Origin of the sequence: Psychrobacter sp. Sarcosine-02u-2 (assembly GCF_002836335.1) — a bacterium.
Taxonomy (GTDB): domain Bacteria; phylum Pseudomonadota; class Gammaproteobacteria; order Pseudomonadales; family Moraxellaceae; genus Psychrobacter; species Psychrobacter faecalis.
The window spans coordinates 1-57,671 of sequence record NZ_PJBX01000160.1 but is presented as its reverse complement, the minus strand read 5'-3'; the positions used below and the strand labels follow the sequence as shown (position 1 = coordinate 57,671).

Genomic DNA, 57,671 nt, shown 5'->3' with positions numbered 1-57,671 from the left:
CGCCGTGACTGCAAGCATGACTCAGCTTGGCCAAATTGGCATAGATATGGATTTGTTGAGTGAACAAATAGCTGACGACTCAACAGATTGCACACTGATAAAAGAGCGCTTAATAAAAGATGGTTTGTTATTACTAGAGACGATTAAAGACCAACTTAGCGAGCGCAAGCAGTCTTTAAAAGACACGCTTACACAACATGAAGCACTAAGCGATGAGCTTGCTAAAACGAATAAAACCATTGAGACGTTTGAAAAGCAGCAGTATCAGCTTGCCACTGATATTCATGAGATTAAGAGCAATAGTCAAATAATCACGCTGGCTTTGGATGCTATCGAGAAAAAAATCTCGACGAATTTTGCCGAATTAACACAGCTTAAAGACGCTATATTAGCGATATTAAATAAATATCTTGCGGGCAAGTATGAGCTAGATGCCGTTACCAAACCTGCTGCTTTACAGCCGCTGCTGGCGAGTATTGACCAGCAAGTTGTGCTAAGTAAAGCTGACTACGAGGTTCATCTTGATACGCTGCGTCAGCAGCGTAGTAGTTTGGTGCAATTAAAGCAGCAGTTTACTGCTTATAAAAATGCCCAACAAGACCTAATCACTGCGCTTAGCAGCATTACTGTACAAATCGAAACCAAGCAAGCCCAGTTGGATAAACAAAAGACTGAGCTTGATGATTTGCTGCAGACAATTACTTCGAAATCTGAGATGCTGGCGCAATTAACGGCTGAGCGGCGCGATATTTTTGCAGATAATATTTTTGCAGGTAATGTGCCAAACACTGATAATGATAATAGCAATATTAATATCAATCCTGATGCAGAAGAAGCAAGGTTACGCACTGTCCTTGAACAGGGGCATAGCGAAAAAGCAGCAGCGCAGCGGCAGTTAGATAGTGCTGAGCTTACCCTCAAACAATTACAACGACAGCAGCAGCTGCTTGCCGAGCAATTAACGACCGCTAGCATTGCTCTTGCCAAGCAAGAGGATGTCTTTAAAACCGCGCTTGCCAGCTCTGACTTTAGCGATGAAGCAGCATTCATGCGCGCGCGCCTGCCAGCTGCCGAGCGTCATCACTTAACCGAGCAGCAGCAGCAAATCAACGATACGCTCAAGCAAGCGCAATCCTTATTGACTCAAACCCTGCAAGCACTGGCGGAGAAAAAAGCCAACCCTTTAACCACTGAAGATAGAGAGTCGCTGGCTGAGCAGCAGCAATTGGCACAAAATGAATTGCAGCGCTTGATTGAAGCAATCGGCGCCATGAGCCAACAGCTCAAAGACAATGAAGAGAAAAAAGCCAACCAGCAGGCTCAGCGCCAAGCCATTGCTCAGCAAAAAGACACCTTGCAAGTCTGGCGACAGCTCAATGAACTGATAGGCTCAAGCAGTGGCAAAAAGTATCGTACCTTTGCCCAAGGTCTGACCTTTGATATCATGGTGACCCATGCCAATGCCCAGCTGCATAAAATGAGCGATCGCTATTTGCTGGCGCGTGACGACAATAGTCCGCTCGAGCTCAATGTCATTGACAACTATCAAGGTGGCGAGAGACGCAGCACTAAAAATCTCTCGGGCGGTGAAGGCTTTATTATCAGCCTAGCATTAGCGCTCGGACTGTCGCAGATGGCCAGTCATAATATTCGCGTCGATTCGTTATTTTTGGACGAAGGCTTTGGCACCCTTGATGAGGAATCACTGGATATCGCCCTCGATACCTTGACCAGCTTACAGCAAGAAGGCAAATTGATTGGCGTCATCTCGCACGTGCAGGCGCTAAAAGAGCGTATTTTGACCCAAATTCAAGTCACTAAGCTCTCAGGTGGCTTTAGTAAAATCACTGGACAAGGCTGTTATCATATTGCCAGTTAATGGCTAAAGTAATTTTAAGGTGGCACATTTATGCATACTCTATTTAAAATTATTTATATTAATGCGCGTTTGCTTATTGCTTTTATATTTACTATTACTGCTTCTACTTTAAGTTTGACGACTGCGCAGGCGACGATTAATTGCGCCGGAACTCTACCCAGTAGCTACTTTGAGCGTATTGAAAATAATACGCCGTTTGCTGGCAAGTTGATCGAACAAGCTGACGGGTCGCAGCAGCTGCAAGACCTAAGTGGTCAGATCGTCATGGATAATCTGTCCGATGCTTATATCGTAATGGACAGCTATGTGCTTGCCAAACAGCACGGCAAATACGGCGTTATCAATGCTGCTGGCAAGATTATTGTCCCTTTTGAATATGACGCTATTCAAACCGAGCCGGATATCGCAACCAGCTTTATTGTCAGCGTCAAACCATCAGATGCGACAACCAGACAAGGTATTATCAATCGTCATGGTGATTGGATTTTTCCACTAACTACGGCACGTATCGAGCATGCGCACTACGATTCTGATCATGACCAAGATTATTTTAAAATAACTAGCAATCAAGGGCGCACAGGACTGCTTGATGATAAAGGCTACTGGGCAATCATGCCAAAGTATAAGGCGATTCATCCGTTAAATGCTTGTACAGGTCAGCTTTTATATTTGCAAGTGAGCTTAAACGACGAGACAGCACTCATTGACCAAAACAATGACGTTATTATTCCTTTTGCCGCCCATCAACATATCGAAGCGTTTAATACTTCTGCTAAGCCGCCGCTATTTTTGCGTAGTACGTTAGTCAATGGTAGCACCGCTACAGGCATGAGCGAAGATATCCAAGACGAGATTGTTAGCGCGCAGATTATCGATGCTAATGGTAAGTTAATCCTTGCATCAGACGCCCCCATCAGAAAGCTGCTATACCATCAGCTTTATACTTATAAGCAAGCGGGCAAGTTTGGCATTATAAATAATAAAGGCAGTGTAATACTAAAACCACAATTTGCTAGTTATCGTGACGATGGTGAGAAAGTGTGGGTTGAAAAAGATGGCAAAATGCGCCGTTTAAATACCTTTATAACCTTAAATTAGCCTTTTTAGTTTTATTTTTATTATCGAAAAACAAAAAATCACCGTTAACTCATAACGGTGATTTTATTCTATAAACATATAATCTGGATTTTCTGTAATTTGCTATCTGACTTGTTTTTTAGCTTATTACTTACTTACCAGCCCACTCAGCTCACTCATCAATACCGATAACGTTGATAAACTCATATCATTTTCATCATTGCTATCAATTTTTTGCATCTCAGCGGTGATGAACTTAAGCTGACTTTCATGACGCGATTTCCAGTCATTAAAGGCTTGTTTGGCATCAGGCTGCTTTAATAAAGTATCCATCAGCATACGCAGACTGCGCGAAACTTCGTTGACAAGGGCGTGACGCGCACGGCGATCCCAGTGGTCTTGCTGCGGTAAGGTGGCGATATTGTCCATCATCCAATCTAGCTGTAAAACGTGATAGGCCTCAAAGTATAAAGTGGCAATCTCATCGACTGGGCGTTCATACTGCTCAGCCAGTAGCGCCGCATCTAGGGCATCGACATGGTAAGGCAACATCGCGAACATCGCCGCGTCATCCGTAGACAGCTCATTTTCCGTTAAGCTTGTGATGTCTTCTTGCAAATACTCTGAGAATTGCTGCTCGATAAAACCGCCTGCTTTGGTCAATTTTTCCACACTGTCTTCAAAGCGCTCGATCATATCGGCAACTTGCAAGTCCTGACCAAAGGCATTGATAAACCACACTACGCCATTTTCAAGCGCATCACGCAAACGCAGCTCAAGCTCGAGTAGCAAGGTGGCATCGACTTGGTTGTCTAGTGACTCAAGTTTTTCCCAAGCTTTGGATACATGGAAGACATCACGAGCAATTGCATAGCCGCGCGCAATCGTAGCAAGCGTTTGCCCCGTTTCCTCAAATAAACGGAATAAGGCTTCGATACCCAAACGGTTGACGATGCTATTGGTTAAATAAGTACTGATGATTTCACGGTGCAAACGATGTTCTTTCATCTCATCAAAGAAGTTTGCTGCCAGCTCATCAGGGAAGTATTGACGCAGCTCATTAACGAAATACGGCGCATCAGGCAAATCTGATGCCAACAAATTATCGTACACCCACATTTTGCCGTAAGCCATCACAACTGCCAGCTCTGGATTGGTGAGACCTGTGCCCGCTTTTTGACGCTTGGCAATCTCTTCATCCGATGGCAGATATTCGATGGCACGGTCAAGACGACCTTCACTTTCTAACATTTGAATAAAGCGTTGATGGTCACTTAAATTTGCGGCGGCGCGTAAATGGCTGAGCTCAAGCGCCTGTGGTTGTAGATAGTTTTGGCGCAGTACCAATTCAGCGACCGTATCGGTCATAGACTCTAACAGCTCATTACGCTGCTTGAGCGTCATGTCGCCTTGCTCGACCACTTTACCCAGTAAAATCTTAATATTGACTTCATGATCCGAGCAGTTGACGCCGCCTGAGTTGTCAATGGCATCAGTATAAATGCGCCCGCCCGTCTGTGCGTATTCGATACGCCCTTGCTGAGTAAAGCCTAAGTTACCACCTTCGCCAACGACCGCCGCCCGCAGCTCACCACCGTTGACGCGCACGGCATCATTGGCGCGGTCACCAACATCGGCATGACTTTCATTGGCGCTTTTCACGTAAGTTCCGATACCGCCATTCCAAATCAAATCAACTGGCGATTTTAGCAGCGCACTGATTAACTCGTTAGGCGCAAGGCTGTCTTCACTGATCTCAAATAATGCTTTCATCTCAGGGCTAATAACAATGGTTTTATCTTGACGTGAGAACACGCCACCACCTTGGCTGATGAGCGATTTTTCATAGTCGTCCCACGTTGAACGCGGCAGATTAAATAAACGCTCACGCTCGGTATAAGACGCGGCGGTATCTGGGTTTGGATCGATAAAGATATGTAGATGGTTAAAGGCTGCGACCAACTTGGTGTGCGTCGATCTGAGCATGCCGTTACCAAAAACGTCGCCGCTCATATCGCCGATACCAACGACAGTGAAATCATCACGGTTTTGGATGTCCATACCGCGCATACGGAAGTGACGTTTGACCGATTCCCAGCCGCCGCGTGCGGTGATACCCATGGCTTTATGGTCATAGCCAACCGAGCCACCTGAGGCAAAGGCATCGTCAAGCCAGAAGTTATACTCGCTTGATAAAGCATTGGCAATATCTGAGAAAGTAGCGGTACCTTTATCGGCGGCGACCACTAAATACGGGTCATCTTCGTCGTGACGCACCGTATTGGCTGGCGGGACAATTTTGCCATCGACAATATTGTCGGTCACATCCAGCATACCGCGCAGGAACGCTTGATAACAGGCGATGCCCTCTGCTTGGAAGGCTTCACGGCCATCAGCCATGGTTTTGGTCTTGACGATAAAACCGCCTTTGGAGCCAACCGGGACAATCACCGCGTTTTTGACCATTTGCGCTTTGACTAGACCAAGTACTTCGGTACGGAAATCTTCCATACGGTCCGACCAGCGCAGGCCGCCGCGGGCAACTTTGCCGCCGCGTAAATGCACCGCTTCAACACGTGGTGAATAAACAAATATCTCAAACATTGGCTTAGGTTTGGGTAAGTTTGGAATATCTGCCGCCAAAAACTTAAACGATAAACGGTCTTTACGTTGACCATCCGCTTCTCTTTGATAGAAGTTGGTACGCACCATGGCATTAATCAAATCTAAATACCAACGCAGGATACGATCTTCATCTAAACTACTGACGCCAGCCAAGGCGCTGTTGATTTGCTCTCGAGTTTGATTGGTTTTGCTGGCGCGCTCCTCTTCACTGTATTTAGGATTCATGCGCGCATCGAATAGCTCGCTTAAGGCAATGCTAATGGCACTATTTTTTACCACAGTTTGCTGAATATAAGCACTAGAGAACGGCGCTTTTGCTTGCATCATATAACGCGATAAGGCACGCAGTACCACCACATCATACGTGTCGAGTTTGGTGGTTAATACCAGCTCATTAAAGGAATCACTCTCAACGCGCCCTGCCCATATTTGTTTAAGACTGTCTTCAAACTGCGCGCGTACCACTTGCATATCGATGGTGTCAACATGTTCCAATACCAGCTCATACTCTTGCATCCAAATCGGCTGCTCTGGCAAATCGAACTCATAAGTTTGCGCTGAGATGACCGATACGCCAAAGTTTTCTAGTACCGGCAAGACTTTTGAGAGAATCACAGGGTTTTGGCGACCATATAGTTTTAGGTGCAGCTGATTGCTGGCGCCGCCCGTTGACTTATATAAATGCCAAATCATTGGCTGCTCGTCATTTAAACTCGCCAGACGTTTGGTATCTTCGACCGCCGTCCGCGCATCAAAGCGTTCTTGATAGGCTGCTGGAATATAGCTTAAGAAGCGGCGCATTAAGGCATTTGCTTGCTGCTCGCCGACATTATCGAGCAGCATTTTTTGATAATTATCGCGCCATGATTGCATGAGAGCCGACAGCTTATCTTGTAGCGCCGCCGTATCCACGTCATTTACTTGACCGGGTATCGTACGCACATGGACGTGGACGCGGGCGTGTTCTGATTCGTTAAATTCCGTGGTAAAGCCAGATGACGTACCGCCGTAAGCGTCTTTTAAGACGTTTTGTACTTTAATACGCAGCTCGGTATTGAATTTATCACGTGGAATATAGACCAAGCAGGATACAAAGCGCTGATAATGATCGACTCGGCTAAATAAGCGCAAGCTTTTTTTATCTTGCAATTGGCTAATACCAGAGACGATAGGATATAACTCTTCAACGCTGGCTTGAAACAAATCATCGCGCGGCAGAGAGTTAATCACATGCATCATTTTATGATACGCATGACCGTCACGTGGTAAATCCGCCATCGCCATGATTTTATTGGCTTTTTCACGTAGCAACGGAATCTGTTGTACGCTTAGCTGATAGGCTTGCGCGGTAAATAGACCAATAAAGCGATATTCGCCAATCAGCTTGCCATGGTCATCAAACTTATGAATGCCTAAAAAATCCATGTATACCGGACGATGGACAGGTGACACACGGCTTGATTTAGACAACATCAATACGCGTGGCTCGGTTAATAATTTTTTTAGATTATGAGGCAACTCATCAAAGCTTTTTGAGAGCGTATCCTCACTTCCGCCGCGCAACAGGCCAAGCCCACTATTACCAATGGCAAATAAGTCTAAATTGTCATCATTTTCTAAGCGGTACTCGCGATAGCCTAAAAAGATAAAATGCTCATCTAATACCCAATCCAAAAACGCTTGAATTTCTTGCGGCGAATAATACACTTCGGGTAGATTTTGACCAGCCAGCTCCGCTTTTATATCGGTCAGCTTGCCGCGTATCTGCTGCCAGTCATCAACGACGATATCAAGGGTATCGATTTTTGCCAGCAGCATCTGCTTTAATGCCGCCAACTCATCATTGTTTTGATAAGCGATTTCGCAATGAATCAAAGACATTTTTGACGTGTCACTTTCATGGGCGCTTTCGACATGAGTGATATCGCCGCTTTCATCGCGCTCAACCCCGATAATGATATTATAGGTACGATGGACATCGATACCTTCTGCTTCCAAGCTCATTAAAATGGTATCGACCAAAAATGGTCTATCGTAAGCGACTATTTGGATAACCGTATGCGAGCTATGAAAATGCTGCTCTTCGGCGATGGGGTTTAAAATAGCAAGCTGCGGCTGACTGCCGTCATAGGCTTTAAGCAAAGTAAAATGATGCAGCGCCATACCAGCCAAATCCATATTACTGATATCTTTCGCCACTTCTTGATGCAGCGTCTGATAATAGCTATGAATAAAATGGTCAAATAGCGATTTGTCTTTTTGTACATAGCTGGTGGCAATATCGCTTATCTGGCTGATCCGCTCTTTTGCGATATTTAAGTTGTGAGGCATATCCATTGTCCTTTGTTATAGGTTTGTCGTTCTCGTTTTTGCAATAACCAATCATTGGTATCTACTAGTGCCAACCTATCAAAGTGTAACGCACTGCGGCGTCTAGCAAAAGCGTACAACATCATTTCATGAATCACTAAAATGTCGATAACCTTTGATAATGAGACAGTTAAAGATAGAGTATTTAGTAATTAAGACAATAACACCCTAACCTCATCTAAAACTTTCTGGCAGGTGGATACTCATGACAACCATGGCGTTTTTTTGTTAGAATACCGCAGTATATTGCAGCAGATTTTGCTGGCTCGCTATTAACTCCCAAAAAACTAACTCACAAACAACTTACAATGAATTTTGATGCTAAGGGCAGACGTATGATGAATATTTTGGTGATTGGCTCAGGTGGTCGCGAACACGCACTCGCATGGCAGTGTGCAAAAGACGACAAGGTACAAAACATCTATGTCGCTCCCGGTAATGCTGGCACCGCCCTTGAGCCCAAATGCCAAAACGTCACCTTAGAAGATACAGCCGATGCTGACGAACACAGTGCGGTCATCGAATTTTGCCAAAATAATGCCATTGATATGGTGATTGTCGGTCCAGAAGCGCCGCTGGTAACCGGTATCGTTGATGCTTGCCGCGCAGCCGGTATTAAAGCATGGGGGCCAACCGCTTATTGTGCGCAGCTCGAAGGCTCAAAAACCTTTGCAAAAGAATTTATGGCACAAAACAAAATACCAACCGCAGCTTATCAAGGGTTTACGGACGCTACTGCTGCCAAAGCCTATATCGATGAGCAAGGCGCACCGATTGTGATCAAAGCCGACGGCCTTGCTGCAGGTAAAGGCGTTATCGTCGCCGAAACCATCGAGCAGGCGCACGAAGCAATTGACGATATGCTTGCGGACAATAAATTTGGCGATGCTGGTAGCCGTGTGGTTATCGAGCAATTCTTGCAAGGGGAAGAAGCCAGCTTTATTTGCATGGTAGATGGTAACAACATCTTGCCGATGGCAACCAGCCAAGACCATAAACGTGCGTTTGAAGGCGATACGGGACCAAATACTGGTGGCATGGGCGCTTACTCCCCTGCCCCAGTCGTCACCCAAGACGTTCACGATAAGGTAATGGCGCAAGTTATCCAACCTGTTGTTGATGCAATGAAAGCCGCTGGTCACCCTTATACTGGATTTTTATATGCTGGGCTGATGATTGATGATGCGGGTGACCCGTATGTAATTGAATTTAACTGCCGTTTTGGCGACCCAGAAACGCAGCCAATTTTGATGCGTTTACAATCATCGATGGTTGACTTGGTCGCACAAGGGCTAGAGGGTAAATTACCAACCGCAGCCAATTGGGATGAGCGCCCTGCTCTAGGTATTGTCGTTGCTTCGAAAGGCTATCCTGAAACCTCATCAAAAGGTGATGTGATTACAGGCTTACCAGAATTAGATAATGATAATAAAAAATCGGTAAAAGTCTTCCATGCTGGCACGGCTTTCTCTAATCAAGATGCGCTTAGCAATGAAAAAGAAGTCGTGACCAACGGCGGGCGTGTATTGTGCGTGACGGCATTGGCTGACACTATCTCTGATGCACAGCAAGCCGCATTGACCGTGACGGGCGCGATTAGTTTTGATGGTGTGCATTATCGCCGTGATATTGGTCACCAGGCGATTGCTCGCGAAAACGTTTGATATGGTTAAGCCAATTTAAAACTTATATCATTTTTCTTATATTGTTTTTATAGCAGTCCGATCTAGTGTAATGCTAGGTCGGATTTTTCGTTTGCTCATTTTTTATGAGCGTATTTTAAAAATTATCTTTGGCGGCTTAGTGTTAGAATAAGGCTATTTATTGTGGCGCTTGATTTTGAGCGCTTTAATGCTCGGTCGTAGCATGTAACATAGCAATTCATAGATGTACTTTTAATATGCATACGTTAATTTACAAAGTAACGGTTCATGCTAGGCGCAGGCAGCTCAATCTACCACCCATTATATGATACAATTTTGTACCAGTACGTCGCATCTCCTTGTATTGTCGGTTTACGCCCGCACATCAATAGCAACCGGATGAATGATTATATTTATGGCAAATGATACCTCTAGACCCTCTAATAATAAACCGTCTAATAACAAGCAATCCATCGACAACCTGAAGACCTCAGGGTTTGAGCGCCGGATGTCTATTGCAAAAACCTCCTTAAATATTGGTCGTCGTTGGGCAGGTAATAGTGTGTCTGGTATGTTTTTGAATAAAGAAGCACGTACGGCGCGCAATCAAATTTTTATGGAAGAACAGGCGCATTATCTGGCAGAAGAGCTGGGTAAATTAAAGGGCTCGGTGGTAAAAATTGGCCAAATGCTGGCAATTTATGGCGAGCATATATTACCGCCTGAAATCACGCGCGCCCTGCAAACACTCAATGACGATACCGCCACCTTAGCATGGCCAAAAATCGAGGTCACATTACGCAAATTATTAGGCACGAAGTTAAATGAGCTAGAAGTTGATCCCGTTCCTATTGGTACCGCTTCCCTCGCCCAAGTTCATCGCGCAACGGTATTGGCAACGGGCGAGCAAGTGGTGTTAAAAATCCAATATCCCGGTGTGGCCGATGCCATCAATTCTGACTTGGCTTTATTTAAGCGTTTATTAAAAGTCAGTAATATCGTACCGCAAACACGCGCCCTCGATGCATGGTTTGAAGAGATACGTGACCTCCTCCATCATGAAGTTGACTACGAAGCGGAAGCAGCGACAACGGAGCGTTTTTATGAGCGTTTACTAGGCGACCCGCGTTATATCGTACCTAAAATCAATCGTACTTACTCAACCAAACGCTTGTTATGCATGTCTTATGAGCCAGGCATTACGGTGGTCTCGGAAGCGCTACAGTTATTGTCACATGAGCGCCGCAACGCTATCGGTCAAGCCGCTATCGAAATCATGATGCAAGAGATTTTTGTATGGGGCGAGATGCAAACGGATCCCAATTTTGGTAATTACCTCGTTCGTGTCGCTGCTGATGAAAACGAAATCGATAAGCTGGTCTTGCTAGATTTTGGTGCCATTCGCCAATTCGATAATAACTTACTAACCATTGCGCACGGGCTATTGCGAGCTGGGTATCGTCATGATTATCAAGCAATGAAAAGCGCCATGACCGGTTATGATTTTTTTGATAGCATGAGTGATAAAGTACGCTCCGATATTGCTTCATTATTTTTATTAGCGACAGAACCCTTTAGTGACCCTACTTTAAACCCTGATATTCCCAAAAATTGCTTAGATGAACAGCAGCGTTATATCTGGGCCAATAGTAAATTACATACTCGCCTCTCAAATAACGCTACGCGAGCGATGCAGTCTTTTGAGTTTAATCTGCCACCTAAAGAATTTATGTTTATTAGTAGAAAATTTATCGGTGCTTATACCTTTTTGACAGTGCTAGATGCGCATACGGATTCTAATAAACTGGTAAAGCCTTTTTTATAAGATGAGAAAGTGATATTTTTTGGACCGCCCTTTTGTGGCGGTCTTTTTTATGTTTTTTTTACTTGCTTAGGCTATTTTATATAATTATCTTCTTGATAATACATTTTTGTTTCATGCTCTTTGTCCTTAATTTTTTATTCAGTAATTTTAAGTACAATTCATTATTTTACTTAGGCTATTTTTTATGCTTCATTACTTGCCCGCCAATTGTCGAATCGGGTTTGATAACCGTCAGGCTTACGCATGTTTAACTGCCAACAAGTTTCACCGCGCGCTAGATACTTGACTTCAAAGTGTGTACGCTGACTATCGCTAGCGACTTTATGACGCGTATTCGGTAAGCACCAGACCTCATTGGCTTGCTGCTCTGCATTATCCATATATGCCTCTATATTAGTCGCCAGCACTACTTCTCCGCCTACTTGCAAACGAGAAAGCAAGAATTCAAAAAAAGGCATATTTAACCACTGTTGGTTAGGGTTATGTTGCTCAGGATTGGGATATAAGATAAAGATACGCTCGATACTGTTTGGTGCAATGGCGTGGACAATCCAAGCGATGGCATCAGCATGAATCTCGCTGAGGTTGCATGACTTTTGCTGCGCTGCCATTTTAGCAAAAGCATCGAATTTATTACGCGTACGCTCGATGGCTATCAAGTGCTTATCAGGATGTTGCAGTGCGAAGCTAAGCGCATGCTTGCCCTTCCCTGCGCCAATCTCCAATACCAAAGGCAGCTCGGCGTCAACCAATATATCCGGCATTATAAAATCGCGTGGAGCTGAGAGTTTTTGTGGTTGAAAGGCGCGCTGCTGCTGATGCGAAAGCTCAAAATTGTCAGTCATCTACTATCCTTAAGGGATTTGTCATTTGTCATTATCCGGTCGCATGCTATTATATAGTCAATCCAGCCCAATAGTAATACAACCTCCACGCTTATCGAACGACAATTATTAATGACGCAGGGCGATTGCTTATAAATCTGGAAAACCCACATTTTTCATACTCGCTATTGATTAGAAGCGCTGTCCTAAATGACAGCATTTATTGATAGCCCATAGGATGTATCTACTTTTATTATGACTGAATCTACTTCTAGCAACAGCGACAACCATACCAACCCCTTACCCAAAACCTATCCTTGTCCAGAATGCGGCAACCAAACCGCGTGGCAGGACAATAAATATAAGCCATTTTGTAGTCATCACTGCAAGCTTATCGACTTAGGCGCTTGGGCAAACGAAGAATATACCTTACCTGCCGAATCGACGCCGTTTTCTGATGAGCTCTAATTAATCCCAATCTCTTTAGCCCTCTAACCTTTATATAATTCCAAGGATGTTTTACATGTCTGCTACTTACCTGATGCCCACTTACAATCGTCAACCAATTAGCTTCACCCGCGGTTCAGGCAGTTGGCTTTATACCAAAGATGAGACGCCCTACTTAGATGCCTTGACGGGTATCGCAGTATGCGGCTTGGGGCATTGTCATCCAGAAGTAACTGAGGCTATTCAGCAGCAAGCAGCAACCTTAGTGCATACCAGTAATTTATTTGGCATTGATTGGCAAGAGCGAGCTGGCGAAGCTCTATGTAATGCCGCGCAAATGGACAGCGTATTTTTTGCTAATAGTGGCGCTGAAGCCAATGAAGCGGCATTAAAACTGGCACGGCTCTATGCGCATCAGCAAGGTTTTAAACGCCCAAAAGTTATCGTTATGGAACAGTCTTTTCATGGTCGTACCTTGCTATCGTTATCAGCAACTGCTAACCCTAAAGCCCGTGAAGGTTTTTATACCTTGGATAAAGACTTTATTCGTGTGCCCTTTGGTGATATCGCCGCGATTGAACAAGCCGCTCATGACCATGATGATATCTGTGCGGTATTTGTCGAGCCTATACAAGGCGAAGGTGGTTTAAATACCGCAGCCAATGGCTTTACGTATCTTGAGCAACTACAAGCTATATGCGGTAGTCATGATTGGTTATTTATGCTCGATGAAGTACAAACCGGTAACGGTCGTACGGGCAAGTACTTTGCGTATCAGCATAGCAATGCACGCCCTGATGTCTTAACCACGGCCAAAGGCTTAGGTAATGGCTTTCCCGTAGGCGCTTGCATGGTGCGTGGTCGCGCTAATGGCTTGTTCGGTGCCGGTAGTCACGGCTCAACCTATGGTGGCACGCCATTAGCAAGTCGCGTGGTACATAGCGTTTATGAGGTGCTTGCCAATGGCGATATCATGGACAATGCCGTCACCGAAGGACAGTTTATCCGTGATGGTGTGGTTGAGGCACTTGGACAATATGGCGTCAGCACTCGCGGCGCTGGGATGATGATTGGTATCGCGCTGCCAGAAGAGATGGATTGTAGCAAATTGGTTGACCGTGCCCGTGATGAGCAAAAATTAATCATTAATGTCACAGGCGGGCATGTGATTCGACTATTGCCGCCGCTTAATATGAGCCGTGATGAAAGCTCACAAGTGGTTGAGCGTTTGGTTAATTTATTGAAACCTTCGTTTTAAACGGTTGAATTAATCAAAGTTTAAAACTAGAAAAAGCCTATAGATACATTATCTATAGGCTTTTTGCCTTTTAACACTTTAAAAGCATTTTAATCAGATATTACTAAATACTTAACTTAATTGGCGTGAAAGTACTTTTTTAATACTTCTAAGCAACGGGTGATTTTTGCTGGTTGCTGATCACGGTTTAAGGTGACGGCATATAGCACGAAACTTGGCAGCTGATAACCAGTCAACACTTCGACCAAATTGCCATTTTCAAGCTCTCTTTTGACGTCCATCTCCATGATACGAATTATACCATGACCTTCCTTTGCTAAAGTCATCGCCATAAAGACGTTGTTGGTGTGGATACGCGAATTCATTTTGATGCGTGTTTTCTTGCCTGTTTCGGTCTGAGTAAGCTCGACATGACTTGCGTCTTTCATGATATCGATACAAATCAGCTGATGGTCTGCTAAGTCTTTTGGCGTTTCAATCTTTTTATGCTGACGCAAATACTGCGGTGAGGCGACCAACAGTTGACGCACATCAGATAACGGATGATTGCTCAAGGTTGAGTCATTGATATTAGGGCTCATACGTACCGCAATATCGATACGCTCATCAATCATATCAATATAATGATTATCAGCAAAATAAGTAATGCTAAGGTCATCGTGCGCCGACATCCAAGTCGATAGAGCGGGCAAAATATGGTGAACGCCAAGCTCAGGCGTCGTTGCAATACGTAAGCTACCCGCAAGCTCATCACGTAATTGGTTGACTTTAATACGCCCTTGTTCAGCGGCACTGACCACATCTTTTGCCGCTTCATAAAAGCTTGCGCCCGCTTCTGTTAAGCTAAGCTTACGAGTTGAGCGATGCAAGAGTACTACGCCAAGCTCGTTTTCTAAAGCACGTATCTGTTGGCTGACCGCACTGGTCGTAATACCCAATTCGCGAGCTGAACCACTAAAAGAGCCGTGTCCGACTACACTGGCAAACACAGCCATACCACGTAAATTATCTAACATATTTCCACCTAAGCTGCTTTTTAGTTTTTAATATAACTTAACCATTATAGCGGATTATAATAAATCTTACAGTTTTTTACTATAACTCTGTTAGTCATCCAAAGCTATTTAGTCATTAATAAAACGAAAAATATCAAGGCGATAAATTGATATCGCCTTGATATTTGGAGAATTATAATAAAATATATAAAGGTTTACTGATTAAGGATTGCCAATCATAAAATTGAGCATTGTTTAATATAACTGAACGCTTTAATATAGTTGGGGTGTACCCATTTTTCCTTCACCGCGCTCCGTCAAATACTGCATAACGGGTGTATTAAGCAATCTAGACTCTGCCACTGTACGCGCTTCAATAAGGCGTTTTTGTTGACGACGTTCAGGCGTCTTATCATCGGCTTGCATAATACTGCCATCTATCTGCAAGCTAATGTCTGCTTGCGTAAACTGTTCTTGTAATTTTGCCGCCAGCTGCTGAAAAGTAGCTTGCAGATGCTTACTATCCACCGCCGTGACAAAGACCGCTTTAGCGTTACAGTGCCCGGTCATCATTCCTTGACGTGCCAGTGCCAATTCATCGGGCGCCAAACTACCAGCTTCACGGGCGCATTGTAGCCAGTAGTCCCATTTTTCTGGCGTCCACTCGCCCGTTAATTCTTGCGGCGCACAGCGTAATAAAGTACGCGGATCATCCACTTGCGCAGTTAATTGAGAATCATTTGCGCTAGGCTCAACAACAGGCTCAGGCTCAACAACAGGCTCAGGCTCAACAACAGGCTCAGGCTCAACAACAGGCTCAGGCTCAACAACAGGCTCAGGCTCAATAACAGGCTCAGAGATAACATTGCTGCTTAATAAATCCAATCCTTCATCATTACCGTAGCTATTATATTGGTCAAATTCAGCATCATCATAACTTGTATTGTATGGCTCGACCTCATTTTGACTTGAGGTCTGATAATCAGCATCATAGCCTGGTAGGGGCAGTATTGAGTCCGCTGCTGGCTCTAAGTGTGGTTCTGGCTGCGATTCTGATAGCGCTTCTACTACTGCTAAGGTTTGCTCTAATGAAGGCGCTATATTTTCAGCTGTATTTAAAAGCGCAGTGGTGTTTGCTGCATCAGCAGTACTGGCACTTATTGATACTGTATTGAGTTCAGCCTTAGCATTATCGGCAGTGTTAGTTTCTATCGAGCCTGTAGAAACAGATGATACAGAGCTAGATGCTCTAGGGACAGAAGATATAGTAGTATCCGGTACGTTTGCTAAAATCTCATCGACGGGTAAAGGTCGAAACGCCAATAGACGTAAAATACACATCTCAAGCGCCTGCATCGGTGTGCTAGCCAGCTTTACGCCTTCACGCGCCTGCACGACGATTTCGTAATATAGCTGTAAAACGTCAGGACTCATGTGCTGCGCAAGCTGATTAATCTGCTGCGCTTGTGCTTCGTTTACGTTAAGCGCAACCTCAGGCAGCAGTTGCGTCAATGCCAATTGATGTAACAGCTCAGCCAAGCCGTCAAACATGCTAGTGGCATCGACCATTTGCGCCCGCATTTGCTCGATATGTGTGGCGACTGCTGATTTATCATGATTATAAATATCTGTAATTAAACGCACCAAGTCAGCGGCATCAATTAAGCCAAGCATGGCATTAACTGTTACATCATCGAGCGCGCCTTGTCCAAATGCAATCGCTTGATCGGTCAGCGATAACGCATCACGCACCGAGCCTTTAGCAGCACTGGCCAATTGCCAAAGCGCAGGCTGAGTATAATCCACCTGCTCTTGATTTAAGATATTGGCTAGATGCTCACTAAGCAGACTTTGCGATAAAGGACGCAACACAAACTGCAAACAGCGCGAGATAATCGTGATGGGCAGCTTTTGTGGGTCGGTGGTGGCTAGTAAGAATTTTACATGCTCAGGTGGCTCTTCCAAGGTTTTGAGCAGCGCATTAAAGCTGTGTGTCGACAGCATATGCACCTCATCAATCAGGTATACCTTGTAGCGACCTTGGCTTGGCGCATATGGCACATTATCAAGTAGCTCGCGAGTATCTTCAACTTTGGTACGCGAGGCCGCATCAATCTCGATTAAATCAATAAACCGTCCTTGATCAATCGCCACGCAGTTATTACAGACACCACATGGCGTGCTAGTAATACCCGTCTCACAGTTTAAACATTTAGACAAAATACGCGCAATAGTGGTCTTACCGACACCGCGCGTACCCGTAAATAAGTAAGCATGGTGCAGACGATTATAATCAATCGCATTAATCAGTGCTTGGGAGACGTGCGATTGCCCAATCAACTCGTGAAAGTTTTTTGGACGATATTTGCGCGCTAAAACTTGATATTGCTGCGTCATAATGAATGCCAATGTGAGTAATGATATAAATAAAGCTTCAAATCAGCGATTTAGCTTAAAACTAACTATCAAAGTAGGTATTAAAAAGAAATGTCGAAACTGGGTTTGAGCATAGCTTACGACTGCGCCCGTAACTCAGCCAATTGTTCATATAAACGCTGGGTATTAGCATCGATAAGCGAGCCTTGCTGATGAAAGGCGTCAAGATGAACTTCGGTATTCACGCTGTCTTCACAGGGTCTGACATCGACACCGATTAAAAACAGATCTTGCATGATCGGCTGCTGCATTTGCGCGTTGAGCTCAAATAATAAGTCTTGATGACCAGCACGCACTTTGTCCGCACTTAATGAGCTGTTGTCATCTTGCGCATAAAAAATCAGCAGATAATGACGGCCAAAGATATTATAAGAGTGCTCATGGCGCACGTAGCCATTCCAGCGTGAATCTTGGTCAATCGTTCTATGCGCCAAGATTTTCTCTACCAAACAAGCATAGGTGTACATGGACTCATCGACCAAAATATCAACCTGCTCTTTTGGCAATGGCGTACCCACGTCATAACACGCTATGACCAAGCTATTAAACAGCTTGTACCACATGCGCCTGTTCTTTTGAATCTCTGCCATCAACGCTTGAGCAAACTCTGCCTGCTCAGGCTCTGCCGCTTTTAGCAATCGTGGTTCAATCTCTGCTATCAAATTATGGCTAACCAGTTGTTTTTGAACCTCAATCGCTCTTTGGTGAAAATCTGGCGACTGTAAAAACTGGGCAAGCAAGGTTGATTCGTCTTGAAAGGCTTCAAATCCGGCAAGCTTACGGCGGTGAAAGTCTAGAAATGCCGTCAAATCACTGGGCGTTACCAATTGCTTGAGTATCTCAGTGAAATTCTGATAGCTAAAGACTTGCAAGACGCTTTCTTCATCATCCAAATCTAACACACAGTCTTCTGCAAAAAACTGACTACCATATTCATAGCCAACCGCATATGAAGCGGTTTCTACAGGTTTACTCTGTTGGCTATTACGATAACTATTCTGATAGCGGTTTTGATAAAGGTTTTGAGCATTATTCTTTTCAGCATTTATCTCAGCAATCTCTTGATGCTGAACCGAAAGTGCGGTCAAACCAATAAAATAAATCGCCTTGTCTACTGTTTGCCTTTGGCCAGATGCCAACTTATTTTTAGACTGGTTTTTAGAAACATTTTGATAGGCAAGCGCCTGATCATTCTTAAGATACAACTGAGCGTGTTGCTTAATCAGCTGATTGACAACGTCTTTTCTCCACGTACGCACCTGAGTGCTATCGATATCCTGTCTATCAGCCTGTATCGTCACATCATTGACGATAAGGTAGACCACAGCATTAGAAAACTCAAAGACAAAATCATACCCCTGAAGATATTCAGAGGCAGTGATTTTGTCTGGAGTTAAATCGTACAAAGATAAAAAGTTTTGCTGAATCATCTGCTGCCAAATCGACGCTGGTACTTGCTGAGTGTCCATAACATCCCTATCCATAAGGTCTCATAAAACACTTGAGACCATTCCGTTAAAAGTACAAAAAGCCTTCTTATGTTCAGTTTAGTCCCAGCGTCGATTTATGGCAAGTAAAGCAGTCTAGCTTTCGAACTTGCGGCGCATATGTGGGAATAAAATTACATCGCGAATACTGGCCGAGTCAGTAAATAGCATCACTAAACGATCGATACCGATACCCTCACCTGCAGTCGGCGGTAAACCATAAGACAAGGCTTCGATATATTCTTCATCAAAATGCATCGCTTCATCATCGCCAGCGTCTTTTTCAGCGACTTGGCCATGGAAACGCTCAGCTTGATCGGCAGGGTCATTGAGCTCACTAAAGCCATTTGCCAGTTCACGACCACCGATAAATAGCTCAAAGCGATCGGTAATGTCAGGATTGTCATCGCTACGGCGTGCCAGCGGTGAAGTTTCAGCTGGGTATTCGGTGATAAAAGTCGGCTGACGTAACTGATGCTCAGCGGTTTCTTCAAAGATAATGGCCTGCAATTTACCCACGCCAAAGACATCTTTGACTTGTTGTTTAAGCGTCGTTGAAGCATATTCTGCAAGATACTCACGGTCGTTGATACGCGATATATCGAAGTTTTCGGCATATTTAGCGATGGCATCAGACATCGACAAGCGGATAAATGGGGCTTTTAAGCTAATCGCCTCGCCTTGATAAGTCAGCTCCGTGGTGCCCAAAATATCCATCGCCAACTCATTGAACAATCGCTCGGTCAAATCCATCAAGTCATGATAATCGGCATATGCCTGATAAAACTCAATCATGGTAAATTCAGGATTATGACGGGTTGAGACGCCTTCATTACGAAAACTGCGGTTAATCTCAAATACCTTTTCAAAGCCACCAACCACTAGGCGTTTTAGATACAGCTCAGGGGCGATACGCAAGTATAGCGGCATGTCTAAAGCATTATGATGGGTCACAAACGGACGCGCGACCGCGCCGCCTGGAATAGGATGCATCATCGGCGTTTCAACTTCCATAAAACGCTCATTTAGCATAAATTTGCGAATACCGCTGATAACCTGACTGCGAATCACAAAGGTATCGCGCGTGGTCTCATTGGTCATCAAATCAAGATGACGATTGCGATAGCGTGCTTCGACATCGGCCAAGCCATGGAACTTATTTGGCATCGGACGTAGCGCTTTGGTCAATAGAGTCAGCGCTTCGATATGGACATATAAGTCGCCTTTGCCAGAACGACCGATATAACCAGATACCCCAACGATATCACCCAAATCTAGCGATTTGATCGTCGCTAGTGTCTCTGGGTCTAGCTGTTTGCGTGCTACATATAACTGAATACGACCGGTCATATCTTGAATCACGATAAACGCGCCGCGATTGAGCATCACGCGACCGGCTACATTTACCTGAGTTTTTTCACCATTGGCAATTTTATCTTCAATTTCTTGCTTTGAGATACCATCAAAAGCCGTTTGTAAATCCTGAGCATAGTCCGTGCGCTTAAAGGTATTCGGATAAGGCTGCTTACCTGACGCCTTGATGTCATCCAGCTTGGTTTGCAGTTGAGCAATCAGCTCGTTGGCGTCTTCTGGGGCTTGCTCTTGATTCGGATTTTGATTGTTGTGCTTTGACATAATACTCTCAAAATTATTAGATAATTAAAGGAATAAACGAAGTAAAATTAAAATAAAACGTTCAAATAAAACTTATTTTTAATATGAAAAAATAGCAAAATCTTTCTGACTGTTGGCGTCCAGCTTAGCTAACTTAGACAGTTTGTGCTTTTAATCACCGCCGCCGATACTAGCCATCAAGTCTGCTTGGTGTTCACGCAGCAGCGCATCAAGGATTTCATCTAAGTCGCCTTCCATAATCGAATCAAGTTTGTATAACGTCAAATTGATTCGATGGTCGGTCATACGGCCTTGCGGGAAATTATAGGTACGGATACGCTCTGAGCGATCACCACTACCGACCAAGTCGCGACGTATTGAGTCCGCCACATCGACTTGTGCTTGTACTTTTGCTTGCTGAATTTTGGACACCAGCATTTTCATCGCATGGGCACGGTTTTTATGCTGACTGCGTTCTTGTTGACACTCTACCACGGTACCCGTTGGAATGTGGGTCAAACGTACCGCCGAGTCGGTGGTGTTAACGTGCTGACCACCGGCGCCGCTTGAGCGAAAGGTATCCATTTTAATATCGGCAGGATTGATATCGACGCTATCATCAATCTCAACCTCTGGCATAACGGCAACCGTACAGGCTGAGGTATGGACACGACCTTGGCTCTCGGTTTCAGGCACACGCTGGACGCGGTGCGCACCCGACTCAAACTTTAAACGACCATAAACGCTATTGCCCGACACACGAGTAATGATTTCTTTATAACCGCCATGTTCGCCCTCATTGGCTGATAAAATCTCTACCGTCCAGCCTTGGTTTTGCGCGTATTTTTGATACATACGGAACAAATCACCCGAGAAAATCGCTGCTTCATCACCGCCTGTCCCCGCTCGAATTTCCAAAAACGCTGGCACTTTATCATTGGGGTCTTTTGGCAACATCATGACGTTAAGCGCTTCTTCCATCTCAGCAATGGTCTTACTCGCACTGTCAATCTCATCCTGCATCATCTCTTTCATTTCAGGGTCTGATGATTCCGCAAGCATCGCCTCTGCATCCGCTTGATCCGTCTCTGCCCGCACATAGTTCTGCCATAACGTCGTGATCTCCATCAAGTCGCTATGCTCAACGGACAATTCACGGAATTTATTATTATCGCTGATGACACTTGGGTCGGATAATAAGGCGGTGACCTCTTCATAACGGTCTACCATCTGGTCTAAACGCAGGCGTAAGGATTCTTTCATAAAAGGACTTTTTTAAAATGAGTAAAATAAGAGAGTGATTATAGCAAATTTTTGCGCTTAATTTAAAACCTCTCAGCAATCTTGCCATTATATTCGCAAACTGCTCAATTTATACGCGATTACACCCATATACCAACCTTCAATTCTGCTTGCTATAGCTATAAAAAGGCATCACGAAACAAAAAAACAAACGGCGAGCATAAAAAAAATAGCTAAGAATTCTCTTAGCTATTTTTATGGTTAAAACAGAGCTTCTATTAACTATTAAACCTTACGAACCAGTACCGAACCAATCGAGTAACCGGCGCCAAATGAGCAAATCACACCCAAATCACCAGAGTTTAGCTGATCCTTGTAGCGATGGAAGACAATCATTGGACTTGCTGAACTGGTATTGGCAAACTCATCAATGACACTTGGTACAATCGCTTTATCCGCTTCTTTACCGATAACGGTACGCAAGATTAAGTCCAGCATATTGGCATTAGCTTGATGTAGCCACATCATTTTAACATCGCTGGCTTGCAGATTGTTTTCATGCAAATGCTCAGTAATAATCTCAGAAACCTTTGGACAGACTTCACGGAATACTTTACGACCGTTTTGTAAAAACAGTTTGTCAGTGACCGGCTCTTTGATATCGGGGTACATCTCAGTCTGCGCTGCTAAGAACTCAGAGCGATCCATAAAGCCGTATTCGTTTTTGATATTGGTCGAAAACTGAGTGAATAACTTGGCGTTTAGAATCTCGTAGCCTTTTGGCGTATCAAGCTCTTCTACGATACAAGCTGTTGCAACGTCACCAAAAATAAAGTGGCTATCACGGTTGCGCCAGTTTAGATGCGCTGAAGTAATCTCAACGTTCACAACCGCAACGCGTTTGGCAAGACCCGAAACGATAGAACCATGTGCTTGCGATAAACCAAAAGTCGCGGCACTACAAGCAACGTTCATATCATAAGCAAAGCCACCAACCATACCAATCTCATTTTGAATCTCGATAGAGACCGCAGGATAAGTACGCTGGAAGTTTGAGCACGCAAGAATAATACCGTCTAAATCATTGGCCTCAAGACCTGCATCAGCGAGCGCATCTTTTAGTGCAGCAGCGCCCATTTCTGCCATGATAGACAGCTCTTCGCCCAAATTACGATAGGCAATGACAGGTGCCATAATTTCAGGGTCTAAGATACCGTCCTTTTCCATCACATAACGTGATTTGATGCCCGATACTTTTTCAATAAAGGCCGCTGATGAGTGCTCTAGCGCCGTAACTGTACCAGCTTCAATCGCGTCAGCATGTTTGGCATTATAATTATCAACATACTGGTTAAATGACTCTACTAACTCTTCATTACTAATGCTATAAGGGGGGATATATAGGCCAGTGCCCGTGATACAAGTCGTCATGATACGCTTCCTTGTCTACTACGATGGTGCTTGCAATAAGCATAAAAGTGGAGAAAAACAACAGTCGTCTAATTTTCGGTGAATAACTGTAAACTTAAAATAAGTGCCTTTATTATGCCTGAATAATATAATTTTTCTAATACTTTGTTACAAATAATCCGTTTCTTAATGAGAATAAGTAAAGATTGGCTTCATTTGTCGACAGCTGCGCTATAATTGCTGTGAATTATCATCATTTGGTTGCAACTTGTTTGTTAACTCTCGCTTTACTTTTTAATTTTGGAACAGCAATGGCGGAACTCTTAAACTGGTTAGTTGGGCAGTATGCTGACTACTCAATCCTATTTATTGCCTTAGAATTGATTGCGGTCATATTTGGGGTCAGTAGCGTCTTACTTGCCAGCAAAACCAATATTTTGGTTTTTCCTATTGGATTGGTCAGCACCGCTATTTTTGTCTATCTACTTTGGAAGTGGCAACTGTTCGGCGATATGTTTATCAACGCCTACTACAGTATCATGAGTATTTATGGATGGATAAATTGGACGCAAAATAAGCACAATACAGACATCAAAAAGCATCATGACCATATAAATCCAACCAGCCAGCAGCAAGATGAACACACCTATAATGCGGACGCTCACTCTGCCATTGACGTTGAACATTTAAACAAAAAAGACCTCCCTATTCTCACTGTACTGGCGGCAGCGACCGTCGCCTTTGTCGCTCTGGTCTATTATTTTAGACCTGTTATCAATAATAACTTTAGCTTTGATGGCGCGGTATTGGGCTTGCACTTATTTACCTGGGTCGATTACACCGACATGCTGACCACCGCGCTGTTTTTAATGGCAATGTGGCTGATGGCGCGGCGTAAAATCGAACACTGGCTACTTTGGATTATTGCTGATGCGATTTCCGTGCCGCTGTATTTTTATAAAGGTCTAACCTTTACCGCGCTACAATATGTAGTGTTCACTCTTATTGCAATCTGGGCATACTATGAATGGCAACGACGCTACCGCGTACAATCTCACGCAGCATACGCCTAAATCGGTCATCAATGTCGCCATACTAGGGGCAGAAAGCACTGGAAAAACCACATTATGCCGCGATTTGGCTGCGCATTTTGGCAGTCCGTGGGTACCAGAATATATGCGCACTTACCTGCAAGTAAAATGGGATAACGAGCAGCTGACTTGCACGTGGGATGATTTACTACCTATCGCGCAAGGTCAAATCGACTTAGAAAATAAGCTTGCCAAACAAGCAGCGCAACTGCCTGATGACAACCGTTATTTATTTTGTGATACCAGTTTATTTGAGCTGATGGTGTATGCCAATTGGTATTACGGCGACTGCCCTAAAGCGCTTACTCAAGCGGCATTAACGCACCATTACGATTTGATACTCTTGACCGAAGTAGATATCCCGTGGGTCGCCGATGATTTGCGTGATAGCCCGCATCAGCGTGAAGATATCAGTGCTTATTTTGCCAGTCAGTTAACTTTGCATAATAAAGATATTCAACGCATCGGTGGCGATAGAGTGCAACGGGTGCAGCAAGTGGCTAAATGGCTAAATGGCTAAATGGCTAAAAAGAATAGAGAAATAACCCCAAATCTTAAGCAAAACCTATCGTGCCTGTAGGAATTATTTTTGAAAGCTGCCCTATTTACGATGATCGCTTTAATAGCTTTTGCCGCCAATTCTTTGCTTTGTAGAATGGCATTGGCAGACGGCGCAATTGATGCCTGGAATTTTACCGTTATCCGCTTGCTTAGCGCTGCCGCGTGCCTTGGTCTTATCATGCTGCTGCAAGCGTATTTTTTAAGAAGAAACCGTTTAAGAAGAAATGGTCCAAAACAGACTGGCAGTATTGATAAGCCTGTCTTAAAAGATAAAGGCGACTGGTTTAGTAGTCTTTGCTTAGTTATATATGCACTATGTTTTTCAGTGGCTTATCAAGCGCTTGATACCGGGACGGGCGCGCTTATTTTATTTGCCGCCGTGCAGCTTACAATGATTGGTTGGGGCATTTATCATAAAGAACCATTAACTCGCGTGCAGTGGACAGCGCTTTTGATCGCATTGATAGGTTTTGTATACTTGATGCTGCCATCAGCTAGCACGCCTTCCTTTTCTGTGGCGTTTATAATGGCAATAAGCGGTAGCGCTTGGGGTATCTATAGCATACGTGGTAAAAACTGCGTCACACCGTTCAGAACGACTGGCTTTAATTTTATAAGAAGCCTAGTGGCTGTGCCAATATTGGCATTATTAGGTATGAGTTATTTAAACGATATCACCATGACAGGTATCATATTGTCAGTCGCATCGGGTGCTATTGCTTCTGGCATCGGTTACAGTGTCTGGTATATGGCGATGCCGCTCTTAAAAACCACCCAATCAGCAGTAGTTCAACTTTGTGTACCGGTACTTGCCGCCCTATTCGGTATGATATTTTTGTCAGAGAAATTAACTTTAGATTTTATTGTCGCAAGTGTAGTGATATTAGGCGCAGTGTTGGTCTTCATTTTAAACAAAGGACAAGCAAGACCTTACTGACTAGACCGTGCAGTGATAAAAGTGCTAGCTGATGTTACTTGCCCAAATACGAACCACAACACGAAATTACATTTTTTATTGTATGATACGGCCTTAGCGTAACCAATAAAATTCACATTAATTTTTGAGGACTATTATGAAAAAATTATTCGCTGTTGCCCCTTTTGCCGTACTACTCGCTGCTTGTGCGACCAGCGCGCCGACCACCACAACGCCACCAGCCAATACTCAACCAGTAACTCAATCATTTACTTGTGAAGACGACGGTCAAATCACTGCTGCGTATACTGCAAACGGTGAAGCTGCCAACCTAAACGTTACTTTACCAAAAGTTGGCTTAGACAACGCTAAAGTTAACATGAAACAAGCCGTTTCAGGTTCTGGCGCTCGCTATGTCAACGATGTGAACCCACAGACCACTTACGATTGGCACACTAAAGCAGATTACGGCATCATGACCATCAAAACAGACAAAGGTCAAGAATACCAAGTTAATTGCCAACTATAATAATCATAAATAACGACTGGTAGTTAATAAACTGTGACTTAAGTAACATCTGTATTTTTACTTAAACCTATTTAAAGAAAAGAGCCAGCAGTCAAACTACTGGCTCTTTTTTGTGCCTTATTTTTTTATTTAAACTTATCTTTAATAAACCAATTTAGGCATTTAGAAGCAATTAAAAGAATGACTTATCGAAAGTTTCTTTTAAGCTTTTAGGTTCGCGCCGTTTGACATTGTTTAGCTTATGACGAGTTTCTGAAGCTATTTGATAGGCCTTTAGTCGCGACTGCTGCAAATTGCCAATCGGACGATTTTCCTCTAGGCAGCGAAACGGCGTAAAAGACAGATTTTCCATAATCTCAAAATGACCGTCATCCGGCACATCTTGACAAGGAATTGTCAGTCTCGCTACCGTCACAAATGGCGCGTCCTTCTCTTTCCATTCGGTGGTGATCTCTTCAATCGGCTGCTTTTTAAGACTGCGACACAGCTGAATCTGGACGTCAAACTGATAATCATGCTCGCGTATTTCATCGATAATCAGCGGGCGAATTGCTTCCTCGCGTGCATTTACATCAAGCTCACGACGGGTGATTTTTTTAGCCGCGGCTTTGGTTGGCGTGACTCTTATCTTTGCCATATAGTCGCCATGACGCACTACGCCTTGCGAATGAAAACCATAAAGCAAGGTGTTTTTTGGCTCAATGGTTATAAATCCGCCCAGTGCTTTAAAGGTTTTAAAAGACTCTTTGGTCGGTAATCTTGAGCCGTAATTGGTCAACCAATTAAAAGCCAATTGCGCTTTGCCTCTTGCGCCTTTTTCAGCGTATTTTGGCAGCTCTAAAAACAGCTTAGAGATATACGCATAATCTTCGATTCGATTACAGAAAAATACCGGATGATTGATTAAATTAAAATCAAAGTTAGGACTATCTTCTTCGCCGGGAGCGAGTTTTTCACCCGCTACGTCAAAGACCTTAATCGCTAAACCTTGCGCTAATCCAAGCTTACGATCAGGCGAAACGCGTGAGGCACCGTTAGAAAAACGAATGACGGCATCATGAATGCCTGCTTTGGCATACAGACCTTGCGCGTATTCAGCAGGCAAATTATCTACTATCTCAAACTTGGCTTTAAGGGCGCAGTAGCCTTTGGCATGGGCATCGCGCGTATGGTAATCGACGTTACTGGCTTTATCACTTCGAGCAATATAGTTTTTGATATCGTCGGTAATGGTGCGAATATTACGCTCGTCTTCTGCGCTCAGCGCAATATATTTTGCGTCATAAGGTACATATTTAGGTTTGAATAATTTCTTTAACATTTTTTTAATCCTTTTTTATCAGTAGTTATTCTTGTAAATGAAACGGTATTTTTAAGCTTTTAAGACAATTCACTCATCCATTTTAGCGCCGATAAGCTTGGGATAAATAAATACTCACCGCCGTACAAGGTATTGAAAGTTTCGATACCGTGATAGCGCTGACGAATTGGGTCAGCAGGTACGGTAAAGGTATCAGCAGCGGCGTCTTTATCGCCATGATGGACACCAAGCATCGGATCTTTTTCTTCTCCTAAGCTCATAAAATTACCATCATTAATCCATTGCGATTGTAAAAATTCAACAGTCTCCATAGCATGAGCATTGATACCAATAAAAAATAGCCCGCGCTCTTTGCCATCGTCCTCAGTCACATCGGGCGGCAACACCTCGCCAAAACCGACGCTGCGCCTAACGATACGGTGAATACGTACGTCTGATAAAATAAAGTCTTTGCTGTCTCTTGGATTCATACGCCGTACATGGGCACCAAATGGACATTTTTTGCCATAAGGATCGTCTTTATAGCCAAAGTTATTGTTGCGGTTGGGGTCATCGCCCAGTGCTTTATCATCGTGCTCAGGAGATAAGACCACAGGCGCACCTGAGCGCCAACGTCCCCACATTTTTGCGCCCAGTAACTCCGCTTCTTCGTCACTCTGCGTATTTTCTTTTAGAAATTTATTAAAGGCGGCGACATGACTGTTATAGGCACGCAATACCATAAACGAGCCATTTTTGCCCAAGACTTCTGGCTGCGGCATTGGTGCTATCGTGCCCGCCTCGCCTTCATAGCCTAATACGAACTCGCCTGCTGCTATCGCCTCACCGTCAAGACTTGGCGGCGTTTGAATACCGCTGCCTTGAATTTCTGGATTACTGATACCATCGCGGTAGCCAAAGACGTTTTTGACATTATTGTCTGAACCAAAAGCATGTTCCATAAGAATTACAATATCGCCATTGGCGGGATTATCTTCATTGATATACGACTGAATATTGTCTTGCAGCTCCTTTAGCTTTATTTGCCATTTCTCTTTACTATCAGCAATAATGGCCGCACCGACATGGATATCGCCTTTATCACCAAAAGGGGCAGCCCAGTTTTCGGGGGCATTGATATCGAAATCCTGCAGCTTTTCTGCGCGCTTGGCCATACCTGCTTTAAAGGATTCTGGAAAGCTATCCAATGACGACCGCGGCACGCCGAGCGCCTCTAAACCATCATAAGTCATGACAATAGATAGCGTCGCTTGCATGTCTTTATGCCACGCCTTACTGCCAGTCACGTCAGGTAAAACGGTTTTCAAAAGTTGGCGCCCAGCTTCTGCATTATTGATTTTCAGCGCAACGATTGTTCCATAATAAGGCGTTGGTCGATCGCGTAAAATAATGGATTGAATGTCTTCTAGCTGCATGGTGACGGTATTTGGATTAAAGACGCCGCGTGCTTTATTCGCTAAAGTCTCGATACCATCGCCGACTTCTTTTTTAATATCTGCTAACCAAGATTCAATATTGTTGTCTTCGATACGATTGCCAAAGTTATCCTTTAATTCATGCAGTTTGCTGGTTAAAGGATGATTATCTTTTGAAGTACTATCATTTTTATTATTATTTCCAGTGTTTTTACTCATTGTTAACCCTATTTTTATCATTGTCTGAGTTTACTTTGCCCTTACCTTTTATATCACCCAGCCCATTTAAAAATGGTGATATAAAAGGATGGCATAAATTAGTGATATCTTATTGTTTTATCACAAACTTTAAGACTGTGCTTCATCCAGCGCTTTATTAATGCCTTTAACAATGCGGTCTTGGCGGCGAATATCTTGAATAGTCAGATGCGGAACTCCTACATACCAACCAGCGGCAGTGATTTGATGATCTAAAATGAACTGTTTGACACTCGGGTCTTTAATGCCAGGCCAACCTTCAACGCTCCCAAATAAAATATCCATCAGTTCAGGAATTTTAGTGGCAAAGTCGTCGATATAAGGGTCCCAATCGCCATCATAAGCCGTACAAAATAACACTCTGGTATCATTGTCTAAAAACACAAAACGCAAGTCGTGCAACGTACCAACCCGCGTTGCCCCTGCCAAATTACCGCCAGCAATCTCTAAGACTTTTTTTAGCCGTTCTGCCCCACCTTCTTTTAACGGTGCAATCACCGTTAGCTCTGAAACTTTTCCGGATTTAAGCCCTTTTTCACCGGCAGTGGTCGTCGAATGGTCATAACCATCATCGCCGCCCTCTTTTAAATTAGCTATCAAAAGCTCAGCGCGCAACCTAAAGTCATCAATAGATTCGGTGATTTTGGCTTTTAAATCTTCAGAATTATCGATAATGCGCTTTTTGTTATTCTTAGCATCAGCGTCTTTAGCATTATTGTTCTTAGTGTCATTATTCATAATATTTGCCCTTATTATTATGTTGTTATAATTTGAAAAGCACTTTGTAAAAAAGATACTTTATAAAAATAAGCTGTCATTTCGCTATCAACTTATTAGTTTTTACCATAACAGACATAAAGAAAAACTCGAAGCGCAGCAAGTTATTCACACAAAATAGAACAGAGAGCAAACGTCACTATTATTTAATTTCGAACAAAGTTTTAGTATTGATATTATTTTTATTTTGCTCAAAGAGCGCTTTATTCGTTTATAGAGTTAAACAAATGACCTTTATCTTGTTTGGATAAAAAAATTGCTTGGATACGTTATATATCCAAGCAATTGAAAGTCACGGTATTCTTATACTTGTTTATAGTTATTAGTGTATCTACTCACTCAGCTATCAAAGCCATTGTTTAATAAAATGATATCTAAACCACAGTCACGTGCAAACGCGCATCCACATTACCGCGAGTAGCATTGGAGTACGGGCATACTTGGTGAGCCGCCTCAACAAGGGTTTGCGCTTGTACTTCATCGATACCAGACACCTCAACGTACAAATCGATATCTAAGTTATAGCTGCCATCGGCCTTCATACCAATACCAACTTGGGTCGAGGTCTTTGACGCAGTGATCGGCAGTTTCATGTGCTGCGCCGTCATATTTAAGGCGCTATCAAAACAAGCGGCGTAACCCATGGCAAAAAGCTGTTCTGGATTGACACCTTTTTTATCTTGCTCTTGAAAAGAAACCAAATCAAAACCTAACGAACCATCATCAAGACCGGTGTGACCAGAACGACCGCCGGTTGCTGTGGCGCGAGTTTTATAAAATATTTTCATTATCTATTCCTTATGTTTTATTTACACAAAATTTGATTCAATCAATCATGAGGCTGCATCAGTCTCAATAAGGCTAGTATAAGACTCAGCGCGACAATCTGTTAGAACATAGCTCCAAACCTCTTGCCCAATCCTACAAAACTCTATAGTATCGAGCAATTGTATAAAATAAGAAAAGCTAATGAATCAATCAACCATCGAGCAACTCCTATCGTTATTACCTAGAAACAAAACCATTGAATCCGCCGTTTCAGGTTTGTTTTTTTACTGTGCTGATAAACCCAGTAAAGCCGTCAGCTATATTCAAGAACCTAGTATCTGCATCGTTTTACAAGGTGCGCGCGAGATTTACTTAGGTGCCGACTGTCAAAGGTTTGACAAAAGTAATCTCATGTTTTGCCCCGTTAATATCCCTTTAAGCATGCACATAAGGCATGCGACGGTAGAGCGTCCGGTTATCGTGCTGTCTATGAAATTAAACCTTGTTATGATTAGTGAGGTTTTAGCAAAAATACCGCCGAAACTACCTAATACTGCAGGTCATTTAGGAATAAAGTGGCAATTGGACAGTACCATCATGGCGGCGTTTGAACGCCTGATACACTTGCTTGATTATCCAAATGATATTGGTTTTCTTGCTCCATTAATTCAGCAGGAGATTTACTATCGCCTGCTTATAGCAGAGCAAGGCAATAAATTGCGCCAACTGGTGGTCAATGGCAGCCATACGCACCGTATTAGCAAAGCTACCGATTGGATAAAGACGCATTTAAATGAGGCAATAGTTATCGAAGAATTGGCCAGTCGCTGCGGGATGAGTGTCTCAGGGTTTCATCATCATTTTAAGGAAATTACTCAGTTAAGCCCGCTTCAATACCAAAAAAGCCTGCGTTTGATGGAAGCAAGACGACTGATCCAAGCAAATGACACTCAAATCGCCCAAATCGCTATGCAAGTCGGTTATGAAAGCCCGAGCCAATTTAGCCGAGAATATAAACGCTTATTTGGCATCAGCCCGAGTGCTGAATTACAGGTCTAGAATTAAGCAGTCAAAATCAAAGAATATAAGTATTATCAAAACTGACAATCACGTTCATAAATTAGCGCCTAAATTCATGCTCATCTGTTTTTTTAGCAATAAACTGTACCACCGCACTCAAACCTTGATGGCGCTTACCTTCAGAAATCATGCGCTGCTTTTCGATACCCGTTATTTCTTCTAACTCTGCCAGCTCAGCACGCAAAACTGCTAACGAACCAAAGCGCTCTTTTTGTGTTGCAGGAGGTCCGCCGACAGCGTCCATGCTTAGCTGCTGCTCGGTATAAGCCTCTAAGATAAACATGCCCTCTGGCTTGAGCGCTGGTGCAATCTGCGCATGAACGTGCTGGCGTATGGCTGGCGGCAGATGCGCCCAGATAGCAACGATACTGTCCCACTGTGCTTGACCAAACTCATAGTCAGCTAAATCAGCAACTTGAGTGATGATATCAACGCCTCTATCTTGCGCCAGCTTTAAAGCTTTATTCAAACCTACGTCTGACATATCCATGGCGGTCACTTCGTAACCTTGTTCTGCTAAAAAAACTGCATTCCTGCCTTCGCCTTCAGCCAAACACAAAACTTTGCCACCTACCGGTATTTTTTGAAAATTTTCTTTTAAAAAGTCATTGGGCTCGGTACCAAAAACATACTCTGCTCTGTTGTAGCGCTCGTTCCACATGGTTTTTTCCTTTTTATTGCATTGGTTTTTAATTTTTGCTTAGGCTATTTATTTTCTATTGATAAAATCTTAGGCTTTAATCCCGCCGCTAGTACGCTGTTGGTTAAATAAAGATGGTGATAAAAAACAGTTGACTTAACTTGTATATTCGTAATATAACATATAGTAATATATTCAATTATTGGAATATACTAGGTATTGATGTGTTATCCATGGATGGTCACATCACCGTCAGATTTAGGGAGGAAGTCACATGATTCGTTTCAGCTACACTCTCAAATGCTGGGCATTAGGTATCAGCTACTATGTAGGCTTTTACTTTATCGTCCTCTCAAGCAATCCTGACTTCGCCAAATATCTCTATATTCTGGCTGTCAGCACCTTACTTTTTCCGATTGCCAAGCGCGCAGTCGATGTCATCACCGATTTTATCGCGCCACACAGCATTATCTTTAATGGTCTATTATCATCATTACTCATTAACATTGTAATTTGGGTTTTAACGCCGTTTATCGTCGCCATGACCCTTATCGCCTTGCTGTTTTATGCGATGGGCGTGGTAACAGAAAATATAAGAGCAAAACCCTAAAGCAAATTTTGGCGCTTATTAAGTGCTTTAAACTAACTATAGTAGAATTCCTCTAAAGTCGATACAGTGCGACTGGGATGAATTTTTCGTAGCCTCTGTGATAACAGCCAGCAAGGAAAATTTATACCAGTCGCAAAAAGCTATAACGTGTCACTTTTATTTTACACTGACTATATTAAAGTAGAGATAAAATCATATTATCTTTGCTTTGAAGGTGGATTTAATGAGTTTACGGCCTTCTTCAGATAAAAACGTTTAGCGCTTACTATTTATAATATAAAGTTTTTTATTTTATTATGCGTGATGTAATAAATATTCATTGTTAATCCCTACCTAAAAGGCTTATGCTATAAGGTCAACCATATAGACTTACCAATGCAAGGCTATTACTGTCATGTTAACAAATGACGGTATCTTTGCGTCTTAATCAGGGCTTTTTATTGAAAGGATTTATTGCATGACAACTGCTACTCGCCAAGAACATGACCTACTCGGCTATCGTGACGTGCCCGCTGATGCTTACTATGGTATCCAAACCTTACGTGCTTTTGAAAACTTCACGGTCAGTGGAGTGCGCTTGAACCAGTTTTCGACCTTTATTCGTGCCTTTGCCACTGTTAAAAAAGCGGCCGCTATTGCCAATAATAAAGTAGGCGTGCTAAATGACACCGTTAAAGATGCTATCGCAGCGGCGTGCGATGATTTAATTGCTGATAAATTTCATGATCAGTTTATCGTTGATATGTTCCAAGGCGGTGCAGGTACGTCGACCAATATGAACGCCAACGAAGTGATTGCTAACCGTGCTTTAGAAATCCTAGGCTACGAGAAAGGCGACTATCAGCACGTGCATCCAAATAACGATGTCAACTTGTCACAATCAACCAACGACGCCTACCCTACAGCGATGAATGTGGCGTTAGATGAATACTGTGTCCATCTATTAAGTAAAATGGATATCTTGTATAACAGCCTTAAGAAAAAAAGCGCGGAGCTTGCCGATCAATTAAAAATGGGTCGCACGCATTTGCAAGACGCTGTGCCTATGACCGCGGGTCAAGAGTTCAACGCCTTTGCAACCATGATCAAAAAAGAGATGGATCGTATCGAATCTACTCGTGCGCTGTTTCATGAAATCAATATGGGCGGCACAGCAATTGGTACGGGCTTGAATGCACCAGCGGGCTATTCTGAAGAAGTTGCCAAAACCTTGTCTGATTTGACTGGCAGACCTTATTATATTGCTGAAGATTTGATTGAAGCGACACAAGACACCAGTGCTTATGTGGCTTTGTCTGGCAATTTGCGTCTTTTTGCTGCTAGACTTTCCAAGATTGCCCATGATTTACGTTTGCAGTCTTCGGGTCCGCGAGCTGGTTTAGCGCAATATCGCTTGCCTGAAATGCAGCCTGGTAGCTCAATCATGCCAGGTAAAGTAAACCCTGTGATCCCAGAAGTGGTGAACCAAGCGTGTTTCCATGTCATGGGTATTGATCATACCATTGCTATGGCGTCAGAAAACGGTCAGCTACAGCTCAACGTCTTTGAGCCCGTCATTGCCTTTAACTTGTTTACCGGTATGAGCATGCTGGCCAATATCTGTGAGATGTTTGCCACGCGCTGTATCGATGGTCTGATGATGAACAACGAGGCATGTAGTGTCGAGGTATTCAATAATATCGGTCTGGTCACCGCGCTAAATCCGCACCTTGGTTATGACGCCTCTTCTTTTGTTGCGAGAAGAGCTCAAGAGACTGGTGGCAGTGTTTACGACATCGTATTAGAAGAAAAACTAATGGATAAAGAGACGCTAGATGATATCTTGTCTCCTGCCAATATGGTGTATCCAAAGGTTAGAGCATTGCTATAGTTTATCTATGGTTAAACAAAAAGGCTGGATTAGCGTTTGCTAATCCAGCCTTTTTGTTTAACCATAGATATGGAAATTATTGTAGGGTGCGCCAAGCGCACCGATAAGAAGTAAATTACATGGAAATGGTGCGCCAGGCCCACCCTACTCACTAGCTATCTAGGATAACTGGATTTTCGGTAAAATTCCTATTTACTAACTCACTTTCTCCCACATTTTATTTAGACGCTTCGGTGATACCGCCATGCGGGTTTTCATCGGCTGCGCGAAGAGTTGAATGCGATATTCCTCAACCATCCAGCGATATTCGCTAATGGCTTTATCATTGGCACGATTTGCCAGCCGCTCCATATGCTCATCAAGAGCGTAGACACCATCAAGATCCGCTTCAAGATTGTGCTCAAGGCGCTCAAGACGAATCTCTAATGCTTCCAAATAACGCGGATACTGTTGCCAATGACTATAATCCATGCGATAAACAAAATCAGCCAATTGCAAATCCTCTAGCTGATCTTCGATATCTTCGATAGACTCGCCAAATATTTCTCTATCAAGCATGAGTAAGCTCTGACGGATACGCTGCCAACGCGTATAGACATTTTTAAGCGTTTTTATGACATCTTGACCCGTTAATAGGAAGTTACCAGCGACGACTTCTAAGGTTTTTTCAAACTCCTCTGGCGTAAAAGGCAATTCTTCCGCAAGGGCTACGGCAATATCATCAGCGCTTTCAGGTAAATCGGCAGTATGATCGAATAGCACATAATGCTCTTCAAGCGCAGCATCCAATGCCGCATCGATGACGATGGTTTTTAGCTTCTCCATATCGCCAAGGGGAGCAAAAGCCAATTTAAATATCTTATCAATCTGACTGGTCAGCTGTTTTTTCTTCGCGCCAAGCTTAGCTTTTATTAAAGTCAAAACCCCGACACGGTGTGCCTGCAACGCGGCATTAACGTCGGTATATTGGTGAATCGATACCGCTTCACCCGACGCGTCTGCGACCAAGGCAGCAAACTGTTTCATCACCACGCCTGCACTATGATGGTTTTTGCTAAAGGCAAAGTGCTCAGGAAACTCCGTATGCGTACCTTGTTGCTCATTCACCGCTTGGCGGGTCTCTTGAGCATGGCGAATTTGTAGCGTTTGTAGGTCGCGACCTTTTTCGATAATGCGGTTTTTGTCATCGACCACGCAGATTTGCGGCTGTAAATAGCGATCAATGCTAGCAGGATTAAAACTCTCAGGCGTCACCGACATAATGCCGCGACGATTTAAAGCTTGGCACAACTGCTTAAGCAACCCTTGTCCACCAGCAGGCTGCAACTCATCAAACAAGCTATCGGCAGTATCAGGAATGGGGACGATTTGACGGCGAATGTCTTTCGGCAATGACTTGAGCAATTGTAATACCAACTCATAACGCCAGCCGGGTACGCCCCACAATAGCTCAATCGCATCAAGCTGCGGTAGCGCCGCCAGTGGCACACGAATGGTCACGCCATCATCATCGCTTGACGGATCAAAGACATAACGCAGCGGTAATTTTAAATCACCCAGCTTCCACACTTCTGGAAAATCGCCTGTCGTTGGCGCTTGGCTATTAAGCACGTCATCATCGGTGAAGAATAGATACTTAGTATCAGTTTTTTCCACCTCGGCCCGCCAATCTTCAAAGGCTTTGCGGCTGGCAATATGCTCGGGGATTTTTTTATCATAAAACTGATATAGCGCTTCTTCATCAACCAATAAATCACGTCGACGCAATTTGTCTTCGATACGTTCAATATCAGCAATTTTATCCATATTATGCTGTAAAAATGGCGCTTGCCGACCTAAATTACCGGTCACCAAACCATCACGGATAAAGATTTCTCGCGATTCGCTTAAATTGACTTGCTCATAGTTGGTCAGCTGTTTACTGATAATAATCAGACCAAATAAGCTAATCTGCGCGTAAGCTTTAACGCGTCCGGTCTTCTTCGACCAATGCGGCTCAAAGTAGTGATATTTTAACAAGTCGCCTGCCGCTGAGATAATCCATTCCGGTTCAATTTTGGCAACGGTACGCATAAACACTTGTGAGGTTTCCACCACTTCAAAGGCCATTACCCAAGGCGGTACTTGTTTAAACACCGTACTGGCTGGGAAGATTTTGGCTTTTTGCTGTCGCGCGGCTAAGTACTCACCGCGATTTTCAGTTTTATGCGCGATCGTAGATAACAGACCCGTTAATAACGCACGATGTAAATTGGCATATTTAACGGCTTTGAGTTCTTCATCTTCAATCGCGGTAGGGTCGCTAGTCACATTCTCTAAAGAAGCTTTTTTATTGCTACCTTTATTAGTGGTTTTTGCCTCCTTAACATCGGTCAGTTTTAGCTCAGTGACCATTTGTACCAGCTGGCGATGGGTTTGATTCCACTCACGGACACGCGGGAAGCTCAAATAGTTTTTCTTGGTAAAATTCTTACGCTGATTGCCAGACAGTTTGTTGCCGTCTTCGTCCTTTTCAAACAAGGCTTTCCACAGGCTCAAATAGAATAAGAAATCTGAATCATCTTGACGAAACTCAGCATGCTTTTGATCCGCTTGCTGGCGCTTATTGGCAGGACGCTCGCGCGGGTCTTGAACAGCAAGCGCCGCAACCACGATGAGCATCTCACGGATACAATCAAAATCGCTACCGGCAACTAGCATACGTGCCAGCCTTGGATCAATTGGCATACGTGCCATTTTTTGCCCAGTCGGCGTCAAAACCAAATGGTCGAGACCTTTTTGTTTTTTAGCATTACTGGCCGTTTCTTTTTGAGAAGCTTTTTTGGAAGTAATCGCGCCCAATTCATCAAGCAATTTATGCCCATCAGTGACCAAACGGCTATCAGGTGGCTCAATAAAGGCAAAATCATCGACACTGCCTAAGCGCAGGTTGGCCATTTGCAAAATAACGGAGGCAAGATTGGTACGTAAAATTTCAGGTTCGGTAAATTCTGGACGACCAGTAAAATCCTCCTCAGAATAAAGACGAATACAAACACCCGGTGCCACACGACCACAGCGACCTTTACGCTGATTGGCCGCAGCTTGTGAGATGGCTTCAATCGGTAAACGCTGTACGCGTGAGCGATACGAATAACGCGAAATCCGCGCAAATCCTAAGTCAATCACATAGCGAATGCCGGGTACGGTCAGCGCCGTCTCGGCAACGTTGGTGGCGATAACGATACGCCGACCGCGACCTGAAGGCTGAAAGATTCGCTGCTGCTCTTCATAAGTCTGCCGTGCAAATAGTGGCAGCACTTCGGTATGTTTTGGCCCATGACGCTCAAGCACCTCTTGGAGCTCACGAATCTCAGCTTCTGTCGCGGCAAATATTAAAATATCTGCTTGATCGGCATGACCTTTATTTTGTGCATCGCTAAAACATTCTTCGACGGCAGCAACCACCGCACGCGGCAGATTCTCTTCAAAGTCATCATAGCTATCATCATCCGAGCTGTTTACTGGCTCATCGGTCAGCGGACGATAACGAACTTCCACAGGGTAACTGCGACCTTCGACATTAAAAATCGGCGCAGGCACGTTACGTTTTAGCTTCTTATCATAATGGCTAAAATATTCACTAAAGCGTCTAGTATCAAGGGTCGCTGAGGTAATAATGACTTTTAAATCAGGGCGCTTGGGCAGCAGTTTTTTTAGATACCCCATAATAAAATCAATATTTAAACTACGCTCATGCGCTTCATCAATGATAATGGTATCGTACTTACTCAAGAAACGATCATGACCCAATTCAGCGAGCAAGATACCATCGGTCATGAGCTTGACAATAGATTGTGCCGACCCTTGCTCATTAAAACGAACCTTAAAGCTGACGGTATTACCAAGCTGCTCGCCCAACTCTTCAGCGATACGGTTTGCTACGCTGCGTGCTGCCAGTCGCCTTGGCTGAGTATGACCTATTTGCCCTGTGATACCGCGACCTGCCAGCATTGCAAGCTTTGGTAATTGCGTCGTCTTACCAGAACCGGTCTCACCTGCCACGATAATCACTTGGTTATCGATAATACCTTGAACCAAGTCATCAGCACGTTGACTCACGGGCAAATCAAGATTGAGTTTTTCTGCCAATTTCTCTGGAATACTATCAATACGCGCTTGCACCGCTTGCTGTGAACGGGTTTTTATTTTGTCATACTGCGCACGTTTTTTGGTTAGCCCGTCCTCTGCTTTATTATCAGAACCCTTCTGATCTCTTTTATTATTAGCCACAGCGGCACGCGCCAGCTCACGCTCTAAACGGCTGAGATAATAGCTATCTTTGGCTAAAACTGGTAAGTCAGTGGCAACCTTCACGTACGAAGATGCGTTATCACTGTTTACCGTGATATTTGAGTCATCATTATTTGGGTTGGCGGCTTTACTTGCTTCATTTTCGTTGGAGCTAAATTCATTAGAGCTTAGGTCGTTGGTTAGGTTTTCAGTAGCAGTTTCTGCGGTATTCTTAGAAGTATTGGGCATATTTACTTAGGCTATTTATTATTTGGAAGTGCTTAGATTATGGGGGTAATTTGGGCGTGATTCAAGATGGTTATAGAAACAGGCTAAAGCAAAAAATTCACTAATTACTGGTATAAATCACCTGCCCCCTAGCTGCAGCTCCCGTAAAGAAGCTATGGAGCTTTTGCAGAGGCAGCATAGGAAAAGGCAGGTGCAACGAAAGTAACAGTCTCTCAAACGCCACCACCTCATCAGCTAACCATTTAGCGACATCAGGCTGGATCTGTGGATTTTCATAAAGATTATCAATTAACCACGTCAGTTGTGGAAAATTGGCATTATTATGAACCTGATAAAGCGTGGTCAATAGCTCATCAGAGATTTGGCTACGCGTTTTGCGAATAACGCCGTTTTTATAGTACATATTTAAAGCCATATTATCCTAACCTCCTTAAATTCTTGATACTCAGATAACCAACGTACTCTTTATCATCAGTATTCGCAAATTCATTGTTATCGTTAGTAATCGGCTTAATTAACAACCGAACATTTGGAATAAGGTCATTGACGTTATAAATATCGTCGATATCTACCTCAAACTTATCATCAATATGCGAGGCGGCATTAAAAGGCGACTCTTTATCTTTATAAGTAAAGGCTTTATAAAATTCGCTCTGTTTTGCTTGCTTAATAGCGTCCGCTTGAGTAGCAGCAACGATAAGCAGCTTATAATGAAACTCCTCGAAACTGCCGCGCTGATAACCCCCTAAATTGATAAAGAATAACTTTAAATCGTTGGTACTCTCTACATCGTTGGTACTCTCTGTTTGGCTACTTGATTCGACCAATTTAATCGCATAATTATCAACTTTGCTAATCGCTCGATACGAGTCAATGTGCCATTTATTTTTAACCTCAGGCCAGTGCTGATTGATATCCTCTATCAGCTCGCTGACTTGGTTGGCCACGCCAAAAAATATATCATGTTGCTCAATCAAACGACCTTTGGGGCGACCACCAAGTTGTACCATAAACAGTGTTAGCATTTTAATCAGTCCTTTATATATATAAAAATTATAGTTACCGCAATCAATATTATCAGCTTGATCTAAAGACACTTTGACTATTCTCCAGTTACAATACTCGCCCTGTCCTTAATTCAAACGCCCAATCTTCACGACCATTTGCTAAAGCCAATTTAGCTGCTGCTTCATAATCGTAAGGCACTCTAATATGCTCAGTTTGCCACTGCTTACCTTTTTTATTTTCAACACATTTAATAAGAGCGTAACTGGCATGGGGCGAATAAGTCTGCATTTTATGCACGATTGGTAAATCATCTTTATAGGCGGGATAGCCAACGCTACCTGTATTAACAACAATTTGTCCTGTCGATAGCATGACTGTACGCGGAATATGAGTATGGCCACATACGATAACTGAACTGTCGATACCCTTGAGCAATGCTAAAATATCTGTGTTATTACGTAGCGTCGGCTGCCCTGTTTCTATATTTTCCAATAGATATATCATGTCGTCCGCTGGCGACCCATGACACAGATATATATCGTCATTCAAATGATAATCAAAAGGCAAGTTCTGCATCCATCTTATCGCCATTTTAGGCAAATCTTTTGTAATGAAAGTCAGCGTAGAATTGCTTTTCATCTCTATTGTCGTAGCTTCATAAATCTGTCTATCTTGATTACCCCGAATAGTAATAATATCGTCTTGATATTTCGTTAAAAGCTCATACGTGGCTTTAGGCGCAATCGGTCCATATAGAATATCTCCGAGATTAACAATTTGGTCAATATCTCGATGTCTGATATCAGCAAGCACAGCTTCAAGCGCAAAGACATTACTGTGAATGTCTGAGATAGCTGCAATAGTATTGAATTGCTTATTACTAGAATACTCCATCCTTTTTTTCTTCCTCGCAAATCACTCCGTTATACACAGACTAACAATAAAAGGAAATAAAAAACCCGACATTTAAGTAAATATCGGGCTTTAGGGATTATGATGAACTTAATTGCTAGGCTATATTAAGAAAAAATACGCCCACAACCCGACGACTAGGGTAGCAAGAATATTAAGAATAACACCAACACGTATCATCTCGTTTTGCTTAATCAGCCCCGTACCAAAGACAATCGCATTCGGCGGCGTGGCAACCGGTAACATAAAGGCACATGAGGCGCCAATACCGATGACCAAGACGAGCACTTCATGTGGCAGTCCCATTTGCTCAGCAATAGCAGCAAACACTGGTACTAACAAAGCAGCAGAAGCCGTATTAGAAGCAAACTCCGTCAAGAAGATAATAAATGCCGATACGGCAATCATGACGATAATAAGCGGTGCTGAAGACAGCGCATTGGCAACCGTTTCGCCCAGTACTAAAGACGCACCTGATACTTTCAAAATCGTCGATAGCGCGATACCGCCACCGAACAGCATGAGTACGCCCCAATCGGTATTATCAGACACTTGCTTCCATGACACCAAACCCAAGCTCACTACAGCAGCAGCAGCGGATAAGGCAATTACGGCATCAGTATCCGTGATATCTAATGCAGCGCCGATTTTTTTGGAAAATATCCAACTAAGGGCGGTAATGATAAAGACGATAATCGTCACTATACGCGGTTTATTCCAAGCGATAGGCTCGTCTTCACGCAGTACAATCTTACGGTTTAGATTTGGTTTTAAATACACATACATGGCACCCAATAATAATGGCAAGAGCACCAACATCATCGGTATACCAAACTTCATCCAGTCTACAAACGCAATATCAAGCGCCTTTGCGGCAATAGCGTTTGGCGGCGAACCAACAATCGTACCCAGACCACCAAGACTCGCTGAATAAGCAATACCCAGTAATACGAAAACAAAGGTGCCACGGTCTTTTTCACGGTCAACTTGGGTCAAAATACCGAGTGCTAGTGGCAACATCATCGCCGCGGTCGCAGTATTCGATATCCACATCGACAAAAACGCTGTCACACCAAATATCAAAAATACTGCCGTGCTGAGCTTACCGCCTGACATCGATAAAATCTTCAACGCAATTTTTTTATCCAGTTGCTGTACATGTAGTGCTGCAGCTAAAGCAAAACCACCAAAGAATAAATAAATCGTCGGATTGGCAAAGCTTTGTAAACCAATCTCCGCATCAAACTCTGGAATGCCAATCAACGCACCAACGACGACGACCAAAAGCGCCGTAATCGTAACGTGTACCGCCTCTGTCAACCACAGCACCCCGATGAAAAACAACATCGCAAGGCCTTTATTGGCATTGATATCAAACGGCAAAACGTTATAGATAATCATACTGATAACCGCCGCAATAGCGACCACTATCAACCCTTTACCTGTACCTTTTGGAAAGGTATCGGTAAATAAATACTCGTTGCCATCATCAGGAAGATGGCTATCTAGTTTTTGCTCTGACATAAAATGTCCTTATTTTCCCCAAAGACAGTGTAAAAAACCTAAAATAAAAGCGTACTTTGGCAACTTACCCTTCATCAATCGGTAACCGCAAAAAACACGCCGTCATCATAGCAGATATATAACAAAAAACTGACTTAAGAGTGCTGCTAATAATTTTGCAATAAATGTGGTTATAGAAAAATTAAGCAGGAATCCGTGTGATGTATGGTTACACATCGTCACTAAACAAACGTACACCGTGTATGTACAAGCGTACAGTGCTATCTCATACTAAATAAGTTAATTAAAACTAAAAGCCGATAAATTTACCCATTATATTTTTATTGGACTTTATTGGACATTGATAAAAACAAACAGGAATATGTTATGCCAAATTCAAACAAAACCGATTCGACCACAAAAATGGCGCCAAAAGACATCAATCAAGATGGCTTGGATAAAAAAGATCAGCAGCGTACCGACGACTCCGCATTAGATATGATGCAAGGGTTACATGAACATGAAGATCACGAAGAAGACGATAAGTAGTTTGTCTCGTTAAGCTTATTTGAATTAGAAAATTAAAATAAAAAGCGCTCATCAAGCAGATGGGCGCTTTTTTTGTCTCGGCTGTCTTTTTTCTGGCAAACGGTCTGACATATAGTTATAGAAAAAAGCTGCACTCAAAACAATGCTAATAGGGACAAATAACGCGCCATAGCCAACTTTGGCATATAAAAACGCCCCGACGGCGCCGCCACCGCAAAAGCAGTACCAAATAATCGCTTGAAAGCCCAATGTAGGCTTGCTGATACGCCGTCCCGCCAGCCAGTTACCGATGGCAGCGCCCATATCAGAGGTCAGACCGGTCAAATGGGTGGTACGAATAACCGCGCCGCTATAGGTAGCGACCATCGCATTCTGTAAGCCGCACGCCATCGCCGCTGCCAATTGTCCTAAGTAATCATGCTGCTGATATAACCAATAGCTAATCAATAATAGCGCCGCTTCTATATACAGCGCACTGCCGTAACGCCGACCGAGCTTTAATGATCGTTGCCCAATCACAAAACCGCTTAATATTGCCCCAGCCAAAAAAGACAGCAGCAAAGCACCGATATATAAAATACTGCGACCGTCTAAATGCGCAATCGCCGCTGAAAACAGGCTGACGTTTCCGGTCACATGCGAGACGGATAAATTGGTAAAGCCCATTAATGCGGCGGTATTGACGCAGCCTGCGCTAAATGCCAGTACAGCGCCGCCCCACAATATCCATTTTGGTAATCTGGTTATCATATTCGTTGCCTAATGGCCCAACACCAAAAAGCCCTTATTATAACCAAAAAAGACAGCCAATTGGCCGTCTTCTCTACTGCTTAACTCATATTAACTTTGCTTACAAACATTATTTTGTCTCATCAAGCATCATTAATTGCTCGCTGATGGCAACGGTATTAAAACCTGCATCCACAAACATAATCTCACCGGTGATACCAGATGCCCACGGTGATAGTAAAAATAGCGCCGCATTACCGACTTCGGTCTGGGTAATATTACGCTGTAACGGGGCGATTTTTTCACTGATATCGAGCATTTTACGGAACGATTTGATGCCGCTTGCCGCAAGGGTACGAATAGGACCAGCAGAAATCGCGTTGACACGAATACCTTCACCGCCCATCGAGGTAGCAAGGTAGCGCACACTGGCCTCTAAACTGGCTTTTGCCATGCCCATGACGTTGTAATTTGGCAATACGGAAATACTGCCTTCATAGGTCAAGGTCAGCATAGAACCATGACGCATGGCTAGCAGCGCGCGTGCTTCTTTGGCCAAGGCCACAAAGCTATAGCTTGAGATATCATGAGCAATTTGGCTGCCTTCACGGGTAGTGGCATTGACGAAATCGCCATCCAACTGGTCCATCGGCGCAAAGCCAATCGCGTGGACAACACCATCAATACCATCACCCCAATGCGCGGTCACTTGCTCAAAACATGCAGCAATCGATTCATCTGATGCCACATCACACTCAAGCACTAAATCCGCTTCAAAGGCTTCGGCGGCCATATCGACACGTTTTTTAATTTTGTCATTGGGATAAGTCAAAATTAACGATGCGCCTTCACGGTGCAGCGCTTCAGCGATTGCCCAAGCGATAGAAAGTTTGCTTGCGATGCCGGTGACGACAAAGCGTTGTCCTTGTAGTAACATAATAGTTCCCTGTAAATCGATTTAAATGACAGATTATTTTTAATAGCTCGCTCATAAATAGCGAGTGAAAACACAAATTAAAAGATGACCCATTATACACGAATTGAGTTAAGTAAACACTCGTATACTGTATTTACTTACACGCTATAAACGCTTAATCTCCTTTCATAGTAATAGCTAATATGGATAAAACGATTATCTACTGAGCATAGCAGTATGAAGTTAAGTGGATTTCAAGTATAATCACAGCCCTCCCAGCTTGCACAATTTTTATAAAAATCCTTTACAACCATTGTTTGTAAACAAGGATTAGCGTTAAGCTACACCCACATTTTGGATGGCTGCCAAACTTATGAGCAATACCCCAACAATAGCAACAGATTTTCAAGAAAGTGTTGAATCCTATCGTCAGCTAATCACTTCAACTGGCGAAGACTTAGAGCGTCCTGGCTTACAAGATACTCCAATACGCGCGGCAAAAGCGTTTGCGCATTTGACGCAAGGCTATCATCAAAGCTTGGAAAAAGTGGTCAATGGCGCGGTATTTCCTTCGACCAATCGTGAATTGGTCTTGGTGCAAAACATTGAATTTTATTCATTATGTGAGCATCATATGTTGCCATTTCATGGCGTCGCGCACATCGGTTACTTGCCCAATGGTCAAGTATTAGGGCTGTCAAAATTCGCCCGTATCGTTGATATGTTTGCTCGTCGCTTGCAAATTCAAGAGAATTTAAGCGAACAAGTCGCACAAACGATTATGGATGTGACAGGTTGCCGCGGTGTGGCAGTGGTTATGGATGCAGCGCACATGTGCATGATGATGCGCGGCGTTAACAAGCAGCATTCAACCACGCGCAGCACAGCGATGCTGGGCGAGTATGTACACGACAATCAAGCCCGTAATGAGTTTTTAGATGCGGTGCCAAAGCGTAAACCTGCGTTTTAATATCGTTTAAAATAAAACCAGTGCTAGTTATAAGCAACAGAGAAGTAAAGAAAAAGAGCACATTGTTGATATCGCAATGTGCTCTTTTTTATTTTTAGAGATTGATCATCGGACTTATTAAGTAGCTTAAATAACTTAAGCAACCTTATCAGTTTTTGCATCACGACTGGCGTGCTCATCACTGGCTTGCTTAATCTTGGTTAAAATATCCTTAATCTCAGCAGCAGATAGATAAGTCGGCACCGCATAAGTATCGCTGACTTCTTTTGCCGCGGCTTTGGCAATATCATTAAAATCACTGCTTTGCATATTTTTAACGGTTGGATCGATATTTAAGGTAGCAATCAGCTCGCGTACTTGTGCGATGAGACTATCGGCAATATCGCTATCACTCTTGCCAGCTTGACCCGATTTGACCATACCAGTCTTGCGAGCTAACTCTGCCAATCTTTTTTTGCTGCCTTTGCGATTGACGTCAAGCACATATGGTAAGACGATGGCATTGGCACGACCGTGGGGGATACTATAGTGCGCCCCCAACTGGTGAGCGATAGCATGAACGTAACCTAGACCGGCTTTATTAAAGGCGATACCGCCGTAATGAGCGGCGATACCCATCTCTTCACGTGCTTTCAAGTTGCCGCCATCTTTATAAACCAGTGGTAGGTTTTGCATTACAGTTTTAACTGCAGAAGCCGCATAATAATCGGTCTCGACGCTAGCATTGGCACTCATCCACGCTTCTAAAGCATGGGTTAAGACATCGATACCGGTATCTGCTGTGATATGCGCCGGCATGCCTTTCATAATAATCGGATCGATAGCCGCTGCTAATGGCACCATTCTTGGGTCGATAGATAGGGCTTTTTGATGCGTTTTGTCATCTGACACCACCGCACCCAACGTCGCTTCTGAACCGGTGCCAGCTGTGGTTGGAATACAATAAAGCGGAACCGAAGGTTTTCTGGCTTTCAAGATACCGATAAGCTGTTTTGGCTTGCAGTTATTGCCTTGTGACATGGCAATCATTTTAGCCGCATCAATAACCGAGCCGCCACCGATGGCAATAATTGAGTCGCACTTAGCGTCGACAGACTTGCGCAATCCCTCTTCGACGACTTTAAAAGTAGGATCTGGGGTAATGCCGTCGTAGATTTTATAGCTGATATTTTTGCTATCTAGATAATCTGTGACTTTAGCAGGGATACCAAGTTTGTTTAATACCGCGTCCGTAACGATAAAAACATTGGTATTGCCTTCATTGATGAGCATGTCACACAAATCTTCACACGAGGTCTCACCGACAAACAACATCGGTCTTCTGACTGGCACTACGTAAGAAAAGGCTTTTAGTACTTTGGCACGCGTCTTAGCAACCGCCAAATAACCAGCGTGTTGTAAGCCTGTACTACTGACCAATTTAGAAATAGTATTTTGTTTTTTCATAGGTATAAAAATCCTTTTTAATAATGCTAATACTAGCAACAACGACAACTTAAAGCAGTGATTCATCACCGCAGTCAAAATAAAAAATGCTGTCAAAACAAAAGCACGGTGAATAAAAATACTGCATCAGCGTCTACATAAAGCAGACTACTGTTTAAACTTATTGTACCACCGCCATTTTTAGGATGTCATGATTATTATGAACTGCGATGTTCTGGTTATTTAGCGTCGCATCTTTACTTATACAAAGAAAATCAGCCATCAACTTGCTTCTTTACGAAAACTTAAAATAGTCTCAGTAGCGACTTGTTGTAGGTTCGTTCAGGCTTTTTACCCACGCGCTTTTCTCCCCAACTAGGATCCCCATCATATTCAATCAATTCGACAAATTCTCTAGGTAGATTTACAGAAACGCCACCAAGATCGCCAATGGCATATTTTTCTTCTGTATTAGCTACGGTTGAACTATCCGAACAACCACTAAGCGATAGAGCGCTAGATAAAAGCATCAAGCATAATTTTCTCATGATTTTTACTTATAATAATTGATAGCGTTTATTGTTATAAGGAACTCGCCTGCAACAGCTGCTGCGCGTACGGGTGCTGTGGATTATTAAACACATCTTCGCTAGGGCCCGACTCAATACACACGCCGTCTTTTATCACCATCATATGCTGGCATAAGGCGCGGACTACTTTTAAATCGTGGCTGATAAACACATAGCTGACTTGCAATTTTGCTTGAATTTCCCGTAGCAAGTTGACCACCGTAACCTGCGTGGTGCTATCAAGCGCCGACGTTGGCTCATCTAATATCAATAAACTTGGCTGCATAATAAGGGCACGCGCAAGGGCGACGCGCTGACGCTGACCGCCCGATAACTCATGCGGATAACGCTGCGCAAACTCCGCTGGTAGATGCACAGTCGCCAAACTATCCATCACTGCTTGCTGGCGTTCTGCTTTATTGACACCTTGTACTAACAGCCCTTCTTCGACGATTTGCATGACCGTCATACGTGGATCGATACTGGCAAAGGGGTCTTGAAACACCATTTGAATTTGCGCGCGCAAGGTGCGCAAATGACGTTTGGACAATGCCGTCATGTCCTGTCCATTGACCATTATCTGACCACTGACACGCGCTTGATTGCTGAGTAATTGGCTTAGCGCAAGGGCAATGGTGGTTTTACCAGAGCCTGACTCACCAACGATACCCAACGCCTGCCCTTTCTGCAGGGTCATATCGACATCTTTTACCGCATCAAACCAACGTTTGGTGCCGCCAAACAAGCTTTTTTCAATAGGAAATTTTACTTGTAGGTTACTGACTTGCAATACGGTTGGTAACTGACTTTCATCATCCAATAAACTGAGTGCTTGCCCGAAATCTTGCTTGATAAGCGAGCGGGTATAGTCCGCTTTAGGCTGGCTAAATACTGCTGCCGTTTGCCCTTGCTCAATCGTGTGTCCTTGGCGCATGACGATGACGTCATCGCTATAGCGCCTGACCAGATTGAGATCATGGCTGATTAATATCATTGCCATATTATGCTGACACTTAAGGTTATCTAACAGGGTTAGAATCTCATGTTGCAAGGTCACATCAAGCGCGGTCGTCGGTTCATCAGCGATTAAAACATCAGGCTGCTGCGCCAATGCCATGGCAATCATGACCCGTTGGCGTTGACCGCCTGATAACTCATGTGGATAGCGATTTAGCTTATCAGCAGGGTCGTTGATATTGACATCGTTTAATAAAGCGATACTTTTTTCGCGCCACTGTTTTTTGGGGGCGCCGCTGATACGCAAGGATTCTGCAATTTGTTTGCCGACCGTATGTAGTGGGTTTAGCGCCGTCATCGGCTCTTGAAACACCATACCGATACGCTGCCCACGAATAGAGCGCAGCGCCACATTTCGCCCTTTGTCATTGGTAATTGGCAGCGCACTCATGTCTTTGGCGTTTGCTAGCTGCACTTCACCGCTAACCGTCAAACTGTCCGGTAGCAAGCCTAATAGCGCAAGACTGGCAATCGACTTACCAGAGCCCGACTCGCCTACTATCGCTAATGTCTGCCCTTGCCGTAGCTCGTACGATAGCTTATCGACCAGAACCATGCCTGCGTCCGTGACGATGCTAAGTTTATCTACGCTCAGTATGAGCTTATTTTGGCTATTGCTATGACTATCATTTGAATGGGCATTTTGCTCATTAGCACTTTGCTCAGTAGTGGTCGTCATATTAGCGGTTATTATTTTATCAGTTGTCATATCACGAGCGCCTCGGATCAAAGGCATCACGTAGCGCTTCGCCAACGAAGATGAGCAAGGATAAAATAAAAGTTAAGCTAAAGAACCCTGATAGCGCGAGCCAAGGGGCATCGAGGTTGTTTTTCCCTTGTACCATCAGCTCACCAAGCGACGGTGAACCAGGTGGCAGACCATATCCTAAAAAGTCTAACGCTGTTAACGCGATAATATTAGCCGTTAAAATAAACGGCAATTGCGACAAACTTGATGCCAATGCATTGGGTAAGATATGCCTGAGCATGATTTGACTGTCTGACACCCCAAGGTTACGAGCGGCACGAACATAATCAAAATTACGCGCACGCAAAAACTCTGCCCGTACCAAACCGACTAGCCCCATCCAACCGAATAACAACATCATGGCAAATAACATAAATATGCTAGGGCTAAACAAGCTGACCAAAATAATAATCATAAACAGCTGCGGCATCCCGCCCCATACTTCCATAAAGCGCTGCCCGGCTAAATCTACCCAGCCACCGTAATAGCCTTGTATCGCACCAACGATAATGCCAATGAGTGCACCCGCAAGCGTCAAGGCGATACCGAACAACAAAGATACCCGCAATCCATAAAGTATCCGCGCCAGCACATCGCGTCCTAAGTCATCGGTACCCAGCCAATTTTGACTATTGGGCGCGGCTGGATATGGAATCCCAAGCTCAACGTTTGGTGTCTGATCGGCAAAGGGAATGAGCGGCATAATATAAAAACCCTGCTCATCAATCAACGCTTGCACTGCAGGGTCTTTGTAATTGGCTTCAGTCTCGAACACCCCACCAAAAGTCGTTTCGGGATAGGCTTTTAGGACGGGGAAATAATAATCACCTTGATACTGCACCAGTAGCGGCTTGTCATTGGCAATGACATTGGCTGCCATACAAATGACAAATATCAGGGCAAAAATAAATAGCGATATTACTCCAAGGCGATTGTGGCGAAAACGGTTTAGGCGTGCCTGCCAAATAGGATTTAGGCGGCGTTTTTTTTCTGGGACAATGGAAGATGTGTTTGAGGGTACAGAAGATAATGGATGACTTGACATTAGCGCCCCTCAAAATCAATACGCGGATCAATTAAGTGATAACTTAAATCACTGATTAACTGTAATAACAGCCCGAGCAAAGTAAAGATAAACAGCGTACCAAATATCACCGGATAATCACGCTGCTGAATGGCTTCGAAACCCAACAACCCCAAACCATCAAGTTTAAAGATAATCTCAATCAAAAAATTACCGGCAAAGAAAATCCCAACGATAGCCGCTGGAATACCGGCGATAATAATCAACATCGCATTACGAAACACATGGCCGTATAACACTTGCCGTTCGCCCAAGCCTTTGGCTCGCGCGGTAAGCACATATTGCTTACCGAGCTCTTCTAAAAAGCTAAACTTGGTCAAGTAAGTCAAGCCAGCAAAGCCGCCAACGGTACTTGCTAGGAGCGGCAATGCCAGATGCCAAAAGTAATCTTTCACTTTACCAAGCGTGCTTAATTGGTCAAAATTTTCGGAAGTTAATCCTTGTAGCGGAAAAATATTCCAATAGCTGCCACCGGCAAAAAACACTAACAGTATGACGGCAAATACGAAAACAGGTATCGCATGGCCGATAGCAAGCAGCATGGCTGTTGCTTTATCAATCCCTGAGCCATGATGCATCGCTTTATAGACACCAAGCGGAATCGCTATCATATAAATCAGCAGCGTACTCCATAGCCCAAGCGAGATTGATACTGGTAATTTTTCAACAATCAAGTCAGTCACCGATTGACCTTTAAAAAACGATGTCCCAAAATCAAGCTTGGCATAATTCCTTAGCATCAGCCAAAAGCGCTCAGGTGCTGACTTATCAAAGCCGTATTGCGCATTAATTGCCGCTACCATTTCCTCAGATAGGCCGCGCGTGCCTTGGTAAGTGCTCTTATTGCCACCGGCACTGCCCGCACCGATATTACCGCTGAGCGCACCGTCTTTTGCACTTTGTTCGATAAGCGCCAGTTGCTGCTCGACAGGGCCGCCCGGCGCCGCTTGGACAATGACAAAGTTCGCCAGCAATATCAAAAATAGCGTCGGTAATATCAGTAACAACCTTTTTAAGATATAACGACCCATAATGACGGCTTCCTAAAACATAGAGATATGACAACTTAGGGTGTGTCCTCATTTTAAAAACGGTCATAAAAATGAGATAAATTGCAGTCAAATGAGAAAAATAGCGCAAATAATACCGGGGTATTAATCAGCTATTTGACGATATTTGGCAAAATTTAGCCATTTTTAGCCCATTTAGATACAATCGCTTGAAGTGAGGACACGCCCTAGCATTTAGAAGTTATTTTTAAGCTCACGTAATGCGGCAAATACTGTCAAAGACTTGTCATCATCGATAGTGACTTTAGACCTCACCCCTGCTATCACACTGGGCTCTTGCGTGCGTAAAAACACGTTGATTGCGCGCTCGTGTTCTAAAATGACTGGCAATGTCGGGATACCTTGGGCGGTTTTTTCTTCTGCTTGCGCAAGCGCTTGCTGCATCGCTTCATTGGCAGGTTCAATAGATAAGCCAAAGCGTAAGTTGCTGGCAGTATATTCATGGGCTGGATACAGCAGCGTCTCAGCTGGCAAGCCATTTAAGCGCTTAAAGCTCTCATGCAATTGCTCAATCGTGCCGGTAAAGACACGTCCGCAACCGGCACTAAATAAGGTATCACCGCAAAAACAATGCTTTTGTCCATCGATATCTAAGATATACGCCATGTGGCTTGCAGTATGACCAGACACATCCCACACTTGCGCGGCACAGCCCCACGCACTGACCGTACTACCATCTTTGATAGCCTGATCTTCATCGACGTTATGCTCTGTATGCGCAACCAAATGCGTCATCGGATAAGATTCTTGTAGCTCGGCAACACCGCCGATATGATCATGGTGATGATGCGTGGTCCAGATAGACGTCAGCTCCAAGCCATTTTCTTCTAAATAAGCGATAACTGGCTCGGCTTGACCCGGATCAATGACAATCGCCTGCTTATTATTTTCATTAATGAGTGTCCAAATATAGTTGTCATTGAACGCTTTAATGGGGTGAATACGAATACTCATATAAAATCCTTAGCAGTGATTGTCTTTATTACTGATGTTTTTTATTAAATTTTAAAAACCAAATGAAACGAGATTTTATTTACTGGTTTAAATGATAATTTTTAAATAACTGTTTTGAGCCATTATCTTAAACTATTGCTTTAAGTATCGATTAACACGGGCTTCCGCTTCTTTATCTGACCACCAATAATCGATACCGATCGCATTGGTCGGCAGTTTTGCCGTATGCCGATATTGATTCCAGTAGGCAACATTGGTGCTAGATTTGCCATATAAAGGGACTAAATAATGTCCTGCCCGTAGCAGGCGATCAAGTACGTGCGTATATAAGACAATCTCATCGCGACTTTTAGCATCGCCCAGTTTTTTAATAACACTGTCAATCGCAGGGTTTTTAATACCGATGGTATTGGCGTTACCCGCTTCATCGGCGGCAGCACTGCCCCAAAAGCCCACTTGCTCCGCGCCAGGCGATAAGCTCTGGGCAAAGATGTCGACCATCATATCGTAGTCAAATCGGCGCACACGTTCATAATATTGTGGCCCATCGACTTGGCGTAAGGTCGCATCAAAGCCCAAACGCTTTAGGTTACGAATATAAGGCAACAATACCCGCCCCATGGTTTCACCCGTCATCAAGATCTCAATCTGAGCAAGCTTACCGTTTGGCTGATACAACTTCATATCTTGATAATAAAAACCAGCCTCTAGCAATAGCTGCCGCGCCTCTAACAATCCTTGACGATTAAAACCGCTACCATCGCTGGTTGGCAATCGCCATTCCGTCAATACCGCTTGCCGCTGAATTGGTTCAAGCTTGGTTAGCAATGGTTTTAATACCTGCATCTCAGCCGCAGATGGCGTGCCAGTTGCTGCTAGCTCTGAGCCATGAAAAAAGCTTTGTAAGCGCTCATATTGGCCATGGAATAAAGTTTTGTTCATCCACTCAAAATCGTAAGCTGCCGTCAAGGCTTGGCGAACGCGAATATCTTGAAAGATGGGACGTCGCATATTCATGACTAGACCTTGCATTGGTACTGGGTTTTCGCTGCTTATAGTTTCTTTATAAATCAAACCTGCCTTGACTGCAGGAAAGTTATAACCCGTTGCCCAGTTCGACGCTTTATTCTCAGGGCGAAAACGATATTGCCCAGATTTAAAACCCTCAAAAGCAATCTCATCACTTTGATAATAGACAAACTTAATCATATCAAAATTATAACGACCGCGATTGACCATCAAATCACGGCCCCAATAATTGGGATCACGCACATAGCTGACCGCACGCCCCGCATCGACGCGGCCAAGCTTATAAGGACCACTACCCATGAGCGGCGTCAATGTTATTTTTTCAAAATCTGTATCAATCGAGGATTTAGCAAAAATAGGGAATTGCCCAACCGTTAATAATATCTCTTTATTATCATCAGACTTAAAAACAAACTTTACCCGCTGCTTATCGATAATCTCAATGTCTTTAATATCGCCCAAATAGCTGCGGATATACATCGGACCTTTAGTCAATATCGCATCATAAGTGGCTTTAACATCATGACTGGTCACGGGCGAGCCGTCCCAAAAGCGCGCAGCAGGATTAACATGGTAAATAATCCAACTGGTATCGTCAGGATCATAGGTGACTTTATCAGCCAGCTGCGGATACATGGTAAAGGCTTCATTGAGGGAGCCCGTCATCAAGGTATCGTACAGATAGTCGGTGCCAACCATCGCCACGCCTGTGGTCATCCATTTATTGGCCGCATTAAAGGTGCCGCGTGCATCTAGCGACAGCGTACCACCTTTGGGCGCCTTTGGATTGGCATAAGGCATATACGGTACATCAATATACTCAGTGGTACTATTATGCCCAAGCGCAGTCGTGGTGATTGGCGCTGCGATACTAACAGGTATCCAGCTGACCGCAATAACAAGCAAGACGGCTTTTAGCATAGAGTTTTTTAGCATCATGACTATGTAATACCCCTCATAACGACCCTCTACTCTAAACCAACTGGGATAAAAAATGCGCGACTGACGACAAAATACATAATTGACGAAATTTTATCATAACAAATTTAGGTTTTTTAACCTAATGCTTTGCAGCGTTAAGGTTGCTACATGACGGATTATGCCGCTTAAAAAACACTAATACGCATAAAAAAAGACGCAGCTCATAAAAGTTGCGTCTTTTATTTTAAAACCTGTGCTAACTTAAGCGTGCTTTTTTTCAAAGTCTATCATAAAGTCAACCAACTGCTGTACCCACTCTAATGACACTGCATTGTAAATACTGGCGCGCATACCACCAACATCGCGGTGACCTTTTAGGTTCATAAGGCCCGCCGCTTCCGACTCTTCTAAAAACACTTTATCAAGGCTGCTGTCCGCTAAGGTAAACGGCACATTCATGATAGAGCGATATTTGGGGTCAACTGGATTGCTATAAAAGCTGCTGTCATCGATGGTTTTATACAGCAAATCCGCTTTTTGCTGGTTGATTTTGCCGATAGCAGCGACGCCGCCCTGCTCTTCTAACCAATCAAACACCAGCCCTGCTAAATACCAAGAATACGTCGCTGGCGTGTTTGACATCGACTCTTTTTCCGCCTGATGTTCATAGTTCATCAGTAGTGGGCACCATTCACTCGCTTTGCCCAATAAATCTTCACGGATAATCACGATAATCAGACCTGCTGGCCCGATATTTTTTTGCGCACCGGCGTAAATCATGCCAAATTTAGAGACGTCAATGGGCTGTGACAAAATGCAAGAGGACATATCGGCGATAATTGGCGCATCGACTTGTGGTGGCTCAAAAATCTGCAAACCATGAATGGTCTCATTAGCGCAGTAGTGAAAGTACGCCGCATCTTTACTCAGGTTCCAGTCGCTTTGGGCTGGCACGTCGGTAAAATTACTGTCTTTACCCGTTGCCACCACATTAACCTCGCCTAAACCTAATTTAGCATAGCGCTGTGCTTCTTTGACCGCTTTACCAGACCAAGTACCCGTCGTTAGATAGTCGGCGCGGCCACCATTTAACAGATTTAATGGAATCGCTGAAAACTGTAAGCTGGCACCGCCTTGTAAAAACAGCACTTTATAGTTATCTGGAATGTCCATGAGCGAGCGCAACTTGGCTTCCGCTTTTTCGGTAATTGCGATGTATTCTTTACTACGGTGACTCACTTCCATGACCGACATACCGCGTCCCTGCCAATCAAGCAACTCTTCTTGAGCGCGTGATAAGACGGCGGTCGGTATGGTGGCAGGTCCCGCTGAAAAATTAGGTACACGGTTAGGAGCGGCTTTAGTGGTCATAATTATTATCCTAAATATGATGAAATCATCGTGGTTATTAAAGGTTAACTGTTAAAGGTGAATGTTATCGTTATCTTTTACTCTCTGTCGTAGTAGTCGTAATAAGTCGTAGTAGTCGTAATAATAGTAAGTGGCAAGCCTTTAATTCTACTTTGATAACTGCTCCCAAAGCTGACGTTTAAGTTTGCTATCTTTAAGCATCTCATCGAGTGTGGGCACAGTAGTCAAGTTCGGATGCTCAAGGCCGTCAGGTAATACGGTCAATGCCGCCACTTTTATCTCTTCGCGACGACCAATCTTAAACACATATCCTGCAAGGCTGGCATTGGCAAGCTCAGCGGTATCCATACCTTCACAAATAGGAAATGAGGTCGTCTCACAGCTGATAGATAGCGCTTGGGTGATATTCTGCCACAGTTTTTGGCTGTCATTATTGAGCGCTTGGATATCAACCAAAATTACCCAATCGCCATAGCGACCACCTTGTAAATCAAAGGGTGCTACCTTTTTAAAGCTTTCCTCTTGAAAGCCCTCTTTGTTCAAACCACTGTCTTTAAAACTGCCATCTTCAAAGCTTGCAGTATCATTTATGTCATCAAGAGCAGTTTGCTGAACGGCCTTATTTGCAAGTGAGGTAACGGCGGGCTTGGAGATATCAGAGGTAGTCGAGTCAAAATGATAGATGACGGGGCTTTGTTGGTCAGAATGACTTAAACCTGTCTCATTAGCGTCATCATAATAATGATTAAGAGGCTCATCATCTACCACATCGGCTATGGCATTAATATTTGGAGATGTAATATGAGAAGATTCATTATTCGAAAATTCTATGCTTGGCTGTTCAGTGCTTGTTGTAGAAGCAGTAGCATTAGAATGAGATGCAACAATGCTAGCGTTAGCTATAACCGCATCAGGCAAGGCAGGCGCAGAAATATCAGCGATACTCAATGTTTCAGAGCTCGGCTGCACCCACTGATTGATACCCATCATCGCTAAAATCTGGCGCTGCTGCATACGATGCTGCAATACAATTAGCGGGTCTTGGACATCACTCATGCTTATTTACTATCCTACTTGTCTAAAATGGATTTACAGCTTTTATTGTCAATTAATCTGCTCAAAAAAGCTGCCGAACGCCTAGCCAATGATTGGCAAGCTCGGTCAAGCAATCATACTCATCTTGACTAACTATCGTATCGTGTAACATCACTGTATGCAACGTGCTCAGCCATTGCCGGTAATCATTATAACCATAAGGCTTATTAGTAGTCGCATTATAATCTATTTGAGCGTCGCCCTGTTGTCTCTGTCGATAATTATCATCACCTTTGGCTTGAGAATCAGACGATTGACTGGCAGGCGCTATAAAAATAGGTACGGCTGCTATTAATGCTAATAATTGAATAC

General features: G+C 43.7%; 45 protein-coding genes (1 of these 45 running past the window's edge). 15 read left to right on the top strand and 30 right to left on the bottom strand.

What is annotated here, in order from left to right; all coding sequences use genetic code 11:
• A protein-coding gene (locus CXF58_RS07510) for an AAA family ATPase (RefSeq protein ID WP_102077075.1) crosses the window boundary here: on the top strand, positions 1–1,879 show its end. The gene continues 2,132 nt to the left of window position 1, outside the view; 1,879 of the gene's 4,011 nt are visible here — the last part of the coding sequence; its start codon lies beyond the left edge, outside the window; the stop codon is at positions 1,877–1,879.
• Positions 1,880–1,909: 30 nt separating this feature from the next.
• A complete protein-coding gene (locus tag CXF58_RS07505; RefSeq protein WP_102077074.1) occupies positions 1,910–2,977 on the top strand; it encodes a WG repeat-containing protein in 1,068 nt (355 codons plus the stop codon).
• A 126-nt stretch (positions 2,978–3,103) separates the two neighbouring features.
• On the opposite strand, the gene CXF58_RS07500 is transcribed toward CXF58_RS07505, so the two are convergent.
• The gene (locus tag CXF58_RS07500) at positions 3,104–7,912 is read right to left on the bottom strand and encodes an NAD-glutamate dehydrogenase (RefSeq protein WP_102077073.1); all 4,809 of its coding nucleotides are present in this window, start codon (positions 7,910–7,912) and stop codon (positions 3,104–3,106) included.
• Between the two features lie 377 nt (positions 7,913–8,289).
• Here CXF58_RS07500 and purD point away from each other — a divergent pair, with 377 nt between their 5' ends.
• Positions 8,290–9,615 carry a phosphoribosylamine--glycine ligase gene (gene purD / locus CXF58_RS07495; RefSeq protein WP_102077085.1) on the top strand — a complete coding sequence of 442 codons (1,326 nt, stop codon included), beginning with the start codon at positions 8,290–8,292 and terminating at the stop codon, positions 9,613–9,615.
• A 394-nt stretch (positions 9,616–10,009) separates the two neighbouring features.
• Positions 10,010–11,419 carry an ABC1 kinase family protein gene (locus CXF58_RS07490; protein WP_102077084.1) on the top strand — a complete coding sequence of 470 codons (1,410 nt, stop codon included), beginning with the start codon at positions 10,010–10,012 and terminating at the stop codon, positions 11,417–11,419.
• A 182-nt stretch (positions 11,420–11,601) separates the two neighbouring features.
• On the opposite strand, the gene CXF58_RS07485 is transcribed toward CXF58_RS07490, so the two are convergent.
• Entirely contained in the window at positions 11,602–12,264 is a 663-nt protein-coding gene (locus tag CXF58_RS07485) for a class I SAM-dependent methyltransferase (RefSeq protein ID WP_102077072.1), read from the bottom strand.
• 234 nt (positions 12,265–12,498) lie between these two features.
• Here CXF58_RS07485 and CXF58_RS07480 point away from each other — a divergent pair, with 234 nt between their 5' ends.
• Positions 12,499–12,711: a DNA gyrase inhibitor YacG gene (locus tag CXF58_RS07480; RefSeq protein WP_102077071.1), complete on the top strand. Its 213-nt coding sequence runs from the start codon at positions 12,499–12,501 to the stop codon at positions 12,709–12,711.
• A 55-nt stretch (positions 12,712–12,766) separates the two neighbouring features.
• A complete protein-coding gene (locus tag CXF58_RS07475) occupies positions 12,767–13,948 on the top strand; it encodes an aspartate aminotransferase family protein (protein WP_102077070.1) in 1,182 nt (393 codons plus the stop codon).
• Between the two features lie 116 nt (positions 13,949–14,064).
• Here the strand turns inward: CXF58_RS07475 and CXF58_RS07470 are convergent, their stop codons facing one another.
• The 6 genes from CXF58_RS07470 to CXF58_RS07445 all read right to left on the bottom strand — a co-directional run bounded on the left by CXF58_RS07470 (position 14,065) and on the right by CXF58_RS07445 (position 23,153).
• The gene (locus CXF58_RS07470) at positions 14,065–14,964 is read right to left on the bottom strand and encodes a LysR family transcriptional regulator (protein WP_102077069.1); all 900 of its coding nucleotides are present in this window, start codon (positions 14,962–14,964) and stop codon (positions 14,065–14,067) included.
• Positions 14,965–15,216: 252 nt separating this feature from the next.
• The gene (dnaX, locus tag CXF58_RS07465; RefSeq protein WP_102077068.1) at positions 15,217–17,340 is read right to left on the bottom strand and encodes a DNA polymerase III subunit gamma/tau; all 2,124 of its coding nucleotides are present in this window, start codon (positions 17,338–17,340) and stop codon (positions 15,217–15,219) included.
• A 116-nt stretch (positions 17,341–17,456) separates the two neighbouring features.
• Positions 17,457–18,863: a hypothetical protein gene (locus CXF58_RS07460; RefSeq protein WP_228706564.1), complete on the bottom strand. Its 1,407-nt coding sequence runs from the start codon at positions 18,861–18,863 to the stop codon at positions 17,457–17,459.
• A 99-nt stretch (positions 18,864–18,962) separates the two neighbouring features.
• Entirely contained in the window at positions 18,963–20,501 is a 1,539-nt protein-coding gene (gene lysS / locus CXF58_RS07455) for a lysine--tRNA ligase (protein ID WP_102077066.1), read from the bottom strand.
• 150 nt (positions 20,502–20,651) lie between these two features.
• Positions 20,652–21,743, bottom strand: a complete 1,092-nt coding sequence (gene prfA / locus CXF58_RS07450) for a peptide chain release factor 1 (protein ID WP_102077065.1) — start codon at positions 21,741–21,743, stop codon at positions 20,652–20,654.
• A gap of 264 nt (positions 21,744–22,007) precedes the next feature.
• Positions 22,008–23,153 carry a beta-ketoacyl-ACP synthase III gene (locus CXF58_RS07445; RefSeq protein ID WP_102077064.1) on the bottom strand — a complete coding sequence of 382 codons (1,146 nt, stop codon included), beginning with the start codon at positions 23,151–23,153 and terminating at the stop codon, positions 22,008–22,010.
• A gap of 290 nt (positions 23,154–23,443) precedes the next feature.
• Here CXF58_RS07445 and pnuC point away from each other — a divergent pair, with 290 nt between their 5' ends.
• The 4 genes from pnuC to CXF58_RS07425 all read left to right on the top strand — a co-directional run bounded on the left by pnuC (position 23,444) and on the right by CXF58_RS07425 (position 26,229).
• Complete coding sequence (pnuC, locus tag CXF58_RS07440) at positions 23,444–24,205, top strand: nicotinamide riboside transporter PnuC (RefSeq protein ID WP_102077063.1); 762 nt, start codon at positions 23,444–23,446, stop codon at positions 24,203–24,205.
• Positions 24,156–24,743 carry an AAA family ATPase gene (locus CXF58_RS07435; RefSeq protein ID WP_102077062.1) on the top strand — a complete coding sequence of 196 codons (588 nt, stop codon included), beginning with the start codon at positions 24,156–24,158 and terminating at the stop codon, positions 24,741–24,743. The genes pnuC and CXF58_RS07435 overlap by 50 nt, the downstream gene beginning before the upstream one ends.
• A 69-nt stretch (positions 24,744–24,812) precedes the next feature.
• Positions 24,813–25,721, top strand: coding sequence for a DMT family transporter (locus tag CXF58_RS07430; RefSeq protein WP_102077061.1), 909 nt, complete (start codon positions 24,813–24,815; stop codon positions 25,719–25,721).
• Between the two features lie 136 nt (positions 25,722–25,857).
• Positions 25,858–26,229 (top strand): MliC family protein, encoded by a 372-nt coding sequence (locus CXF58_RS07425; protein WP_102077060.1) that lies wholly within the window; start codon positions 25,858–25,860, stop codon positions 26,227–26,229.
• Between the two features lie 172 nt (positions 26,230–26,401).
• On the opposite strand, the gene CXF58_RS07420 is transcribed toward CXF58_RS07425, so the two are convergent.
• The 4 genes from CXF58_RS07420 to CXF58_RS07405 all read right to left on the bottom strand — a co-directional run bounded on the left by CXF58_RS07420 (position 26,402) and on the right by CXF58_RS07405 (position 30,788).
• The gene (locus CXF58_RS07420) at positions 26,402–27,550 is read right to left on the bottom strand and encodes a catalase family protein (protein ID WP_102077059.1); all 1,149 of its coding nucleotides are present in this window, start codon (positions 27,548–27,550) and stop codon (positions 26,402–26,404) included.
• A 59-nt stretch (positions 27,551–27,609) separates the two neighbouring features.
• On the bottom strand, positions 27,610–29,184 hold the full coding sequence (locus CXF58_RS07415) for a Dyp-type peroxidase (protein WP_082894296.1): 1,575 nt from the start codon (positions 29,182–29,184) through the stop codon (positions 27,610–27,612).
• Between the two features lie 129 nt (positions 29,185–29,313).
• Positions 29,314–29,961 carry a hypothetical protein gene (locus tag CXF58_RS07410; protein WP_226928921.1) on the bottom strand — a complete coding sequence of 216 codons (648 nt, stop codon included), beginning with the start codon at positions 29,959–29,961 and terminating at the stop codon, positions 29,314–29,316.
• 413 nt (positions 29,962–30,374) lie between these two features.
• A complete protein-coding gene (locus CXF58_RS07405) occupies positions 30,375–30,788 on the bottom strand; it encodes an organic hydroperoxide resistance protein (RefSeq protein ID WP_068405296.1) in 414 nt (137 codons plus the stop codon).
• A gap of 181 nt (positions 30,789–30,969) precedes the next feature.
• Here CXF58_RS07405 and CXF58_RS07400 point away from each other — a divergent pair, with 181 nt between their 5' ends.
• The gene (locus CXF58_RS07400; RefSeq protein WP_068405293.1) at positions 30,970–31,827 is read left to right on the top strand and encodes an AraC family transcriptional regulator; all 858 of its coding nucleotides are present in this window, start codon (positions 30,970–30,972) and stop codon (positions 31,825–31,827) included.
• 61 nt (positions 31,828–31,888) lie between these two features.
• Here the strand turns inward: CXF58_RS07400 and CXF58_RS07395 are convergent, their stop codons facing one another.
• A complete protein-coding gene (locus CXF58_RS07395) occupies positions 31,889–32,509 on the bottom strand; it encodes a class I SAM-dependent methyltransferase (RefSeq protein WP_102077058.1) in 621 nt (206 codons plus the stop codon).
• A gap of 253 nt (positions 32,510–32,762) precedes the next feature.
• Here CXF58_RS07395 and CXF58_RS07390 point away from each other — a divergent pair, with 253 nt between their 5' ends.
• On the top strand, positions 32,763–33,098 hold the full coding sequence (locus tag CXF58_RS07390; protein ID WP_068405285.1) for a hypothetical protein: 336 nt from the start codon (positions 32,763–32,765) through the stop codon (positions 33,096–33,098).
• Between the two features lie 457 nt (positions 33,099–33,555).
• Entirely contained in the window at positions 33,556–34,968 is a 1,413-nt protein-coding gene (locus CXF58_RS07385; RefSeq protein ID WP_102077057.1) for an aspartate ammonia-lyase, read from the top strand.
• Positions 34,969–35,163: 195 nt separating this feature from the next.
• On the opposite strand, the gene hrpA is transcribed toward CXF58_RS07385, so the two are convergent.
• The 5 genes from hrpA to CXF58_RS07360 all read right to left on the bottom strand — a co-directional run bounded on the left by hrpA (position 35,164) and on the right by CXF58_RS07360 (position 42,933).
• Positions 35,164–39,324 carry an ATP-dependent RNA helicase HrpA gene (gene hrpA / locus CXF58_RS07380; RefSeq protein ID WP_102077083.1) on the bottom strand — a complete coding sequence of 1,387 codons (4,161 nt, stop codon included), beginning with the start codon at positions 39,322–39,324 and terminating at the stop codon, positions 35,164–35,166.
• A gap of 265 nt (positions 39,325–39,589) precedes the next feature.
• Positions 39,590–39,904 carry a hypothetical protein gene (locus CXF58_RS07375; RefSeq protein ID WP_068405276.1) on the bottom strand — a complete coding sequence of 105 codons (315 nt, stop codon included), beginning with the start codon at positions 39,902–39,904 and terminating at the stop codon, positions 39,590–39,592.
• 1 nt (position 39,905) lies between these two features.
• A complete protein-coding gene (locus CXF58_RS07370) occupies positions 39,906–40,514 on the bottom strand; it encodes a DUF1543 domain-containing protein (protein ID WP_068405273.1) in 609 nt (202 codons plus the stop codon).
• Positions 40,515–40,602: 88 nt separating this feature from the next.
• On the bottom strand, positions 40,603–41,391 hold the full coding sequence (locus CXF58_RS07365) for a metallophosphoesterase family protein (protein ID WP_068405271.1): 789 nt from the start codon (positions 41,389–41,391) through the stop codon (positions 40,603–40,605).
• Positions 41,392–41,511: 120 nt separating this feature from the next.
• Positions 41,512–42,933 carry an SLC13 family permease gene (locus CXF58_RS07360; RefSeq protein WP_068405268.1) on the bottom strand — a complete coding sequence of 474 codons (1,422 nt, stop codon included), beginning with the start codon at positions 42,931–42,933 and terminating at the stop codon, positions 41,512–41,514.
• A gap of 366 nt (positions 42,934–43,299) precedes the next feature.
• On the opposite strand from CXF58_RS07360, the gene CXF58_RS13840 reads away from it, so the two are divergent.
• A complete protein-coding gene (locus CXF58_RS13840) occupies positions 43,300–43,461 on the top strand; it encodes a hypothetical protein (RefSeq protein WP_180952548.1) in 162 nt (53 codons plus the stop codon).
• Between the two features lie 51 nt (positions 43,462–43,512).
• Here CXF58_RS13840 and CXF58_RS07355 read toward each other — a convergent pair whose 3' ends face one another.
• Positions 43,513–44,211, bottom strand: a complete 699-nt coding sequence (locus CXF58_RS07355; protein WP_102077056.1) for a YoaK family protein — start codon at positions 44,209–44,211, stop codon at positions 43,513–43,515.
• A 109-nt stretch (positions 44,212–44,320) separates the two neighbouring features.
• Positions 44,321–45,127 carry an enoyl-ACP reductase FabI gene (locus CXF58_RS07350; RefSeq protein WP_068405263.1) on the bottom strand — a complete coding sequence of 269 codons (807 nt, stop codon included), beginning with the start codon at positions 45,125–45,127 and terminating at the stop codon, positions 44,321–44,323.
• A gap of 352 nt (positions 45,128–45,479) precedes the next feature.
• Between CXF58_RS07350 and folE the strand changes: the two genes are divergently transcribed.
• Positions 45,480–46,076, top strand: a complete 597-nt coding sequence (gene folE, locus CXF58_RS07345; protein WP_180952547.1) for a GTP cyclohydrolase I FolE — start codon at positions 45,480–45,482, stop codon at positions 46,074–46,076.
• 135 nt (positions 46,077–46,211) lie between these two features.
• Here the strand turns inward: folE and CXF58_RS07340 are convergent, their stop codons facing one another.
• The 10 genes from CXF58_RS07340 to CXF58_RS07295 all read right to left on the bottom strand — a co-directional run.
• A complete protein-coding gene (locus CXF58_RS07340) occupies positions 46,212–47,522 on the bottom strand; it encodes an iron-containing alcohol dehydrogenase (protein WP_102077054.1) in 1,311 nt (436 codons plus the stop codon).
• 284 nt (positions 47,523–47,806) lie between these two features.
• Positions 47,807–48,049, bottom strand: a complete 243-nt coding sequence (locus CXF58_RS07335) for a hypothetical protein (protein ID WP_102077053.1) — start codon at positions 48,047–48,049, stop codon at positions 47,807–47,809.
• Between the two features lie 34 nt (positions 48,050–48,083).
• The gene (locus CXF58_RS07330; protein WP_416375574.1) at positions 48,084–49,766 is read right to left on the bottom strand and encodes an ABC transporter ATP-binding protein; all 1,683 of its coding nucleotides are present in this window, start codon (positions 49,764–49,766) and stop codon (positions 48,084–48,086) included.
• 31 nt (positions 49,767–49,797) lie between these two features.
• Positions 49,798–50,880, bottom strand: a complete 1,083-nt coding sequence (locus CXF58_RS07325) for an ABC transporter permease (RefSeq protein WP_102077051.1) — start codon at positions 50,878–50,880, stop codon at positions 49,798–49,800.
• Positions 50,880–51,950 (bottom strand): microcin C ABC transporter permease YejB, encoded by a 1,071-nt coding sequence (gene yejB, locus CXF58_RS07320; protein ID WP_068405254.1) that lies wholly within the window; start codon positions 51,948–51,950, stop codon positions 50,880–50,882. The genes CXF58_RS07325 and yejB overlap by 1 nt, the downstream gene beginning before the upstream one ends.
• A 213-nt stretch (positions 51,951–52,163) precedes the next feature.
• The gene (gene gloB, locus CXF58_RS07315) at positions 52,164–52,943 is read right to left on the bottom strand and encodes a hydroxyacylglutathione hydrolase (protein ID WP_068405252.1); all 780 of its coding nucleotides are present in this window, start codon (positions 52,941–52,943) and stop codon (positions 52,164–52,166) included.
• A gap of 132 nt (positions 52,944–53,075) precedes the next feature.
• Positions 53,076–54,908 carry an extracellular solute-binding protein gene (locus CXF58_RS07310; protein WP_102077082.1) on the bottom strand — a complete coding sequence of 611 codons (1,833 nt, stop codon included), beginning with the start codon at positions 54,906–54,908 and terminating at the stop codon, positions 53,076–53,078.
• A gap of 246 nt (positions 54,909–55,154) precedes the next feature.
• Positions 55,155–56,264: a 3-phosphoserine/phosphohydroxythreonine transaminase gene (gene serC / locus CXF58_RS07305; protein ID WP_068405250.1), complete on the bottom strand. Its 1,110-nt coding sequence runs from the start codon at positions 56,262–56,264 to the stop codon at positions 55,155–55,157.
• 147 nt (positions 56,265–56,411) lie between these two features.
• Positions 56,412–57,320 carry a hypothetical protein gene (locus CXF58_RS07300; RefSeq protein WP_068405247.1) on the bottom strand — a complete coding sequence of 303 codons (909 nt, stop codon included), beginning with the start codon at positions 57,318–57,320 and terminating at the stop codon, positions 56,412–56,414.
• 61 nt (positions 57,321–57,381) lie between these two features.
• The coding region (locus CXF58_RS07295; RefSeq protein WP_145989802.1) for a hypothetical protein at positions 57,382–57,671 on the bottom strand (290 nt) is incomplete at its 5' end.

Bases quoted from the DNA above. Each gene is read 5' to 3' on its own strand.
- CXF58_RS07325 (WP_102077051.1), bottom strand. From the start codon at position 50,880: ATGTCAAGTCATCCATTATCTTCTGTACCCTCAAACACATCTTCCATT.
- CXF58_RS07405 (WP_068405296.1), bottom strand. From the start codon at position 30,788: ATGAAAATATTTTATAAAACTCGCGCCACAGCAACCGGCGGTCGTTCT.
- folE (WP_180952547.1), top strand. From the start codon at position 45,480: ATGAGCAATACCCCAACAATAGCAACAGATTTTCAAGAAAGTGTTGAA.
- CXF58_RS07350 (WP_068405263.1), bottom strand. From the start codon at position 45,127: ATGTTACTACAAGGACAACGCTTTGTCGTCACCGGCATCGCAAGCAAA.
- CXF58_RS07415 (WP_082894296.1), bottom strand. From the start codon at position 29,184: ATGAGTAAAAACACTGGAAATAATAATAAAAATGATAGTACTTCAAAA.
- CXF58_RS07485 (WP_102077072.1), bottom strand. From the start codon at position 12,264: ATGACTGACAATTTTGAGCTTTCGCATCAGCAGCAGCGCGCCTTTCAA.
- CXF58_RS07335 (WP_102077053.1), bottom strand. From the start codon at position 48,049: ATGAGAAAATTATGCTTGATGCTTTTATCTAGCGCTCTATCGCTTAGT.
- CXF58_RS07300 (WP_068405247.1), bottom strand. From the start codon at position 57,320: ATGAGTGATGTCCAAGACCCGCTAATTGTATTGCAGCATCGTATGCAG.
- pnuC (WP_102077063.1), top strand. From the start codon at position 23,444: ATGGCGGAACTCTTAAACTGGTTAGTTGGGCAGTATGCTGACTACTCA.
- CXF58_RS07395 (WP_102077058.1), bottom strand. From the start codon at position 32,509: ATGTGGAACGAGCGCTACAACAGAGCAGAGTATGTTTTTGGTACCGAG.
- CXF58_RS07355 (WP_102077056.1), bottom strand. From the start codon at position 44,211: ATGATAACCAGATTACCAAAATGGATATTGTGGGGCGGCGCTGTACTG.
- CXF58_RS07385 (WP_102077057.1), top strand. From the start codon at position 33,556: ATGACAACTGCTACTCGCCAAGAACATGACCTACTCGGCTATCGTGAC.
- CXF58_RS07310 (WP_102077082.1), bottom strand. From the start codon at position 54,908: ATGCTAAAAAACTCTATGCTAAAAGCCGTCTTGCTTGTTATTGCGGTC.
- CXF58_RS07375 (WP_068405276.1), bottom strand. From the start codon at position 39,904: ATGGCTTTAAATATGTACTATAAAAACGGCGTTATTCGCAAAACGCGT.
- CXF58_RS07420 (WP_102077059.1), bottom strand. From the start codon at position 27,550: ATGTTAAAGAAATTATTCAAACCTAAATATGTACCTTATGACGCAAAA.
- prfA (WP_102077065.1), bottom strand. From the start codon at position 21,743: ATGAAAGAATCCTTACGCCTGCGTTTAGACCAGATGGTAGACCGTTAT.
- CXF58_RS07390 (WP_068405285.1), top strand. From the start codon at position 32,763: ATGATTCGTTTCAGCTACACTCTCAAATGCTGGGCATTAGGTATCAGC.
- CXF58_RS07470 (WP_102077069.1), bottom strand. From the start codon at position 14,964: ATGTTAGATAATTTACGTGGTATGGCTGTGTTTGCCAGTGTAGTCGGA.
- CXF58_RS07360 (WP_068405268.1), bottom strand. From the start codon at position 42,933: ATGTCAGAGCAAAAACTAGATAGCCATCTTCCTGATGATGGCAACGAG.
- yejB (WP_068405254.1), bottom strand. From the start codon at position 51,950: ATGGGTCGTTATATCTTAAAAAGGTTGTTACTGATATTACCGACGCTA.
- CXF58_RS07340 (WP_102077054.1), bottom strand. From the start codon at position 47,522: ATGAAAAAACAAAATACTATTTCTAAATTGGTCAGTAGTACAGGCTTA.
- CXF58_RS07435 (WP_102077062.1), top strand. From the start codon at position 24,156: ATGAATGGCAACGACGCTACCGCGTACAATCTCACGCAGCATACGCCT.
- purD (WP_102077085.1), top strand. From the start codon at position 8,290: ATGAATATTTTGGTGATTGGCTCAGGTGGTCGCGAACACGCACTCGCA.
- serC (WP_068405250.1), bottom strand. From the start codon at position 56,264: ATGACCACTAAAGCCGCTCCTAACCGTGTACCTAATTTTTCAGCGGGA.
- CXF58_RS07505 (WP_102077074.1), top strand. From the start codon at position 1,910: ATGCATACTCTATTTAAAATTATTTATATTAATGCGCGTTTGCTTATT.
- CXF58_RS07460 (WP_228706564.1), bottom strand. From the start codon at position 18,863: ATGGATAGGGATGTTATGGACACTCAGCAAGTACCAGCGTCGATTTGG.
- CXF58_RS07400 (WP_068405293.1), top strand. From the start codon at position 30,970: ATGAATCAATCAACCATCGAGCAACTCCTATCGTTATTACCTAGAAAC.
- CXF58_RS07445 (WP_102077064.1), bottom strand. From the start codon at position 23,153: ATGACGACTTGTATCACGGGCACTGGCCTATATATCCCCCCTTATAGC.
- CXF58_RS13840 (WP_180952548.1), top strand. From the start codon at position 43,300: ATGCCAAATTCAAACAAAACCGATTCGACCACAAAAATGGCGCCAAAA.
- CXF58_RS07370 (WP_068405273.1), bottom strand. From the start codon at position 40,514: ATGCTAACACTGTTTATGGTACAACTTGGTGGTCGCCCCAAAGGTCGT.
- CXF58_RS07490 (WP_102077084.1), top strand. From the start codon at position 10,010: ATGGCAAATGATACCTCTAGACCCTCTAATAATAAACCGTCTAATAAC.
- CXF58_RS07365 (WP_068405271.1), bottom strand. From the start codon at position 41,391: ATGGAGTATTCTAGTAATAAGCAATTCAATACTATTGCAGCTATCTCA.
- lysS (WP_102077066.1), bottom strand. From the start codon at position 20,501: ATGTCAAAGCACAACAATCAAAATCCGAATCAAGAGCAAGCCCCAGAA.
- gloB (WP_068405252.1), bottom strand. From the start codon at position 52,943: ATGAGTATTCGTATTCACCCCATTAAAGCGTTCAATGACAACTATATT.
- CXF58_RS07425 (WP_102077060.1), top strand. From the start codon at position 25,858: ATGAAAAAATTATTCGCTGTTGCCCCTTTTGCCGTACTACTCGCTGCT.
- CXF58_RS07500 (WP_102077073.1), bottom strand. From the start codon at position 7,912: ATGCCTCACAACTTAAATATCGCAAAAGAGCGGATCAGCCAGATAAGC.
- CXF58_RS07410 (WP_226928921.1), bottom strand. From the start codon at position 29,961: ATGAATAATGACACTAAGAACAATAATGCTAAAGACGCTGATGCTAAG.
- CXF58_RS07475 (WP_102077070.1), top strand. From the start codon at position 12,767: ATGTCTGCTACTTACCTGATGCCCACTTACAATCGTCAACCAATTAGC.
- CXF58_RS07330 (WP_416375574.1), bottom strand. From the start codon at position 49,766: ATGACGACCACTACTGAGCAAAGTGCTAATGAGCAAAATGCCCATTCA.
- dnaX (WP_102077068.1), bottom strand. From the start codon at position 17,340: ATGACGCAGCAATATCAAGTTTTAGCGCGCAAATATCGTCCAAAAAAC.
- CXF58_RS07480 (WP_102077071.1), top strand. From the start codon at position 12,499: ATGACTGAATCTACTTCTAGCAACAGCGACAACCATACCAACCCCTTA.